Annotated in this window: 51 protein-coding genes (1 of these 51 only partly in view); 20 read left to right on the top strand and 31 right to left on the bottom strand. The window is 40.9% G+C overall.

Annotation, left to right across the window (positions count from 1 at the left end; all coding sequences use genetic code 11):
• The 3 genes from BUE31_RS13910 to BUE31_RS13900 all read right to left on the bottom strand — a co-directional run.
• A protein-coding gene (locus BUE31_RS13910) for a TonB-dependent receptor domain-containing protein (protein WP_073404428.1) crosses the window boundary here: on the bottom strand, positions 1–487 show its 5' end (the start). It extends 1949 nt beyond the left edge of the window; only the first 487 of its 2436 coding nucleotides appear in the window; its start codon is at positions 485–487; its stop codon lies off the left edge, out of view.
• Between the two features lie 110 nt (positions 488–597).
• Positions 598–2649, bottom strand: a complete 2052-nt coding sequence (locus BUE31_RS13905) for a M56 family metallopeptidase (RefSeq protein WP_073404427.1) — start codon at positions 2647–2649, stop codon at positions 598–600.
• Between the two features lie 24 nt (positions 2650–2673).
• Complete coding sequence (locus BUE31_RS13900) at positions 2674–3057, bottom strand: BlaI/MecI/CopY family transcriptional regulator (RefSeq protein ID WP_073404426.1); 384 nt, start codon at positions 3055–3057, stop codon at positions 2674–2676.
• Between the two features lie 248 nt (positions 3058–3305).
• Here BUE31_RS13900 and BUE31_RS13895 point away from each other — a divergent pair, with 248 nt between their 5' ends.
• From BUE31_RS13895 to BUE31_RS13880, 4 genes are all read left to right on the top strand, one after another.
• Positions 3306–4430, top strand: a complete 1125-nt coding sequence (locus BUE31_RS13895; protein ID WP_073404425.1) for a cytochrome P450 — start codon at positions 3306–3308, stop codon at positions 4428–4430.
• Positions 4431–4604: 174 nt separating this feature from the next.
• Positions 4605–5378 (top strand): HAD-IIA family hydrolase, encoded by a 774-nt coding sequence (locus BUE31_RS13890; RefSeq protein WP_073404424.1) that lies wholly within the window; start codon positions 4605–4607, stop codon positions 5376–5378.
• A 150-nt stretch (positions 5379–5528) separates the two neighbouring features.
• The gene (locus BUE31_RS13885; protein WP_073404423.1) at positions 5529–6398 is read left to right on the top strand and encodes an alpha/beta fold hydrolase; all 870 of its coding nucleotides are present in this window, start codon (positions 5529–5531) and stop codon (positions 6396–6398) included.
• A 360-nt stretch (positions 6399–6758) separates the two neighbouring features.
• A complete protein-coding gene (locus BUE31_RS13880; protein ID WP_143167127.1) occupies positions 6759–6974 on the top strand; it encodes a bacteriocin-like protein in 216 nt (71 codons plus the stop codon).
• 90 nt (positions 6975–7064) lie between these two features.
• Here BUE31_RS13880 and BUE31_RS13875 read toward each other — a convergent pair whose 3' ends face one another.
• The 3 genes from BUE31_RS13875 to BUE31_RS13865 all read right to left on the bottom strand — a co-directional run bounded on the left by BUE31_RS13875 (position 7065) and on the right by BUE31_RS13865 (position 9631).
• Entirely contained in the window at positions 7065–7574 is a 510-nt protein-coding gene (locus BUE31_RS13875; protein WP_073404421.1) for a DUF3347 domain-containing protein, read from the bottom strand.
• A 133-nt stretch (positions 7575–7707) separates the two neighbouring features.
• The gene (locus tag BUE31_RS13870) at positions 7708–9132 is read right to left on the bottom strand and encodes a TonB-dependent receptor (protein WP_073404420.1); all 1425 of its coding nucleotides are present in this window, start codon (positions 9130–9132) and stop codon (positions 7708–7710) included.
• 106 nt (positions 9133–9238) lie between these two features.
• Positions 9239–9631: an HYC_CC_PP family protein gene (locus BUE31_RS13865; RefSeq protein WP_073404419.1), complete on the bottom strand. Its 393-nt coding sequence runs from the start codon at positions 9629–9631 to the stop codon at positions 9239–9241.
• A 131-nt stretch (positions 9632–9762) separates the two neighbouring features.
• Here BUE31_RS13865 and BUE31_RS13860 point away from each other — a divergent pair, with 131 nt between their 5' ends.
• Positions 9763–10212: a MarR family winged helix-turn-helix transcriptional regulator gene (locus BUE31_RS13860; RefSeq protein ID WP_073404418.1), complete on the top strand. Its 450-nt coding sequence runs from the start codon at positions 9763–9765 to the stop codon at positions 10210–10212.
• Positions 10209–11201, top strand: coding sequence for a S41 family peptidase (locus BUE31_RS13855; protein ID WP_073404417.1), 993 nt, complete (start codon positions 10209–10211; stop codon positions 11199–11201). Before BUE31_RS13860 ends, BUE31_RS13855 begins: the two co-directional genes overlap by 4 nt.
• Positions 11202–11322: 121 nt before the next feature.
• Here the strand turns inward: BUE31_RS13855 and BUE31_RS13850 are convergent, their stop codons facing one another.
• Positions 11323–12378 (bottom strand): hypothetical protein, encoded by a 1056-nt coding sequence (locus tag BUE31_RS13850; protein WP_073404416.1) that lies wholly within the window; start codon positions 12376–12378, stop codon positions 11323–11325.
• A gap of 33 nt (positions 12379–12411) precedes the next feature.
• A complete protein-coding gene (locus BUE31_RS13845; RefSeq protein ID WP_073404415.1) occupies positions 12412–15060 on the bottom strand; it encodes a glycoside hydrolase family 2 protein in 2649 nt (882 codons plus the stop codon).
• Positions 15061–15197: 137 nt separating this feature from the next.
• On the opposite strand from BUE31_RS13845, the gene BUE31_RS13840 reads away from it, so the two are divergent.
• Entirely contained in the window at positions 15198–15782 is a 585-nt protein-coding gene (locus BUE31_RS13840; RefSeq protein ID WP_073404414.1) for an LOG family protein, read from the top strand.
• Positions 15783–15793: 11 nt separating this feature from the next.
• Here BUE31_RS13840 and BUE31_RS13835 read toward each other — a convergent pair whose 3' ends face one another.
• The 13 genes from BUE31_RS13835 to BUE31_RS13775 form a co-directional block, all read right to left on the bottom strand.
• A complete protein-coding gene (locus BUE31_RS13835; protein ID WP_073404413.1) occupies positions 15794–16066 on the bottom strand; it encodes a type II toxin-antitoxin system RelE/ParE family toxin in 273 nt (90 codons plus the stop codon).
• Positions 16066–16242, bottom strand: coding sequence for a hypothetical protein (locus BUE31_RS31055; protein ID WP_159440683.1), 177 nt, complete (start codon positions 16240–16242; stop codon positions 16066–16068). Before BUE31_RS31055 ends, BUE31_RS13835 begins: the two co-directional genes overlap by 1 nt.
• Before the next feature lie 72 nt (positions 16243–16314).
• Positions 16315–17595, bottom strand: a complete 1281-nt coding sequence (locus BUE31_RS13830) for an MDR family MFS transporter (protein ID WP_234997821.1) — start codon at positions 17593–17595, stop codon at positions 16315–16317.
• Between the two features lie 29 nt (positions 17596–17624).
• Positions 17625–18734, bottom strand: a complete 1110-nt coding sequence (gene aroC / locus BUE31_RS13825; RefSeq protein ID WP_073404411.1) for a chorismate synthase — start codon at positions 18732–18734, stop codon at positions 17625–17627.
• 289 nt (positions 18735–19023) lie between these two features.
• On the bottom strand, positions 19024–20316 hold the full coding sequence (aroA, locus tag BUE31_RS13820) for a 3-phosphoshikimate 1-carboxyvinyltransferase (RefSeq protein ID WP_073404410.1): 1293 nt from the start codon (positions 20314–20316) through the stop codon (positions 19024–19026).
• A gap of 116 nt (positions 20317–20432) precedes the next feature.
• Positions 20433–21560, bottom strand: a complete 1128-nt coding sequence (locus tag BUE31_RS13815) for a chorismate mutase (RefSeq protein ID WP_073404409.1) — start codon at positions 21558–21560, stop codon at positions 20433–20435.
• 168 nt (positions 21561–21728) lie between these two features.
• Complete coding sequence (locus tag BUE31_RS13810) at positions 21729–22637, bottom strand: prephenate dehydratase (protein ID WP_083619887.1); 909 nt, start codon at positions 22635–22637, stop codon at positions 21729–21731.
• 298 nt (positions 22638–22935) lie between these two features.
• The gene (locus BUE31_RS13805; RefSeq protein WP_143167126.1) at positions 22936–23820 is read right to left on the bottom strand and encodes a PH domain-containing protein; all 885 of its coding nucleotides are present in this window, start codon (positions 23818–23820) and stop codon (positions 22936–22938) included.
• 308 nt (positions 23821–24128) lie between these two features.
• Positions 24129–24722, bottom strand: coding sequence for a hypothetical protein (locus tag BUE31_RS13795; protein ID WP_073404406.1), 594 nt, complete (start codon positions 24720–24722; stop codon positions 24129–24131).
• 50 nt (positions 24723–24772) lie between these two features.
• Positions 24773–25594 (bottom strand): sugar phosphate isomerase/epimerase family protein, encoded by an 822-nt coding sequence (locus BUE31_RS13790; RefSeq protein ID WP_073404405.1) that lies wholly within the window; start codon positions 25592–25594, stop codon positions 24773–24775.
• 107 nt (positions 25595–25701) lie between these two features.
• The gene (locus BUE31_RS13785; RefSeq protein ID WP_073404404.1) at positions 25702–26598 is read right to left on the bottom strand and encodes a sterol desaturase family protein; all 897 of its coding nucleotides are present in this window, start codon (positions 26596–26598) and stop codon (positions 25702–25704) included.
• 1 nt (position 26599) lies between these two features.
• The gene (gene aroB / locus BUE31_RS13780) at positions 26600–27658 is read right to left on the bottom strand and encodes a 3-dehydroquinate synthase (RefSeq protein WP_073404403.1); all 1059 of its coding nucleotides are present in this window, start codon (positions 27656–27658) and stop codon (positions 26600–26602) included.
• Between the two features lie 2 nt (positions 27659–27660).
• Positions 27661–27867, bottom strand: coding sequence for an RNA-binding S4 domain-containing protein (locus BUE31_RS13775; RefSeq protein WP_073404402.1), 207 nt, complete (start codon positions 27865–27867; stop codon positions 27661–27663).
• A 151-nt stretch (positions 27868–28018) separates the two neighbouring features.
• Here BUE31_RS13775 and BUE31_RS13770 point away from each other — a divergent pair, with 151 nt between their 5' ends.
• On the top strand, positions 28019–29203 hold the full coding sequence (locus BUE31_RS13770) for a proline dehydrogenase family protein (protein ID WP_073404401.1): 1185 nt from the start codon (positions 28019–28021) through the stop codon (positions 29201–29203).
• Positions 29204–29336: 133 nt separating this feature from the next.
• Here the strand turns inward: BUE31_RS13770 and BUE31_RS13765 are convergent, their stop codons facing one another.
• The 3 genes from BUE31_RS13765 to BUE31_RS13755 all read right to left on the bottom strand — a co-directional run bounded on the left by BUE31_RS13765 (position 29337) and on the right by BUE31_RS13755 (position 33923).
• Complete coding sequence (locus BUE31_RS13765; RefSeq protein WP_083619884.1) at positions 29337–30131, bottom strand: DJ-1/PfpI family protein; 795 nt, start codon at positions 30129–30131, stop codon at positions 29337–29339.
• Between the two features lie 325 nt (positions 30132–30456).
• On the bottom strand, positions 30457–31413 hold the full coding sequence (locus BUE31_RS13760; protein ID WP_073404400.1) for a GlxA family transcriptional regulator: 957 nt from the start codon (positions 31411–31413) through the stop codon (positions 30457–30459).
• Between the two features lie 242 nt (positions 31414–31655).
• A complete protein-coding gene (locus tag BUE31_RS13755; RefSeq protein ID WP_073404399.1) occupies positions 31656–33923 on the bottom strand; it encodes an alpha-L-rhamnosidase-related protein in 2268 nt (755 codons plus the stop codon).
• Positions 33924–34141: 218 nt separating this feature from the next.
• Between BUE31_RS13755 and BUE31_RS13750 the strand changes: the two genes are divergently transcribed.
• Positions 34142–35023: an AraC family transcriptional regulator gene (locus BUE31_RS13750; RefSeq protein ID WP_073404398.1), complete on the top strand. Its 882-nt coding sequence runs from the start codon at positions 34142–34144 to the stop codon at positions 35021–35023.
• An 11-nt stretch (positions 35024–35034) separates the two neighbouring features.
• Here the strand turns inward: BUE31_RS13750 and BUE31_RS13745 are convergent, their stop codons facing one another.
• Positions 35035–37485 (bottom strand): outer membrane beta-barrel protein, encoded by a 2451-nt coding sequence (locus BUE31_RS13745; protein WP_073404397.1) that lies wholly within the window; start codon positions 37483–37485, stop codon positions 35035–35037.
• Between the two features lie 215 nt (positions 37486–37700).
• Here BUE31_RS13745 and BUE31_RS13740 point away from each other — a divergent pair, with 215 nt between their 5' ends.
• Positions 37701–38732, top strand: a complete 1032-nt coding sequence (locus tag BUE31_RS13740; protein ID WP_159440682.1) for a sensor histidine kinase — start codon at positions 37701–37703, stop codon at positions 38730–38732.
• Positions 38733–38736: 4 nt separating this feature from the next.
• Positions 38737–39441, top strand: coding sequence for a LytR/AlgR family response regulator transcription factor (locus BUE31_RS13735; RefSeq protein WP_073404395.1), 705 nt, complete (start codon positions 38737–38739; stop codon positions 39439–39441).
• Positions 39442–39459: 18 nt separating this feature from the next.
• On the opposite strand, the gene BUE31_RS13730 is transcribed toward BUE31_RS13735, so the two are convergent.
• Entirely contained in the window at positions 39460–40707 is a 1248-nt protein-coding gene (locus tag BUE31_RS13730; protein ID WP_073404394.1) for an arsenic transporter, read from the bottom strand.
• A 235-nt stretch (positions 40708–40942) separates the two neighbouring features.
• Between BUE31_RS13730 and BUE31_RS13725 the strand changes: the two genes are divergently transcribed.
• The 6 genes from BUE31_RS13725 (at position 40943) to BUE31_RS13700 (ending at position 50216) form a co-directional block, all read left to right on the top strand.
• Positions 40943–41812, top strand: a complete 870-nt coding sequence (locus BUE31_RS13725; protein ID WP_073404393.1) for a hypothetical protein — start codon at positions 40943–40945, stop codon at positions 41810–41812.
• Positions 41813–41904: 92 nt separating this feature from the next.
• Complete coding sequence (locus tag BUE31_RS13720) at positions 41905–42513, top strand: RNA polymerase sigma factor (RefSeq protein WP_073404392.1); 609 nt, start codon at positions 41905–41907, stop codon at positions 42511–42513.
• A 77-nt stretch (positions 42514–42590) separates the two neighbouring features.
• Complete coding sequence (locus tag BUE31_RS13715) at positions 42591–43568, top strand: FecR family protein (RefSeq protein ID WP_073404391.1); 978 nt, start codon at positions 42591–42593, stop codon at positions 43566–43568.
• Positions 43569–43678: 110 nt separating this feature from the next.
• Positions 43679–47341 (top strand): SusC/RagA family TonB-linked outer membrane protein, encoded by a 3663-nt coding sequence (locus tag BUE31_RS13710; RefSeq protein WP_073404943.1) that lies wholly within the window; start codon positions 43679–43681, stop codon positions 47339–47341.
• Positions 47342–47363: 22 nt separating this feature from the next.
• Entirely contained in the window at positions 47364–48896 is a 1533-nt protein-coding gene (locus tag BUE31_RS13705) for a RagB/SusD family nutrient uptake outer membrane protein (protein WP_143167125.1), read from the top strand.
• A 24-nt stretch (positions 48897–48920) separates the two neighbouring features.
• On the top strand, positions 48921–50216 hold the full coding sequence (locus BUE31_RS13700) for a YdcF family protein (protein WP_234997820.1): 1296 nt from the start codon (positions 48921–48923) through the stop codon (positions 50214–50216).
• A 113-nt stretch (positions 50217–50329) separates the two neighbouring features.
• Here BUE31_RS13700 and BUE31_RS13695 read toward each other — a convergent pair whose 3' ends face one another.
• Complete coding sequence (locus BUE31_RS13695; protein ID WP_073404390.1) at positions 50330–52861, bottom strand: glycosyl hydrolase; 2532 nt, start codon at positions 52859–52861, stop codon at positions 50330–50332.
• A 236-nt stretch (positions 52862–53097) separates the two neighbouring features.
• Here BUE31_RS13695 and BUE31_RS13690 point away from each other — a divergent pair, with 236 nt between their 5' ends.
• The 3 genes from BUE31_RS13690 to BUE31_RS13680 are packed head-to-tail and all read left to right on the top strand — an operon-like array spanning position 53098 to position 54140.
• The gene (locus tag BUE31_RS13690; protein WP_073404389.1) at positions 53098–53589 is read left to right on the top strand and encodes a DinB family protein; all 492 of its coding nucleotides are present in this window, start codon (positions 53098–53100) and stop codon (positions 53587–53589) included.
• A 26-nt stretch (positions 53590–53615) separates the two neighbouring features.
• A complete protein-coding gene (locus tag BUE31_RS13685; protein ID WP_073404388.1) occupies positions 53616–53921 on the top strand; it encodes an RNA recognition motif domain-containing protein in 306 nt (101 codons plus the stop codon).
• A gap of 45 nt (positions 53922–53966) precedes the next feature.
• Entirely contained in the window at positions 53967–54140 is a 174-nt protein-coding gene (locus BUE31_RS13680) for a histone H1 (protein ID WP_073404387.1), read from the top strand.
• Between the two features lie 199 nt (positions 54141–54339).
• Here the strand turns inward: BUE31_RS13680 and BUE31_RS13675 are convergent, their stop codons facing one another.
• From BUE31_RS13675 to BUE31_RS13660, 4 genes are all read right to left on the bottom strand, one after another.
• On the bottom strand, positions 54340–54930 hold the full coding sequence (locus BUE31_RS13675; RefSeq protein ID WP_073404386.1) for a class I SAM-dependent methyltransferase: 591 nt from the start codon (positions 54928–54930) through the stop codon (positions 54340–54342).
• A gap of 18 nt (positions 54931–54948) precedes the next feature.
• The gene (locus BUE31_RS13670; protein WP_073404385.1) at positions 54949–56580 is read right to left on the bottom strand and encodes an FMN-binding glutamate synthase family protein; all 1632 of its coding nucleotides are present in this window, start codon (positions 56578–56580) and stop codon (positions 54949–54951) included.
• Between the two features lie 193 nt (positions 56581–56773).
• Positions 56774–57403 carry a zeta toxin family protein gene (locus BUE31_RS13665; protein ID WP_073404384.1) on the bottom strand — a complete coding sequence of 210 codons (630 nt, stop codon included), beginning with the start codon at positions 57401–57403 and terminating at the stop codon, positions 56774–56776.
• 1 nt (position 57404) lies between these two features.
• Positions 57405–57656: a hypothetical protein gene (locus BUE31_RS13660; RefSeq protein WP_073404383.1), complete on the bottom strand. Its 252-nt coding sequence runs from the start codon at positions 57654–57656 to the stop codon at positions 57405–57407.
• Positions 57657–57671: the final 15 nt, after the last annotated feature.

Raw genomic sequence — 57671 nt, 5'->3', positions numbered from 1 at the left:
TATCACCAACAATTACCCCCGGCGATTTTTCAAGGACATCCAGCGCTGTTGATCCTGCATTGCTGATCAGGGCATCAACATTTACTACGGTACGGTCTATCTTGTGTTCAATCAAAGGTTTTTGTGATGATATGGTTACCTCCTTTAATACTGTTCCAGTTTGTTTAAGGGTGATGGATAGCAGCTCTTTGTCATTATCCAATTGAAAAGGCTCACTTTTGTAGGATTGATAGCCTATCATGGTAACGAATAGTCTGTAGTCTCCTTTTTTCTGATTTTCAAATAGAAAGTTTCCCGTTGCATCTGCCAAAGCGGTTTTTATTAATACGGAGTCCTTCGCTGTTTTTAGGTAAACGGTAGCTCCGTCAAGCGGCTTACCAGTGTCGTTTGTTATTTTACCGGTTATTTTTAAGCCTTGTTGGGCGGATACAAAAGTTGAGGCAATAGTAAGCCATGCGGCTAAAATAGCCGTTATTTTTAGTTTCATATGTGTGATTAATGGGTAGTTAAGTTGTTGTTGTGATTTTTATTTTTTGGACATAAGTATTCCTGTTCACCTGTTTTGTGAATAATAGCTGTCGTGTTATTTAATAAAGATTAGTTATTAGATTTGTCTACCACGGTATTACTCTCGCGCTTTGCATCGGTATCATAATTGTAAAGCCATGACCATTCGCCGTTCCCCACAATTTTTACGTATTTGGCCCTGTATTTCTGGTAAACCTCATCAGGCTGCTTTTTGCCGTTAACAATAAATTCTGAGGAGCTTATTTTAAATGAGAGGTTGTCCTTGCTTTGAATAATGCCATCGCTGATCATCTCTGTTATAATTTTATTGCGTCTTTCATCGTCATTTACCTTGCTGTAAGGTTTGTAATCGGGAGAATTTGGATTGTATGGAGCCTTAGGTTCATAAGGTTTTACCGGATTGCCATAAGCAGATTTCGGCTGATATGGCGCAACCGGTTTTGTCCATGCGCCATTTAACGCGCCTTTTTTATATTCCTGGCTTGATGATTTATATTGCTGGTTTACGGAGTCTGCTATGGCCTGGTCTCTTTTTAGATTCAGATTGCTTTGGGCGTTTAACTTTCCGAGTGAACCGTTAAGCGGTTGATTGTTTGTCTTGAGTTTCTGGGTAATTGAATCCAGTGCGGCTAAACCTTGTTTATTGTCTTTGGAACCATCATTGGCAGCATTTTCTGTCGATCCTGGTACTGTAGCGTTGCTGCTGGCATCATTGGTTTTGAATTTGTTGAGGATCTGGTTTATCACTGGCTGATAGGTGCCTATTTTGTTCGGTGGGATGGTTTTGCCATTCACCTGCATGGAAGCCAGAGCATTGTTTTTATAATTAAGCTGGTATAAAATTCCATTTTCCTTACAGATCCTCGTGGTGTACTCATAATTAGGCCCCTCGAATATCGTACTGTTCCCAAATTCATCATTTCTATAAATTCTTAGTTTTCCCTTGGTTGTGGTATCGGTTTTAACAGCAACGGGTCTTACATCCTGTTTGTCATTTATAGCGGTCTTTTTAGAAGTACTAACTGTATGCATTACTGCCTTAGCTGTATTGGTTACCAGCTTATTTATTTTTTCGGCATTGGTAAAGGCAGCGGTAAATAAGCCGGCAGTTACCAGGCAAATGGCCAGCAATGATTTTTCAAGCCGGTTTAATGAATGATTGTTGTTTGATATAATGCGGGTTACCCGATCCTTTAAATGATTTTTATTGTTTTTTAAAGCCATAGCATAAGCAGGTGCAGACGAAGAAATATTATATTCCTGGCACGATACCAACGCTTTAATATAATTAACCTTGTTGCTGCTTTGCGCCACCGCAATATCATCACAGCAATTTTCGCGTTCGGTTTTTATCAGGGCCGAGATCCACAACACTGCCGGGTTAAAGAAAAATACGATCTCCATTAAGCTTTGCAGCAGGTTAACCAAATAGTCGGACCGGCGGATGTGTGCCAGCTCATGGATCAGGATAGCTTCAATTTCTTCAGCCGGTACGGCAATAAGTAAACCTACCGGGATCAGGATCAAAGGTTTTAAATGCCCTACAACCATAGGAACCTTTGCCACGCCAGACTCCACTATGTTTACCATTCGCCAGATGCCCAGATTTTGTGCAAGCTCCTGCACGCGGTTTTCCCAGGCAGTGTCAACCTTAAAAATATTTTTTCGGCGCAGGTAATAGATGCCCTGCAGACCTGTTGCAAGCTGCAGGCAACGTGCGCAAACTATCATAAACCATATCAATACTACAGTTGCAGCATTTTTGTTAAAATAGCCGATGGCATTCTCTGTAAAGGTTGTTTTATGAGTAACAGGTGTATTATATTTAAACACAGGCTGTGTGTTTAATTGCGCGCCCTGGCTATGTGCAACAGAGGATGGAGAGTTAACAGGCGCATGATTTATGGCTATAACAAAAGTTAATATTGTTCCGGCTGCAAATAATGCAAGTGCGGCAACAAGCAGGTTATAACGTTTCGCCGCCGCTGATTTACGGGTAAACACAATTATCAACCCTGTTACTGCAGCAAGTATCAGCCCCTGCCATAATGAATGGAGCAGGGTATCACAAAGCGCTTTAACTAAATTATCCGGAAACAGTTTTACAATTGAAAAGTCCATGGCGTATAGCTTTAAAATGATCTTTTATTCTTCTAACTTTTTTAGCAGGTCTTTAATTTCCTGCAGTTCCTGTTGCGATGTTTTTTTATTTCCCAACAGCTGCATCACCAGCTTGCTGGCCGAGCCTTTATACATTGAATCCACAAATTTATCAAGCAGGTGCTCCTTAGTTTTCTGCTCATCCTCGGCAACGCTGTAAATATGTTTCATCTGGCTTTCATCGCGGGCAAGGATGCCTTTATCGGCCATTATTTGCATCAGCTTAAGGGTGGTGGTATAATTAACATCCTTTTGCTTAAGTAGCTCGTTATTTACACCGCGTACCGTTGACGGGCCATTTTCCCACAGTACCTGCAAAATTTCAAGCTCCGATTTGGTAGGGTCCAGTTGTTTGTTTTGATCTTTCATATTCATCACAAATCAAAGGTAGAAAAAATTTCGTACGAAACAAATATTATGTTGAATAATTTTTATATCTGCCATTATTTCGGGAAGTATTGAGGTGTTTTTATTGGTAATCAACCTGTTATGGATTATGTAGTCATTAAGCTTTAAGTTTTTGCATTATTAAAAAAATGGATTTTTCATACTTAAGCACAGACTGAAGTGTTAGTCAATAAATGCAGATACCTTTGAATTATCCAAAAAGAATAAGAATGAATAGCAACACAATTTTAAGTTGGGATAATATTGATCATAAGGCCATTTACACCAGGCAATTAGCTGATAATCCTATTTATTGGGATCTGAATCTTAATATATGGGTAGCTTATAGCTATGAATATTGTAAAACGGTTTTAATGAGCGATGTTGCAATAGTGCCCGAACCTGTTATTGAGGCTGATAGCTTATTGAGCGGCAATGCAAAGCTGGCGATAAAAAAATTGGCGCGGATAACCAATAATATGCAGCACCAGGAATCACGGGCAGCTGCAATAATGATGTTTCAGTGTATAAGGCCTGTACAAATAAATGAACTGATAGATAGCTTACTTGGTAAAGTAAATTTTACACAGTTTGATTTTGTAACAGTAATAGCCAAACAGCTGCCTGTATTAGTTATTTTAAAAGGAATGGACTTTGGTGATGATGATTGTGCCTTTGTTACTGAAAATATTGCTGTGCTGGTACGCATCATGGCGCCTAATAAATCTGCTGCTGATGTTACAGCGATTAACAGCACTATGGATGAGTTTTATGCTATAGCGAAAAGATATGTTAATGAAAAGCTTAATGGTTATAATGAAGCATCAATAGCGTTGTTTGCTGTAAACCTGCTCGGGCTGTTTATTCAAAGCTATGATGCAGGCAGAGGGTTGTTGTGTAATTCGCTCATCAATATGGTTAAACACTGTGATGACATGAATAGGCAATTAACAGATAAGTCATACTTTAAAAGAGGCGTAATTGAGACACTGCGTTTGGATCCGCCGGTTCATCATACAAGACGAATAGCTGCCGAAAATTTCCGGATAGGAGGGCAGCTCATTAAGGCAGGAGAGCCAATAATGGTAGTTATAGCTGCCGCTAACCTTGACCCGGTTGTATTTGCAGATCCTGGAAAGTATAACCCGCTCCGAAGCAATAACGACCAACATCTTACATTCGGGCTTGGCGGGCATAATTGTCTGGCCAAATACCTCACAATTGATATGGCAACGGATGTTTGCAGTTATTTGGCTAATAAATACCCTGCTATAAGCATATTACAGCATGAGTTTAAGTACGAGCCTTTACTGAATGTAAGGCTGGTAAAAGAGCTATTAACAAAATTGTCATGAAGTAATGTTTGATCAGGTTAAGATTAATTTAATTAATTGTACTATTTTGTAATACATTATTAATATTACCTCATTCCCTTTGCGATATTTTTATTGTTATCCCGCTTTATCTTACCTTTGATAATAAGGAGCGCTAAAATCAGCTCTTGATTTGATAATAAAAGACAACAACCTATGAAACACGGACTATTGATCGATATGGACGGGGTGATATACAGCGGCGAGCAGTTAATACAGGGAGCGGATAAGTTTATAGCCAAACTGCTCAAAGATGGAACCCCTTTTACTTTTATGACCAACAACAGCCAGCGAACAAGGCTTGAAACTGTTCGTAAATTAAAAAGGCTGGGTATTGAAGTTACGGAAGAACATGTTTACACCAGCGCAATGGCAACCGGAAAATTCCTGGGCGACCAGGGGCCGGGCGGCACTGCATACGTTTTAGGTGAGGGCGGTTTACTGAGCAGCCTGCACGAAAATGGAATAACCTTAGTTGATTCAGACCCCGAGTTTGTTGTATTAGGCGAGGGACGGAACTTTACCCTCGAAATGGTTCAGCGTGCCGTGGATATGATATTGGCAGGTGCAAAGTTTATTACCACTAATCGCGATCCATCGCCCAAAAAACCTGGGTGGAATAACCTGGGAATTGCCGCAACTACCGCTATGATTGAAGAAGCAACCGGGCGCAGAGCCTTTGTTACCGGCAAGCCAAGCCCGGTTATGATGCGGTCGGCACGCAAATACCTTGGCCTGGAAACGGCTGAAACAACCGTAGTAGGTGATACTATGGAAACGGATATTCAAGGTGGCGTTCAAATGGGGTATAAAACTATCCTGGTACTTTCAGGCATAGCCCAAAAGGAAAGGCTTAGCCATTATGCTTTTAAACCTGATTTAATTGTAAGCTCGGTTGATAGTATTGAGTTTCCGTTGAAGTGGTGGTAGGTTGGATAAGTCCGAAAGTCAGTAAAGTCCGGAAGACCGAAAGAAGGAGTTATGGTCAGATTTACGAAATTTTTAAAGGTTAAAGTTTGTTAAACTATTAGGCGCAATCATCTTATAATAAGATATTTAATCCAACTAAAACCAAACTTTATGAAGCCTTTTATAGTAGCCTCTTTCTTTGTTATTGCGGCGGTACAAATATCCTGCAGCCAAAAGCAAGCTAAACAATCTACAAATCAGCAGAAAAAAATTAATGACCAGGGAGTAAATATCGCTTATACCGATAATGGTAAAGGTGATACCACTTTACTTTTTGTACATGGCTGGTGTATTAACAAAAGCTATTGGGCAAACCAGGTAAGCTATTTTGGAAAAAAATATCGTGTAGTTACTATAGATCTGCCTGGCTTTGGGCAATCCGGAAAAAACAGAACGGTTTGGAATGCGATAACTTACGGGCGTGATGTTGATTCAGTAATTTCACAGCTTAACTTAAAAAACGTGGTGCTTATAGGGCATTCAATGGCCGGGGATATTGTTTTGGAGGCTGCTGTTAATGCGCGTGAAAAGGTTATAGGCCTGGTGGGGGTTGATAATTTTAAGAACGTTAACAATGCTGTACCCTCAAAAAAAGATACTGCGGATTATGAAGAGGCAATTAACCAGTTAAAACATAATTTTAAGCAAACTGCGTCCCAATATTTTAACCAGGACCTGTTTTACAAAACCACAGCAGACTCCATTAAAAAAAGGATCCTGGCAGATGTTGCAAAAGCAGACACAGCTATTGCAACTGCCTGCATGCAGATGAATGATTTTGACGAAGTTAAAAAGCTGACAGCTTCGGGAAAGAAACTTTATTTGATTAATAGCGATGTGACGCTCACAAATACCATCGGGCTCAGGACGAATAAAATTCCTTACCAGGTTAAGTTTATCCACGCGGTGGGGCACTTTCCGATGGTTGAGAAACCGGATGAGTTTAATAAAGCTTTGAAGCAGATAATTGCTGATATTTAAATTTGATTAAAAGAAACTTCGTGCGTTTTTTCAGCATGAAGGCACAGTACTTTGCGCCTTCCATATTCAAACTATTCCGGTAACGTGATTCTTATCGTTCTAATTATTAAACATATTTCGTATATTGTTCCTGAGTTTCTCTTTTTAAGAGAGCAGATATTTTTAACCTGAACTGAAATATCCAGCTCAAAACTTTGATTAATTTTTTGATATAAAGGTGCTAATTGACAGGTAAAACTCTGCCCGTTGAAATGCCATTTCTGTAAAATACTTTGCAAAGTAAAGGAGTATGTCCTTTAGTAAAACATGCCGCTTAAGTTACCGGGGCGTTACCGGGTAAAAAAACTAAACCCAAAAATCATGAAAAAATTTAGCAAACTCAGCAGAGTGGAAATGAAAAAAGTAACAGGTGGAAAGGTTGATCCAAATTGCATCAGCTCAGGAGCTTGTATGGTAGTTAATGAAGTTGGACTAACCGTATATGGCATTTGCGATGGCATAAATTATGGAACGGGCTTATGCGGATGTACTGTAAATGGCAAGGATTATGCATCTTCTGCATGTTCAAGGTTTTGATTTCATGATCAAAGCTACATCGAATAGCTTTGAATAAGCTATTCGATGTTCCATTTATTTTATCATATGCTGGGCGCCAAGAAAGTTTTTTTACTTAACGGGGGCCAGTGTTTCAGTCACTTTACCACAGGTAAGCATTTTACTGCCAAAATAGGGGTTTTTTATCTGATCGCTTTCACTAAGCCAGTAGGCCTTTTTCATAGGGCAATATTGCTCGTAAATTGGAGCGGTATTCATTTTAACACCTTTTACAACCTCATACATGTTTTTCGAAAGGCTGGCAAAATGTTCCCGCTGATGATCTATCTCAGTAGTTTCACTCATGTGCCTGCTATCAAACAAAAGTTTATCATGATAGGCAGCCAGTATTTTTTGTTGCGCAGCTGTTAAGCTTGCATCTGGTTTTGCAGATAGCGCGGTAAGCAGGTCTTTTGCTTTGGTTTTAACTACATTCCCATCACCGCTTATTAGTGCGTTTTTAACATCAAGGTATGCATTAATTATTTTATCAATTGAGTTATTTGATGCCGGACGGGCATTGGCTAATACTGTACAAAATACCAGCGTCAGCGTTAAAGCAAGTGTTTTAAGCGTTTTCATAATTGTTATTTTTATCAAAGTTATTTATAAATAATTTAGTTTTTAGGGCCTCACCTAAATCCTCTCCAAAGGAGAGGACTTTAGCTTCGCTTTTTTTTAGAACCCTCTCCTTCGGAGAGGGCAGGGTGAGGCCTTACATCAGGCTTGGGTAGATCCTCAAAAATACTTCGCCTCCCATGGGGCCTGCTCCATATAAGCTGTGCAGCCGGGTATCAACTCCGTAATAAGTAAATTGTCCACCCGCTGCTACATTAAATTGCCCCATTTTAAACAGGTCATAGGTAAGCCCCAATGTGACGGCATTTACCGGGAAGATAGTATCATCGCCATAGATCAACGGGTTTAAAACGAGCTCTCCGGTAGTTTTCTGTACAAACTCATACCGGGTATAAACGTCGAGCTTTTTCAGCCTTAGGTCCGCTTCAAACAAAGCAGAGTTATCCCCTTGTTGCCCGTGGATCTTATTCAATCCCCATAATGCCGTGGCATTAAACGTTTTCTGATCGCCTAAAGGAAGGCTATAGGTAGCCGACGCAGTGGTGCGGTAAATATTTTCATCAGGACTAAGCGCTTCCGGACTTTTAATAAACGCATGTGATACCTGCAGCGCCCAGTTTGCTGATGGGTTATAATCAAGCCTGGTGCTCCATGAATCAAATCTCGGCTTATCAAAATTATATCTGTTCTCATTCGGCTCCCTGCCGGTAAAAGATGAGCCTTCAATTTTAAATTGGTCATACCTGAAACCAACAGTAGCTACACCAAAAGTAATATGCGTAGCATCAGACCAATGGTGACTTATGGGTGCATCGGGATTAGACATAGCCGATGGGCGGTGCATAAACGCGACTGGCCCTATTGCTGGCTCACCGGGGTAGCCAACATAAAGGCTCAGGTCGGTTTTTTTTGAGAACGCGTAGGTGTAGTTAGCTGCAACTTCTGAGAACAGGTCATGCGGGTGCTGCCTGTCAATTAAGGGGTTTCCATGCCAGCTTTCACCAGTCTGGAATAGTAATGGATATCCGTAGCCTTGTTCTGTCAATGGGTCTAATGACATCATTAAATTCAAGCTTAGCAGGCCGTTTTTGCCAACCGGGCGTTGTGCCATCCCCATAAACCAATTGGGCGCATCAACTTTGCTGCCGCCACGGCTCCCCTTGTTTGTAAAATCCTGGTTGGTGTACCTGAATGATACATTGCCATGCAGCATATACATCCATTTGCCGCCGTGCAGCATAAAGCCATACATCGGCGAAGCGTCAGGCAGCCAGCTGGTACCCGATCCGTTACGGCCCATTGGGAGGTTTTTTGATTGGGCGCTGCTCATCATACCCATTCCAGCCATATCCATTTTGTCCATTGAGCCACCGCTCATATCCATGCCTTTCATCTCATCTTTCTTTGTAGGCATGGCCTTTTTTTTATTCATTTTGGATTTTGCTGTATCCTTCATCATCATGTGATGATGTTTGGAGGTATCGCTCATATCCATTTTTTGCTGCGCCGAAGCACTATATATCAACCCCAAAAAAATGATTGACGTTATTAGATATTTCATATCGAAAATTTTAGATGGTTTACCATCTTTATAAGAAGATTTTATTAATTAAAGTTTTAATAAGGACAAGATCGTCCACGCCGAAAGGAAACGACAAAAACTTTTATCAGATAAGAAGAGAACAATTTTGAAGAGATATACACTTGCCTGATCTTCCCGGTGGTGCATTGCTTTGGTACCACAACGTGTTTTGAATAACAGGAATATTTAAGGGGAAATCAGCAATTTTAAATTGATGGATCAATAGAGCCGATTGTGCATATTGAACATCTGTTGCAGGCTTAATATTTTCCTTGATGATAAAGTCGCCATGTTTTTTACAACAGTCGCAATCCTTTTTAGCAGCACAATCTCTTCCATTGTGATCCATGGATTTCGCCATGTGCATAACCTGTTTGGGTGCAAGGCTTTCGGCAGCGCAATGTACTATGCAAACAAACATTCCTGTTGTTAGCAACAGGTAAAATGCTGTAATACTTAATATGGCTGCCTTTTTCATCCGCAACAAAGTTACCTATTAACGGAATACAGTTATTATATAATTATGTTTAAGTGTTGTAAAATTAAGGGTTCATAAAAATTAATTTAAATAAATATAATTATATTGATATATCAATTATATTTGTATCAATGATTAAATCTGAAAACTTAAATGATATCTTATTTTATTCACTCGAAAGAGCAATTAAAAGCTATCGGCAATTTGCCCAAAGACAATTAGTGAAACATGGTTTTAATATAACTATTGATCAATGGCTTGTTTTGAAAACCTTACATGATAATCCTGAACAAACACAACACCAGGTTGCGGAAACAATTTTTAAAGATTACGCGTCTGTTACCCGGATTATTGAATTATTGGTAGAGAAACAATACCTGGTACGCACAATGCATGCCGCTGATAGAAGAAGATTTAGTTTAACACTAACAGAAAACGCAGTAAAGCTACTGGATAATATGCAGCCCGTTATTGATCAAAACCGGAGTTTGGCATTAAAAGACATTAACGAAATGCAAACCAGTCAGCTTCAGCAACTGCTTAACCAAATTATAAAAAATACTCAATCTGATTCTATATGAAGCAAAGTTTAAAAAAAATGATTGTGTTCGCTGTTTGCGCAATATTCTTTATTAATTCATTCGCCCAGGTACCCCCGTTTAATAATAAAGTTAAAAAACAGGTAATTGAACGCATTGCAAATGAACTAAAAAACAATTATGTATACCTGGATACCGCATTAAAAATGGGAAATTTCATTAAACAGCAGTTTGTAAGTGGCGCTTATGATACTATAAAAGCGCAACCTGTTTTTGCCGCCAGGTTAACAGCAGATCTTTTATCTGTTTATCATGACGGACATTTGTCCATTATTTACAGGCCATCATTTGACAGCGTCGGAAAAGATAATCCGGAAGCAGAAAGAAGAGAAGAGGACAGAAGGTTTAAATTCAGAAGACGGGTAAACTTTGGTTTTGAGAAGGCAGAGATCTTACCGGGGAATATCGGGTACCTTAAAATACGGGGCTTTTTTGCTCCTGATAAAGAGGCAAAGGACATGGCCATGGCTGCCTTAAGGTTTGTAAGTAACAGTAATGCTTTAATTATTGATTTACGAAACAATATGGGTGGTGAGCCTGAAATGGTAAGTTATTTGTGTGGCTTTTTCTTTAAGAGTAAAACACATTTAAATGATCTGTACACCAGGAAAGATAACTCAACAAACCCTTATTGGACAACGCCGGATACCCTGCTTAAAACATTGAATACCATTCCTGTTTACGTGTTAACTAATAAACACACATTTTCTGCCGGGGAGGAGCTAACTTATGACCTTCAAACTCAAAAACGGGCAATAGTTATCGGCGAAACAACAGGTGGAGGTGCGCACCCTGTACAGCCTTTTTCTGCCGGGAACGGGTTTGTTGCAAATATTCCCTTTGCCCGCGCAATAAATCCGGTTACTAAAACTAACTGGGAAGCGATAGGTGTAAAACCGGATATCGCGGTACCGGCTGACAATGCCCTGGATACTGCATTGAGTAAAATTAAAACATCCGGGAAACAATAGCCAAAAAATAAGTGCAGAAAGGATAGCTTATAATCCTGCCGCACTTATTTTTATTTGGACCGGGAATTATCCGGATTATTTTATTGTATTCACATTTCAGCCTTAAAAATAAAGCCTATTCTTAAATCCTTTTAAATTTGATCTGATTGTTTTGCTCCCACACGCAAAGCGTTTTATTACCAGGCAAACTGATTGATTTTAGGAAACCGCCGGTGCCAGCAATAGTTACATTTTTGTTTTTTGGAGAGATCAGTTTAACCGTATCATTATTTTGAAGTGCAATTAATGTGTTGTCTGCATTGGTTCCTGAAATGCTGCATATTCTTCCTTTCCCAATATAAATTTCGGGTTTACCGGGTTCAGCATAATATATTGTCCCTTTACGCTGCCATGTTGTTTGAACTATATTGGTATTGTCAATAGCAACCCCGCCGCCATCCATCGGGCAGCCATTAAGTTTCCATGAATCTAATCCCAGTTTTTCTGCCGCTGTAAAAGATTTACCATTATTAACAGATGTTGTTAGATACAGGTCTCTTGATCCATTTATCCAGTTTCTGAACATAATAACAACTTTGGCGTCCTTTACAGCAATATTGGGCTTACAGCATTCGCAAACATGCCCATCAGGCGAGCGGTAGGCCATTATATTTTTTGACCAGCTAATTGCTTTGCCGGATAACGATGAAAAATAAATTTGATTATGGCCACCTGTGCGGGTATCCAGCCATGTTGCATAAAAATTATCTTTATTGTCGGCTGCCAGGCCCATTAAACCTTCAGGTGCGCTTTTATTTAGGTCATTAACGGTCCCCATATTTTCCCATACATTGGCTTTGTGATCAAGCCTGAACCAATGAATGTTGCCTGCTTTATCTATGGCCGTAATAATTGAAAAATTAGCAGAACTTGCCAATTGTGGCCCACGCGACATGCCCAGGTGCATTTCAGGTACATTTGCTACCAAAACAGGTTTTGAAAACGAGATGCCTTTATCAACAGATGTGGCACAAAATATTTGATCCTGTTCTCCAAAAACTACCCTTATAATTCCCTTATTGTCGCTGGCTATTTGCGGTTGCTGTCCTGCTGAAATGGTATCGCTTGGAGAGACCGACCATGATGTTGTAAATAAAATGGCGATGCATGGTAATATTGATAAAAGTATTTTTCTCATAGTTTAATTATAACGTTTTATTAATCCCGTTGATTACTTTTCAATTCCAATATTATTACCGGTTTTGCTACCTGCAGTATCAACATTCCAGCCATTCACCAAAATATAAGGCTCACCAGTGCCCGCATCTTTGTTTAAATAGTTGCATTCAATAGTGCGGGTTTCGCCCGGGGCTAATGTGATGTAGTTGTCTTCAAAAATAACTGGTAGAATATCATCCCCGCCTTTTTCTTTTAAAACCCTTACATGTACAAAAAATGCAACAGATTTACCGGTATTGGTTATAGTTGTTTTGTGTGAAGCTCCTGTTTCTGTTTTTGCAGATGTATGCTTTACAATCAGGGTTGCTTTAGGCATATTTGTTAAAGCGCTATAGTTTGCAAAAGCAGATTGCGGCGTATAATACCAGGTTGACTTGTTCCAGTTCAACTCATCTTTTTTACCTGACAGCCAATACCAGTTAATGCTTTCAACCTTGCCTTTTGCATTTTTTAATTCTAATCGCACAAAATAAACATCGCTTAAGCCATCAATTTGAGGAAAGGTAAAGCATTCTTTTGTACCATCTTCGGCTACATCAGCAGTGGTTTCTTTGGTGTATTTTAATGTGCCATCAAGGTTATAAACTGTTGCCTTTACCTGCAGGCCGGTAAACGATTGCAGCGTGGAATTAATAATATCAACCCCGTTTGATTTGTAAGAGTACATTACATGCAAAGGTTCCAGCGATTTTTTCATACCGAAGTAGGTGCCGGCAGGATAGAGATAATAATCGTAAGTATGCCAGATCAGGCTTGGCCATGGGTTGCTCAGCATCCATTGCACAACGCCTGTTGCATTGTTGTATTTCTTTAATCCATAGGCTTCCATCATTGCCCGGTGCCCTTCGTAATTCTGTAATTGGGCTTTGTTCAGGTAATCCATTATAGATGCCGATGTGCCGTAACGGGCATAAAGTGCACTGTCAAAAATGCGGGTGTTCCCAAATTGCATTGTGCCGCAATGGTACAACCAATCAAGGCTTTTGTTATTTATAGAATCCTTGGGTATAAATTTGATCAGGCTTTCGTAAGGCGGGATGGATGGACCGGGTGAGATCTCTGTTGCAAAGCTCCAGGCGCCACCGTATTTGCTGGTATCAGCTTCCCAATAGGCTGGCGGAACCCAATCATATGGTCCTGCCATTTTAACGCCTGTAGGGCCTGAAATTTTTGATGGGGTTTCATTTGCGCTGGCTATAGTAGGATTGGGCCATTTTAAATCGGCTTCAATTGCCAGCCAATCGGCTTCAACTTTTTTATCCCGCGGCGGCATGTCGCTGCCATTTAGCCAGGTAAGCATTGATGGCTTGTTTCTTAGCCAATACATAACGCTGCTGTCTGATGCCATGGCGATGCTTCTTTTGGCTGCATCCCATTTTTCGGGATATTGCCAGGCACCGCAGCACATCCAGCCAGTCATCACCAATAAACCTTCCCGATCGCAGATCGAATAAAAACTGTCGTCTTCCAGCTTACCTTCCGAACGTACAATATTCATGTTCATATCCCTAACCAGCTTTAACTCCTGTTCCTGTCGCTCTGTTGACCTGCGCTGAAAAATATCAGGCGACCATGCCGCGCCGCGCAGCATAATTGGTTTGCCATTGATGATAAACTTCCGGGCTTTATTGTTATCTATCATTACTGATGATACCTGCCTGATGCCAAAATTTTCGGCAAGCTCATTGCTCAATTGCTTATCTGTAATTAACGAAAGCTCAATCCTGTTAAGCTCCGGTTTACCATATTCCCACGGCCACCAAATGCGCGGATTTTTGATGTTAAGCTGCGGATAATTGGCAGAACTGAAAGTAACCTGCTTCTTTTCTCGGGGCAGCAAGTGTACTTTCTGTTCAAAGCTGATGTTGCCATTAATTTTTCCTTTAACCACTGCATCCTCGGGTTTGTCGGTATAGTTTACAGCCATTGCATCAACCTCCAAATGTGCTACAGCCAACGAAGGCAGATCGAATTTGGTAGTAACCAGCGGATACTCAACGCCAACCTTGCGAAAGGTTTTTATCTCCACATTATTAATGATGCCATTATTAAAATCGGGTGGATAGTGGATCCAGTCGGCATAATCAATGGCGAGATCGCCGCCTCTTTTATTAGGATCGAACGGACGTTTTACTTCAACAGCCAACACGTTTTGGCCGGAGTATTTTATGTATTTGGTGATATCAAGCTCAATAATGCGGAAAGGACCAACTATCTGGGTTGAATCAGCAATTAATTTTCCATTGAACCATACATTAGCTTTGTAGTTTACCCCTTGCAGCTTTAGTACCACATTTTTACCATTTTCAGATTCAGCCAGCTTAAATTCCTTGCGAAACCACCATGGCTTATCAAGCCGGGCATCATTTAGCTTTTCGAAATTTCTACCATAAAAAGGATCAAAATTATATACCTTATTGGCAATTAGTCCGGCGATAACAGTAGTTGGCACACTTACTTTATACCATTTATCAACTTTAAAATCTGGTTTAGAGATCTGACCGCCTGTTGCAGCATCCGTAACGGCTGATTGCATGTTCCAATCGTTTTTCAATGGCAACCGGTAGTTTTCTGTTGCATCCTGGCTAAACGAGTGCTGGCAAGCAAAGCCCAGCAATACAAGAAGTATAAGTTTTTTCATTTTAGGTGTTGAATAAGGACTAATAGCCTGGTAAATAGCAGGTATATGTAATGGTTCACAATTTTAATAAAATAATATCATAAACTTTTTTTCGTCACCTACTTTTTACGACCTTCGGCACTACAAAAGCACTACTTATGAAAGCGATCTGTATTTTTTGCGGAGCCAATTTTAACGGCGATCCGCTATTGAAAGAAGCAATTGAGCAATTAGCCGAAATTATGACAAGCCGGAATATAACTCTTGTATATGGTGGTGGAAAAGTAGGTATAATGGGCATTCTGGCTGATGCTGTTTTAAGCAGGGGAGGAAAGGCAATAGGGATTATTCCACAGTTTTTGATGGATAAGGAAGTTGGCCACCGAGGATTAACTGAATTGCATATTGTTGAAAACATGCACCAGCGCAAACAACTAATGAATGACCTTTGCGATGGCATTATTATGCTGCCTGGTGGCTTTGGTACATTAGAAGAGTTTTTCGAGGTTTTAACCTGGCTGCAACTTGGCCTGCATACCCATCCGGTTGGTGTATTAAATGTGAATGGTTTTTATGATCTGCTGCTGAAGCAGATGGATGTAATGGTTGAGCAAAAGTTCTTAAAGCCGGCTAATCGCGCGCTGGTTTTAACATCAGGCGATGCTATTGAACTGATAAACCTGATGGATAATATTGAAATAAAACCTGATGAAGTTTGGTTTAGGGATAGGGATTTGACGTAGGGCATTCGTCTTTAAAATAAATCTGAATGAGAGCCGGCTCTTAATAAAAGAATCTCATTATCATTGATTATTTCGAACCAGATTATTAGTAAATCTGGTTTTATATGAGCTTTCCAGCTATCTTTATAATTTCCTGAAAGTTTATGCGGATGATATTTTCTTTCAATACCTAATGCGCCATTTTTCTCCAACAACGTTAAAAAATCATCTATTAGCCTTTCGTTTTTGAAAGAACGTTTTTTTAAGTCCTTATCAAATTGATTAGTTGGCAGTAAAGTAAACATTACAACGAATTAAGATAATCTTTAATGTTTGTAATTGGTTTACCAACCCCAATGCCTTTGCGAGCGTCTTCAATGGTTTTAGCCGTCAGTGCATTTGGAACATGTGGTTTAGTACTTTTACCAATAGCTTTTTTGTCAATGGTAACCCCCAATTCTTTTAACAATTGCTTTACCAATGCTCTTTTTTTTCAGGAATATTTATCACGAGCGTTTCCATATACAAATATAAATAAATCAAATATTGCTAGCTAGCCTGTCTTTACAAATCTGAACAGCAAATAATATCCACCCGCAGCCACTACACTCAGCCCGCACAACGCCCACCATAACAAACTAAAGCCTCCATAAGCAATTATCAAACCACCGATAATCGGAGCAACCACTTGTGCTGCCGACCATGACATGGTGTATAAAGCAGCATACTCGCCCCGGTTATAATCGGTTGAGCGACTTATCCAGAAAGTGTTCATAAATGGCATGGCCAGCATCTCGCTAAATGTCATCAGTAAAACAATAATTATTGCCGCTGCCGTGCTTGCCGGTAAAAACACCAGTAATACAAAACCAGAAGCGCCCATTAAAACTCCGGTTATTATATAAATCAGACCATTCCTTTTGCCTTCCAGGTTATGGATCAGCACCATTTCAACAACACCTATCAGGATCCCATTTAAAGCCATCAGGAACCCGATAAAACGCTCGCTAAAGTGCCATTGAATTTTATAGAATACAGGCTCCATTATAAAGAACTGGAAAAAGCACATAGCGAAAAGTGTAGAGCACAAAATAAAAGCCAGGTAGATCCTGTCTTTATAGGCGGATACCTTTACAATCCCCTTCTCTATTTTTTTAATGTTATTAACTATGCTTGCCCTTGGCATTAATCTTAATAAAAATAGTGCTGCCAATATATTGGTTGTGCCATCAACCCAAAACAAAAGGTGATAATTTATTGATGCCAGTAAACCACCAAAGCCTGCGCCGACTGCCCAGCCTAAGTTAATAGCCAAACGATTTAAAGAGTACGAACGTGTTTTATTTTCGGGCGTGCTGTAATGCGCTATAGCTGTTGAGTTTGCCGGCCGGAATGATTCATTACAAAAGCTCAATACAAATGTGCCAAGGCTTACGGTTAAAAAAGTATGCTGATAACCTAAGATCAAAAACAAAATACCGCCGCTTAATAAAGCTCCAACCTGCAGATCATAAAAGCCAAATTTATCAGTCAGCTTACCGCCAACAAAAGCACCGCTTATTGAACCAACTCCAAATAAGCTCATGATAGTACCCGCCTCAATAATACTGAAATGCAGCTGCCTGATACAATAAATGCTCATAAAAGGCACTACCATAGTGCCGCTGCGATTAATGAGCATTACAATGCTCAAGTACCAGCTGTTTCGTGAAAGTCCGCTATATGCTTGTTTGTATAATTGGAAAAAGGAGGTGAACATGGTTACACAAAGATAATGTGCAGATGTGCGAATATGAAGATGTGCGGATGTTTTGTTGAAAGATAGATTTGTCAACTTTTTAAAAGTTGACAAATCTTCGCGGATTAGTAAGGAAAAGCAGAAGGCATTATTGAATTTCTGTTCCTCAGCCAATGATCTGCCAAAACCAATGCGGCCATGGCTTCAACAATAGGCACGGCTCTTGGCACTACGCAAGGGTCATGACGGCCTTTGCCTGAAATTTCGGCAGCATTGCCTTCACTGTCAATAGTAGCCTGGTTATGCATAATGGTGGCAACGGGTTTAAAGGCTACTTTAAAGTCAATTGGCATGCCGTTGCTTAAACCGCCCTGGATCCCGCCTGAATAATTGGTAAGCGTTCCAATATCGCCTAAATGATTTTTGATGAAGATGTCGTTATGCTCCGATCCCCGCATCTCGCTGCCTGAAAAGCCCGAGCCATATTCAAAGCCATGTACCGCGTTAATGCTTAACATTGCTTTACCCAAATCGGCATGCAGCTTATCAAACACCGGTTCGCCTAAGCCAACCGGGCAATTTAAAATATGGCAGCTTACTTTACCGCCAACCGTATCACCTTGCTTGCGGATGGAATCAATGTACTCTATCATTTCCTCTGCAGTTGCCGGGTCTGCACAGCGAACGATATTCTTTTCGCGCTCATCAATAAATTCCTGAGCGCTTTTTATCTCCACGTTTGGCGCATCAATTTTGCCAACGCTGCTTACATGGGCTACTATTTCAATGCCCTGGGTTTTTAGTAACAGCTTTGCCAACGCCCCCGCGGCAACGCGTGCAGCAGTTTCGCGGGCTGATGACCTGCCGCCACCCCGATGATCGCGGATGCCGTATTTGGCCTGATAAGTATAATCGGCATGTGAGGGACGGAATACATCAACATTATGGGTGTAATCCTTTGAACGCTGGTCCTCATTAGGGATCAGCATGGCAATAGGGGTGCCCGTTGTTTTTCCCTCGAATACGCCCGAAAGTATTTTTACAGTATCACTTTCCTTGCGTTGTGTAGTGATCTTTGACTGGCCGGGTTTGCGTTTATCAAGCTCACCCTGGATATAATCCAGGTCAACATCCAGCTGTGCTGGACAGCCATCAATAATTACACCAATAGCTTCGCCATGCGATTCGCCAAATGTTGTTATCCTGAATAGTTGTCCAAATGAATTGCCTGCCATAATTGTGTAGATGTGCAGATTTGCGAATGTGCAAATGTGCGGATTATTTATTGTTTGTTGTTACTGCCTTTGTTGGTGTTGTCACCAACAAAAGGAATTATACTACGTGGTTTGTATTATTGCACAACTAGCTTACAGGCTATCTGCTATACACAAACTTAGTCCAACTTGTTGGTGACAACACCAACAAGGGCGCTAAAGCCACAAGTTAATTGCTCACCACATAGCATACCGCTCCCTGATTTGCATAGTTCAAAGTTTGCTTCGTTCCTCGCAATGACGGTTGGGCTTATCCTCTTACCTCGCCCTCAAATCCCACCTTCTCCAAATCTTTCCAAAATGCCGGGTATGATTTTTCAACCACATCGGCATCTTCAATTTCAATCTCCGGGATCAGTAATGCCAGCGGTGCAAAAGCCATCGCCATCCGGTGATCGTCGTAGGTATCAACAAATATACGTTGGGGGATCTGTTTTTCGCTGCAGTCCAGCTTATAAACCTGGCCTTTTTCAATCAGCTTTACACCAATTTTGGCAAGCTCATTTTGCAGGGCTTTTATGCGGTCGGTTTCTTTTATCTTCAGTGTTTCCAGCCCGGTAAAGGTAGCTTCGTGGCCCAATGCGGCGCATACCACAATAATTGTTTGGGCCAGATCAGGACATTCTTTTAAATCAAAGATCTTGCGCGATATTGCCTTTACTTCCTTTTGCAGATAAACACCGCCATCTTTAAACTGCGAGGTAATCCCAAAGTTGGCCATTATCTCGGTTATAACGCTGTCGCCCTGTAAGCTGTATTGGGTTAGGCCCGGTAAATATAGCTCAGCCTCGTCGGCCAATGCAGCTATAGCATACCAGTAGGAGGCTGCGCTCCAGTCCGGCTCGATATACAATGAAGTAGTTGTGAATTCCTGGTTTTGGATGGAAATTACATTACCCTGCCAGCTATGCTGAATGCCTGCGGTCTGCAGCATGGCCAGCGTCATTTCCACATAAGGGCGGGATGTTAAGTCGCCTTCAATATGCAGTTCCAAACCTAAAGGCAGCCGGGCAGCTATAAGCAATAGCGCAGTGATGTACTGGCTGCTTATATTTCCTTTTATACTGACCTTATTGGATTGCTGTACTAAGCTACCTTTTAGTTTGATAGGAGGGAAGCCTTCGTTTTCAACGTATTCTATTTGTGCACCCAACTCACGCAAAGCATCCACCAAAATCCCTATAGGGCGCTGTTTCATCCGCTCACTGCCGGTTAATATCACTTCTTCATCCTGCAGTGTAAGATATGCAGTTAAAAAGCGCATAGCTGTACCTGCCGGACCGATGTTGATTTCGGATATCGGATGTTCGATTTCGGAAGAATTAATACCGCTAATCTCTAATCTCTGATCTTTAATCTCCGCCCGCAAAATTTTTGCAAGCAAAACTGCATCCGCCGCGTCTGATATATTTTCAACCTTTACCTTACCGTTGCTGAGCGCTTCAATTACCAGGGCGCGGTTACATTCACTTTTTGAACCGGTGAGCTGTACTGTGCCTTTTACTGATTTGCTTTTTTTTGTAAGGATGATGTTATGCTTCATTGTAAATATTCATTCGGAAATGCCCGGATTTATCCGGGCGTTTCTACGATATATTAAAAATACATTTTGTAGAGACACGATGCTTCGCGTCTCAGATTTGCCAGGTTGAATAAAATTTACGCGTGCGTTAATTTGTCTGCTGCTTGTCCCGCTTCGTCTTTATTCATTATCTCGGTTTGTTTACGGATAGATTCAGCGTGGATCAGTTCCAGCAGTTTCTCAGTAAACTCAGTGCTTAATTTAAGGGCTTTAGCATAGTTGGTACGTTTGTTCAGGATCTCATCCCAACGGTTAACCTGTAAAATTGTGATGTTGTTGTCCTTTTTGTAATTACCAATCTGCTCAACAATTTTCATACGTTCAGCCATTTTCTGGATCACCAGGTCATCAATTTTATCTATCTGGTTACGTAATTCTTCCAGCTTATCTTTAACTTCAGAATTGCGGATCTCTGGTTTGCGCAATGTTAAGTGTTTAATGATCTCAACCAAAGCATCCGGAGTAACCTGTTGTTTGGCATCTGTCCAGGCAACGGTTGGGTCAATGTGCGACTCTATCATTAAGCCCTGCATATCCAGGTCAAGGGCTTTTTGTGAAATGTAACCTATTAGGTCGCGGTTGCCGGTAATATGGCTTGGATCATTAATTAAAGGCAATTCAGGAGCCAGTGTTTTAAGGCCGATTGCAAGGTCCCACATAGGCTCGTTACGGAAGGCGCTTTTTTCGTGTGATGAAAACCCGCGGTGAATAGCGGCAAGCTTGGTAATACCCGCATTGTTGATGCGTTCCAAAGCGCCAACCCATAATGAAAGATCAGGGTTTACCGGGTTTTTAACCATCACAGGTACATCAACGCCGCGCAACGCATCAGCAATTTCCTGTACAGTAAAAGGGTTTACGGTTGAACGTGCGCCAACCCATAAAATATCAACACCCGCTTTTAAAGCTTCTTCAACGTGTTTTGCAGTAGCAACTTCAACAGCAGTAGGCAAGCCGGTTTCTTCTTTAGCGCGTTTAAGCCATTCCAAACCAATGCTGCCAATACCTTCAAACTCTCCCGGACGGGTACGTGGTTTCCAGATACCAGCACGTAAAGCAGATACTCTGCCGGTTTTTGCTAGTAAATGTGCTGTTGCTACTAACTGATCTTCAGTTTCGGCACTGCACGGACCTGCAATTAATAAAGGCTCACTGCCGGTTTTAATCCATGAGCTTAATGGTTGTATGTTTAAATTCAGTTTCATCATTTTTTTTGTTAGTCCGAAAGTCGGTAAAGTCCGAAAGTCCGGAAGATTAATTTTTATTTATTTTAATTGTTTTTGGCTGTTTTATTTCAGAATTCTGACCTCAGATTTCTTACTTCATTTCTGTCTTTCGGACTTTCCGACTTCCGGACTTTTCCGACTTCCCCCTCATCCCATCTTCTTCATATTTATATAAGTTCTCGGCACTTTTACATTCTTCACTGTTTTTGGCAATTTTTCATTTTCATCATCATGCCTTTCATATTCGCCCAGGATGTTGAAGTTTTGGGTGTATTTCAAGATCTGTCGGATAGCTGTATCATAATGTTTGGCATCATCCCATTCAACATCTACATAAAAATTATATTCGTTACGCTTGCCTAAGATAGGCATGCTTTGGATCTTGCTCATGTTGAGGCTTTGCTCGGCGAAGATGTTAAGCACTTTTGCCAGCGCGCCCACCTTATTGCTCACCTGAAAACACAGCGAAGCTTTGTTTGGATGTGTTTTAGTTACGTTTTCGTGATGGGTAAGGATCAAAAAGCGGGTAAAGTTCTTTTTGTTCGATTCTATCCTGCGTTCCAAAACATCCAATCCGTAAAGCCTTGCAGCCAGGGTATTGGCAATGGCAACGGTATCAGTAAGTTGTTCATCACGGATACGTTTGGCGCAGGCCGCCGTATCATTGCTTTCAATAATATTTAAATGCGGGTATTCATCAAAAAAGTCAACACACTGGCGAATAGCGATAGGATGGGAGGTTACATTTTTAACATCCTCAAATTTTACGCCCGGCAACGCCATTAAATGCAGCTGGATAGGGAGGTAAATTTCCCCAACCACCGGGAAGGCATAGCTCAGCAACAGCGAGTAGTTAGGCAAAATACTACCGGCAATGCTGTTTTCAATAGCCATCACCACATAATCGGCATTTTTGTCTTTTAAAGCCTCGAATGTTTGCTTAAAAGAATTGCATTCAATGGTCTGGATGTTTTCACCAAAATATTTCAATGCGGCCTCTTCGTGAAACGAAGCGCGGATCCCCTGTATTGCAACTCTCAGATTTTCGTTTTTCATTAATGTTGTTCCTAAATCGCTTTAAAGCAAAAAGTCCCGGTTTTTGGCCGGGACTTTTCAGTTTCTTATATGTTTGTTAGTGCATATTAGTCCCGGCTCTTACTGGTAAAGTAAAAGTAGTAACCATAAAAATATGCGCTGTTAAATTTCATTTCTTTTTGTTTGCGATGTAAATGTACATGTAAAAATGGAATTGTCAATAGAAAATTTTATTTTTTTGAAAATTAGTAAGGCAAACAGAATTTTATTTGGTAAAATTTCGTTTTGAAAGTTAGCAGGCCGTTATTGTCTGCCTTTTTCATAAAACTTTCAAAGGGCTCTTCTTCCCCGTTGTAAATGGAATGATCAGGTTGTCCATACTATCTGTAAACTTTGTATGGAAGGCAGATGACGGAATCAGCATATTCGTAAATTTAATACTGCTGCCATCCTTAAAACTTATCTCATACGCTTCTACAAAATTAGGGTTTTTTGACCCGCTGCTTACGTAAGTCACTATTTCGCTGATATTGTTTTTGTTGTGAGTATTTATTTCCTGCTGGTTGTATCCGAATGAGAACACATCATTTCCTTTTGATATTTGAAGATAATTATCCCGGTTAACAATCGCATTGTAATAGATCTTGCCAAGTAAAAAATAATACAGGGCTGACACCGCTGCAAGTAATAAGCGTAAATACCATGGTGTGTTAATGGCAAACACTGTGGCGTCTGCAACAACAAAGAAACCTCCATAAAGAAGCATTAAGCCTGTGAGCAATATAATACGCCAAAGTTTTTCCCGGTACTCAAAGTAGCTGGTAACAAAATGAGCCTGGTTGCCGATATTGAATAAATGTTTTTCAAAATCTTTCAGAATTATCTGCCCGTTAAAAAAATCGGTAGTTATTGCCAGTACACCAGGCAGATCTGCCACATGACATTCATACAGGTGATTATCGCAATCCCAATAATACAAACAAAATTTGCCGTTAAAGTAAAGGCCTATCTTTAAATAATTTACATACTCATCCTGTATGGTAACCGATGGGCCGGTTAGTTGAATATCGGTAAGAGTACGCTCGTTATCAAAAGGAAATTTTTTTATCAGCTCAATAGTTTCATCAAGGCTTCTTGCCTTTTCATCAGAAAACTCGCCCTTCTCGTAATTCTTGTGTTGAAGTTTGGATATAAATTCAGGCATCAGGGGCATTAAATTAAGCAACCAAGCTAGTTATAACATTTTTAAAATAGAAGTCCGCTCAATAGGGATTGGTGAAAGCTTCCATTTATCCGAAAACTTAAAGGAAAATTCGTAGTCTGATATTAAAACATTTGTAAAACTAATGCTTGAACCATCTTTAAAAACCACCTCAATTATTTCAATCAAATTGGCGCTACGTGAATTTTTATTCATATAATGTATAATTTTACTTATATCCACCTTATTATAAGTTTTGATTTTAGTCTGATTATCACCAAATACAAACTCATCATCGCCTCTTGAAATTTTTAGATATTGGTTTCTGAACCTGTAGTATTTTTCAAAATTCGAGCTATTATCCTGCCAATTATTAATGTTGGGATTATAAATATTATGCTAATTTCTGCCGGTTTCATTTGTATAGCAGCAACGGACAAAAACAAAAGAAATATGAAAGCACTGTTCCAGAAAACACTTATCATAATCACTTTCCAAAGTTTAATCCCATATTCGAAATTCTTCGTGAGGAAATAGTTTTTTTTACCAAACTCCAGTGAATGCTTTTTAAAACTTTGCAGATCAATTTGTCCGTTAAAAAGTTCAATTACCGCATTGTATACTTTGTCAATATTGATTTGTTTAAGCTCATAAAAATGATTTTTAGTGTCAAGATAATACAATGAAAATCTCCCGCCAAAATAAATTCCAGCTTTTAAGTAGTTGCCCTGCGAATCCAATATAGTTACCGATGGCCCGGTTAACTCAACATCAGCATATTGTTCTCTTACCCATGGAAATTCTTTTATTAATGTGATTGTTTCATCAAGGGTTCGGCTTTTTTCCTCATAATACTCTCCGTCTTCACAGGTTTTATATTGCAGTTTGGATATAAATTCAGGCATTAGGGGAATTAAATTAAGCAGCCAAACTAATGATTATTATGTGGAATTAATTAAATGATATGCGCATATCGCTTTTTAAGCATCCCCATCATATAAACATTAATATCCCATTGATTGGCGACCGGCATTTTAGTGTAAGGTAATGCAGGCATATAAGGGGCTGGCCCAAATTCAGGTGTTATTGTTGCAAACGGGGCACCACTTTTTAACCGGTGCTGTATAATTTGATCCCACCATTTAAGGTGTGCTTCTACCTCAGAGCTCCATTCTTTAGCCCGTGGGTCGGATACCTGGGCCGATTCGGCATGACCAACCCTGGCATGGATGTGTATGGTTCTGCTTATTGCCATATCAACTGCTTCCTGCTGCTGCTCCAACAAGCTTTCAGAAACATTGCACCAGTGCGAAAAATCAGCAGTGATCACTACATCGGGGTTAGCTTCCAGTAATTCATTTGTAATATGTGCAGCAAACAGTGCTTTATTCCGGTGCGTTTCATGTGCGATAACTACCCCGCTTTGTTTAGTTACCTCAGCTGCAATTTCAAAAAGTTCGCTGTTTTGAGTCGCAGTAAAATAATCCTTCCCGGTTTGCGAGTCGATAAATAAGGGCTGTAGGCCGGCTAAATATTCCAGGTGTCTTTTAAAACTCTTTTTATGCTCGTTAAAATCCTTTTCAAACGACTGATAATATTGGGCTATCAACAAAAGTCCGTGTTTTTTTAAGGCGCTAACAATTTCGTTCCTTTCGGTATCATCAAAAGGTATGGGCGTTTCAACCCCGTTATAGCCTGCTGCTTTTACCTTCGCGCAAAAGTCATCCCACGTAATATTATCAGAACCCCATTTGGGGCAAAAAAACTTGATTTGCATAAATAAATGGTTTCATCAAAAGTCAGCATAAATTGGATGGGTTCCTATTGCGGTTTGTACAAAGACAATACCGCCGGTTTTAGCCATTATGGGAATGGCAGTTGCTGTTAATTAACGGGATTCTCCTCATACTCCCGCTGCATCACCCTTGCCGTTTGTGTACGCCCATCATGACTCCATCCCGGTGGGTTTAAAAAGTATTGTATTTTGGTTTTAAGTGTCGGCGCTTTTTTTACATCAGCCAATAAAGCTTTCCATTCATGGAAAAGAATATTTACAGGTCCAAGGTCATCTGGCTGATGGGTTAGGCCGTATTTTACAGGCTCAGGCAGGTTTTCTTCGCGGAAGGTGCCGAACATCCTGTCCCATATAATTAAAACCATACCCATGTTTTTATCAAGGTAAGGGACGTTTGAAGCATGGTGCACCCTGTGATGAGAGGGGGTTACAAATATAAGTCCATACCATTTGGGCAGCGGTACGTTATATTGCGTATGCACCATATTGCCATATAGCTGGGTAATCAGGTAAGCATAAAGTATATCAATAGCGTTAAAGCCCATAAACGCAAGTGGTAAATAAAAAAACACCCGGTAAAGCGGCTCAAAAACAGTAGAGCGGAAGCCGGTGGTAAAGTTAAAATGCTCTGACGAATGATGTGTTACATGGATTGCCCAAAACAGGCGGCAATAATGGCCTGTATAATGCAGCGCCCAATATAAAAAGTCCTGCGCTACAACCAATACAAACCAATAAATTATAGCATTATGTATTTCAAACAGCCTGAAATGCCAGGCATAGTTTAAAATGAAAAATGTACTGCCGCCAACAGCCAGGTTTAATAAAAAGGCAAGCGTGGTTAAGTATATATTGGTAAACGTATCCCGCTTTTCGTAGTAATGGCGATTTTCCCGATAGCTGAACCACATTTCAAGTACGGTCATTACCACCAGTAATCCTACCAGTAGCAATGCGGTTTCTTGTCTTATGTCGGGGTGGAACATTTTACAAAGTTGCGTAATAAGTTAAACTTTCGCAAAGTTCGGCATCTGTGCATATATTATCAAGACTGAATCTGCCTATGCCTGTCAATAATGTGCAATTTATTTTACCGTTTTGGTTTTTCTTATCTTTTAACATTATGGAACATAGCGTTTCATAATTTGCTTCTGCCAGGTTGTACCGGGGATATAGGTTACCCATCACGGTTACAATTTCCGTCAGTTCATCGCTGCTTAATCCCGTTTTTTTGTGAGATAGGTAAGCTTCGCAGATCATCCCTAAGGCTATTGCTTCGCCATGCGTTAACGGGTCTTTATCATTTATCAGCGAGTTGGTTTCCACCGCATGGCCAATGGTGTGCCCAAAGTTAAGCGCCTTACGGATGCCATTTTCCTTCGGGTCTTCAATAACAACTTCGTTTTTTATTTCAACGGAGCGATAGATCAATTCTGCAGAAGGAATACTTAAATCGCTGTTTTTTAGTACTTCCCAATAAGCGGCATCGGTTATAAGTCCATGTTTTAGCATTTCGGCTGTACCGGATAAGATCTGCCTTGCTGGTAATGTTTTTAAAAAAGTATCAGCAATAAACACTGCTTTTGGCTGTGTAAAGGTGCCGATGATGTTTTTAATATTGTCCATATCTATCCCCGTTTTGCCGCCAACGGATGCATCCACCTGCGAGAGCAGGGTAGTAGGCACATGTACAAAATCTATCCCGCGCTTAAAAGTTGAGGCCGCAAAACCGCCCATATCGGTAATTACACCGCCGCCAAGGTTTATCAGCAGGCTTTTACGGTCGGCTTCAAAATCAATCAGCATTTTCCAGATGCCGATGCAAAAATCAATGGTCTTGCTTTCTTCACCTGAATTAACTTCAATGATGTCGAAATTTTCATGCCCTTCAAACTGCGCCTGGATCAGTGGCAGGCAGTGTATCGAGGTATGTTCGTCGGTTAAAATAAACGACCGCGAATAATTGCCGGCCTTAACAAACTTTTCAAGCTCGGCTATGCTGTCTTCAAAAAATATTGGGTAGTTGTCGCTTTGGATGGTTTTCATAGTTATATAACGCTGATAGTTTCGCCCCGGAATTCAACCTTATCACCTTTTTTTACCTTAAGGCGTTTGCGGAAATCAACCTGGCCATTATACATCACTTCGCCCTCTGTTACAGCTATTTGCGCTTCGCCGCCGGTTTGTACCAGGTTGGCCGCCTTTAGCAATTGGATCATGGGGATATAATCTCCGGTAACTTTAAATTCTATCATGAGGCAACAAAAATAAACTATTCAATGAATAATGAGATATTTGGCTTGCAATTTATAATTTTGCACACCGGTTTATATTTCACAGGTCATAGTTTGTGGTTGTTTTCCATTAATTATGAACTGTTAAATATGAATCATGTACTAACTGACCATGATCGAAAAAAATAATTTGTCCTTTGAAAATACGGAGATAGCTTTCCGTCATTCTTCAAATTCCGACCTTAAACGCGCCTATTGGTTGTTCAGGGTAATTAATGTTAACTTTTTAGTAAAAATAGGCCCTCCGATAACCAATTTTGCTATAAAAATTGGGTTACCTATTAAGGGTATAATTAAGGCCACTATTTTTAAACATTTTTGTGGTGGCGAAACCATTGCCGAATGTGATAAAACAATTAAAAACCTTCATAATGGCAGCGTAGGCACCATTCTTGATTATTCTATAGAGGGTGAAGATGATGAGCAGGTGTTTGATAATACCTGTGATGAAATTATCCGCACTATTGAAAGGGCTGCAACTGATAAAGCAGTGCCTATTACTGTATTTAAAATTACGGGTGTTGGCCGTTTTTCATTACTTGAAAAACTTGACGAAAAGGCGCAGCTTAGCGTTTTGGAACAGGAAGAATGGCAAAAAGCACAGGCAAGGGTTTTAGCAATTTGCACAATGGCGCATGCAAAGGGCATCCCGGTAATGATTGATGCCGAAGAGAGCTGGATCCAGCAAACTATTGATATGCTGGCTTTGGATATGATGCACCTGTACAATACAGAAAAAGCTATAGTTTATAATACTTATCAGCTATACAGGCATGATAAGCTGGCATCGTTAAAAAATGATCATGTAATTGCGGTTAAAGGAGGGTTTATATTAGGAGCCAAATTAGTACGTGGCGCTTATATGGAAAAAGAACGTAAGCGCGCTGCAGAGATGGGCTATCTATCTCCAATTCAACCGGATAAGCAATCGGCAGATAAAGATTACGATGCTTCGCTTGATTTTTGTACTGATCATATTGATACCATTGCCTTTGTAGCAGGTACCCACAACGAAGAAAGCTGCCGCCAGCTTGCCGAACTTTTGGATAAAAAGGGCATCAACCATAAAAATCCACATGTTTACTTTTCGCAGCTGCTGGGTATGAGCGATAATTTAAGCTTTAACCTTGCCAATGCACAGTATAACGTGGCCAAATATGTTCCATACGGGCCAATAAAAGCAGTTTTACCCTATCTTTTCAGGCGGGCACAGGAAAATACTGCTATTGCCGGGCAAATGAGCCGCGAGCTGAGTTTGATAGTAAAAGAGGTAAAACGGAGGAAGCTTTCAAAATAAAGACATTTGCAATTTAAATACCCGGTTGAAATTTATCTTTCTTTAAAAAAACAGCAGTGATAAATTTAACCGGGTATTTTAGTTTGTGGTAAAAAAATTTCAACTCACAATTGCAGATAACGAAGGGTGGAATTTAGTTGGATGCATGGATAATCAATCCTTCGCCGGGAACCCATTTATCGTATTCCATATAGGTTGCTATTCTTTTGGCCTCCGCTTCTCCTCGAATCTTGGCAACCAGGTGCAATGCGCCATCAATTCCTGCCGAGATGCCTGCTGTAGTCATCACCTTTCCATTGTCCACAAAGCGTACATTTGATAAAACTTTAGTTTTTGGCAGGGCCTTTCTCAATCCATCAATACTTTCATGAAAAGTAGTGGCGGTAAGGTTATCCAATAATCCTGCTTTGCCTATAACAAATGCCCCGGTACATACTGAGAAGTAGTAATCCGGCTGCTGCTTTTTTACCCATTCAATTACTTCAGGGTCATTAGCTGCGCTGCCGGCATTGCCTCCAAAAAAAGCTAAAATATCTGCTTTAGGGGCATCCGCTATGCTGTAATCAGGGCTGATCTTCAATACCCCTTGCGAGACAATCTTATCCTTTGTTTTTGAAACGATGGCAACGTTGAAACCAGCGTAAGAAAAAACTTCAAGCGGCCCTGCAAAATCAAGCACTTCTACGCCATCCTGTAAGTAAAACAATACAGTTAACCGTTTGGCAGAAGCGGCTTTTTGGTGCGTTTTGATACTTTCTTTAATCAGCGTCATTCCGCAATGCGGGCATTTACCTGGTGCTGTATAAGCCACGTTATCGCAGTCGTTATTGCATGGCGGGCAATAATAAGCGAATTTCTCTTGTGAAAAAGCATTTGAGTTCAACACTATAAAAAGGATAAGTAATAAACCTTGTTTTGAAATTTTCATGTTTTTTTTCCAAAATTACCACTACCCAATGACTTCAAAAGGACAGCTATACGCAATATCCGGACAAGTACAGCGACTGCAAATGTCATTAAGTTAACGCGAATTCGGCATAAGCAAACGGCTGCCTTCCCCTAAACCCTTCTCCAACCGCGTTGAGGCAAAGCGCAAGTTTGTGTATCTATGCCGGCAAAGCGTTCCATTTTTCACAATGGAACGGCTGGAACAAGGTGTAATATGCTGATTATCATAAGTTTAACTATTTATCAAGAATTAAATATATGTAAGTATTTGATAATAAGAATGTTTCACTAATATTATATCGAACTCACGTTAAATTAATGACATTGATTGACTGCTCTTTACTGCCTGTTAGCAGTGTGCGTAATTGATTAGTGCTTTTCAGTCCGCATTGTAAAGCCACCGCCTGCATTTTCTGACCTTCTTTAATAAGCTGTAAAGCACGTGCAGAGCGGAGGCCGGCAAGGTATTCGCCAATAGTGATACCCGTTGTCTGTTTAAATAAGCGGGTCAGGTTGCGTGAACTCATCCCTATTTCTTCGGCCAATTGCTCTAAATTGAATTTTTGATCCAGTGTATGCGCTAACTTGTCCTGCACTTTATGGATGCGATGCTCCAGGTGGTTCCGGTATTGGGTAAATACGCTCAGCTGCGGGTCATCTGTAGTGCGCCGGAAATAGATCACTATTTCTTTAGCGATCTGAGCTGCAAAATATCCGCCCCATAATTTTTCAACAAGATGTAAAGCAAGATCAATACCTGATGATACGCCCGCACTGGTATAAATCCTTTCCTCTTCAACAAACAGGCGATTTATTTGCAATTTTACTTTTGGGTAACGCTGGTTGAATCGTTCCGCATATTTCCAGTGCGTTGTGCATGCCTTGCCGTTAAGCAAGCCCGCAGCAGCCAGCAGGAAGGCTCCTGTGCACACAGAACAAATGATAACGCCTTGTTGATGCTGGTGTGTTAACCATTGCTGAAAAGGATTGGATTTTTTCAAAAACTCTTCGTTCATCAACAACGATCCGTCTAATCCGGGCACAAAAACAAGATCGCCCGATCGGAGTTTCAGCTCGTCAAAAGGCACCAATGCTGCAAAGGCTAACATACAACTGCTCCGTCCGGCCTTTTCATCTTTAAAGATACTGCTAAAAGTAAGGGTTACCGGTGCTCCATAACAGGCGGCCTCATAAAAAACATGTGCCGGCCCTGTAATGTCTAACAAGTGTACTTCAGGCGGAAACATAAATACAGCGTTCATAGGCAAATTATCTGTTAGGCAATTTTGACCAAAATAGTGAAATTTATATTTAAGGATTGAATCTCCTGTGCGTTATAAAAATAAAGTATAAGGGTATCAGCAGGCCCATAAAGGCATTACTTGCTTTGATACTAAAAAACTAAGCTTGATTATTTAATCGTTTATTTTAATCATTAGCGCCCTTCTTGGTCAACACCAACAAAGGCGTAAGACCTTGCAGGTGAAGTTGTAAAGCGAGCTAATCAATTTTTCTTTATCTTAAAAGAATGGCTTCCGGATAGACTATTAACAATTACCCAGGCTTCATTAGCTTTGGCATCCTTAACAACCTTCCCATCAACTAACAATGTATAGTTATTAGCTATTTTTGGCAGATATACTTCAGCTGTAGTATTTGCCGGAATGGTAGTATCCAGGTTGAAAAATAAGCCCGGCTCCTGGTTTAGGCTGGTTAAAATATCACCATGTATTGTGGGAAGTTTCATTTTGGCCCATTTCAGATCGCCAGGCTGGGGTTTAATAATTATCTTCCCAAACCCTGGTTCTGCGGGCTGAATTCCCATAATTCTTCGTGGAATGATATGAGCAGGGGAGGCGCTCCATGCATGGCTCCAGCTCATATCCTGCGGATCATATTTTAAATCCCAGGCTTCGGTGGTCATTGTTGCGCCTACGCGGATCATGTTAAGCCAGCCACGATCTGAGTCGTTGGTGATCAGGTCTAAGGCATATGATCCCTGTTCGGCATTGTATAAGCCTTCCATCAGGTAATTTGACGCATAAACCCCGCAGGCCATCCATTTTGATTTTACAAAGTTTACCACGCTTTCTTTATGCAGGTCAGGCGCCAAGCCAAAAGCAAGCGGGAACAAATTTGCCTGGATAGACGAATGCCTGCTGCCAATGCCATCAATATAGATCTTGCTTACCCTATCAAAAAAAACTTCATTAAATTTCTTTTTTACCTTTTCGGCTTTTTCAGCAAAGAAGGCGGCATCTTCTTTATGGTCAGTTGCAAGTGATATTTGCGACATCAGTACTAAAGCCCTGTAGTAAAAAGCATTAACAACCGTATTGTAATCTTTACGCTCATAATTATCAGTTTCGCCGCTTGGGTATATTCCCTGGTCGGCATCGGGCCAGTCGTCAATATCATGTAGCAGATCTCCGTTATAATGGATAGAAGCGAGGAAGCTTTTTGTTTGTAAGCCGGTGCGTGAGCTAATTAACCCTTCAGGTGTTTCAAGCCCTACCAATGTTTTTGCTTTCAGGTCATTATAATATTTCTCTATCAGGCCTTTATTACCGGTATACAGGTAATCAGACCAGGCCATGAAAACGCTGTGCGAGATCCATTCTGTGGGCCAGCTTGCATGGTAGATGAGGTTTTCGGTACTATAACGGGCGGTAGAAAACTCACGGTCGATTGCGTAATGGCACATTTGCTGGATATAACAATCCGCTTCATACATCATCCGTTCACGCTCGCTGTTGGCATAATCACCATTAAATGTGTTGGCTATGGTTGAATATTTACACATCTCATAAATTTGATTAAGGCGGTCATCAGAACAGCTAAAGGCCGATGCATTGTTATCAAACTTTACGGTTAAGGCTTTCTGGATGATGGTATTGATTTTTAATCCTGGCATGGCTGTGATCTCGCAATAGCGGAAAGGGATCACCTCAGGCAATTGTAAAGGCATTACCTGGCTCCAGGGAAATTGCGGAACAAAACGGGGGATGTTCAGCACATAATCATTAGTTCCTTTTTTTAGGCCGATCTTATAGGTTTGATAAATAATACCACCGCCGGGCTTTTGGTCTATTGAGTCGCTAATCCCTTTTTCACCGATAGAAAGGGTTAGGGAATCAACACTTGCCGCCCCAGGCTCCCATAGCAGGTTAAGGGTTAAATATGCAAAGGCATCCTTTTTAAAGTCATAAAACATGTTCCCGTTTTTTTGCTTAACAGTTTTTACGGGTGCTCTGTCATAATAAACAATGGGGTCGCGATCTTCAAAGGCAGGGAGTTTTTTGCCCTGCTCATTGGGCAGCTCTACCCATTTACTCTCATCGGGCCAAATCTTTACGGCATCAAAATTACCGGTGTTGAATTTTTGCAGGTTGCTCCAGGCCGACTGTCTGCCGGTTTTACCCCAGCTGCAAACCCGCCACCAATAGCTTTTATTTGGTTGAAGCGCTTTACCTTCATATTTTATATTGATTGATTGTGCCGAAGTAATCTTTCCGGTGTTCCACAGATCGGGATTGCCTGCCTGCAAAAGCGAAGGCGAGCTGGCTACTTCAATGTGGTAGGCAGTTTGGTAATCATCCTTTACGCCGGCATTTACTATCCACCCAAAATCAGGAACTTTATGGGTAATAACAGCCGATTCAGGATGCGACAACAAATTACACAGCAAACCTGTAGGAGCATTTTGCTGACCGGAAGCATTTATTGTAACTACTAAAAATAAAAGAAAAGCCAGGTACTTGAAGTTATTCATAAGCTATAATATCTTAATAATAAAATCCAAAATGTTTGAACCATACCTTAACAAAGCGATTTGCTACACTGACTGCACGCGTGGAATGACGAAAATTTAGATTTATTTACCAAAAATAACTTTATGCAATGCCGCGTTGTTATATAAAGATGCATAGTTTTTGTACATTTTGATATATTTTGTAATTTCATTTCTTATCAAACAAACAACCCAGCCAGATGCATAATTTTAACAAATACCTTACCCCATCTCTAATTGATGAAAAATGGGGCTTTTTTATTACATCAGTTGGCTGTTCAAAAGTTGATGTTAACCAAATCTATCCAAATAACAGGGAGCACCCCGCAACACATGCTTTTACCTGGAACAAAGGCAGGATCTTGAATGATTATTACCTTGTTTATATTTCAAAGGGCAGGGGTGCCTTTGAATCGTCAGAAACTGGCGCGTTTGAAATAGGTGCGGGGACTTGTTTTTTCTTATTCCCGGGTGTTTGGCACCGGTATAAGCCTGATCCGAATTCGGGGTGGGAGGAATATTGGGTGGGTTTTAAAGGAAACTACCCGGAATATTTAATGGCCCAGCAATTTTTTGATAAAAAAAATCCCTTTGTGCATGTTGGTTTAAATGAAGAGCTGCAAGGGTTGTTCCATAAATTACTGGATTGTGTAAAGTCATCCGTTTCAGGCTATCATCAAATTATAAGCGGCATCACCTTACAAATGTTGGGCATGGTAAACAGTATCACCCCAAATGAATATACAGGTACCGATGAAACCAGCAAAGCTATTGCCAATGCAAAATTCCGGATGCGCGAATCAATTGAAAAGCCCATCGAAATTGATGAGCTGCTTGATGAGATCCCGATGAGCTATTCGAAATTCAGGCAGGCATTTAAAAAAACTACGGGCCAGTCGCCTAATCAATATTACCTGCATATCCGGCTTAATAAGGCTAAGGAATTGTTAACATCCACCTCTTTAAATATAAATGAGATAGCCTATCATACCGGCTTTGAATCGATCTTTTATTTTTCAAAACTGTTTAAAAAGAAGAACGGGATTTCGCCAAAGGATTACAGGAATGGAGAAGGCCAATAATTGTTACGCTTTTAATTCGTTCTGCCTTTTTCATCTTCAGCACTGCCGGTATTATTGCGTTTGCGGGCATTTGCAGCCTTGCCAAAGCGATAGGTAAAGGATATGCCAACCCTGCGGGTATCTGTTTCCCCGGTAGAGAATGCCGAGACCTGGTTAATATCAGTTGTTTGATTATGATTTACAAGCGTATTAAAAATATCATTCGCATTTAAACGGATTGTGCCTAGTCCCTGTAAAATGCTTTTTTGTACCCCGGCGCTGATATTATAAACCGAGCCGCCTGTGCTTTGAGCGAAAGCCTGTTTCCCGGGAAAAAAGCCGTCCAATTCGGCACTCCAAGTTTTACTTAGCCGAAACTCGTTAGAAGTTTCAAATTCATGGACGTTTGCCTTCTGATCTATCGTTATGCCGCCCGCGTACCCCTTGTTTATCATGTATAATAAAACCGCATTGAGATGCAGTGTCCACCATTGTGTGGGGTTAAGAGAAAAGTAAGGTATAAAACTGTAAGTGCGGTTATTAATAAAATTATAAGGTTTTGTTATGAAGATGTCTCCAATTGACTGGGTTACAGGATTTAATCCGTTGTTTCCTGACCAATACCCTACAGTGATGCCAAAGTACCGTTTATAGGTATATCTCAATTCAAAAAACTGGTTAAAGTTAGGTACCAGGTCCGGATTACCCGAAGAATACGAGTGCTGGTCATGAAAAAATAGAAAAGGATTAAGCTGCTGGTAACCCGGCCGGTGAATTCTTTTGCTGTAACTTAAAACCAGGGTGTTGTTTCCAACAGAGTCCAGTTTATAAGAAAGATATAAGGAAGGAAATAAACTGGTATAACTTTTTGTAAATGAAGAATCAGCAATGGCCGGGTTACTAAACTGGTGGCCTTTTGACAACGTGTTCTCCAAACGAAAGCCGCCTTGTGCGCCCCACCGTTTCCATTCCTTTTTTAAATTTACATAAGCGGCGTTAATATTTTCATCGTAGCTGAAATGATTGGTTTGGCCGTAATCAGGAACCAGGCTGCTCCCTTGCCGGTTAAACCAATTGGAATGATTATCAGTACTCACATAGCTCGACTTAAAGCCCGCATCAAATTCTGCCTTACCTGTTAAAGGATGTGTATAGTCTATCTTGCCTGCATAAATATTTACATTAGATGGCAAAGTAAAGAAACGCTGTTGATCACTTATCAAACTACCATCAGGTAAGTAAACATAGGCCGGTGAAAACTGGTTGCTGCCCGAATTGAAATTAATATGATCTAAATCTATAGTTAACACCCTGCCTGCGCTGTCAAATTTATGCTGCAGGTTCAGGTTTATGCCAAAGTTTTTAGACTGATAATTTCCATCAGTATAACCTCTGCCTACGGAGTTCAATTGCATACTCCCATTGTATTGGTTGCTTTGGTAAGTAAGCAAATCGGTTTTTGGCCTGGTACCGCCGGTAAACATTATCCCCACTGTTGTTTTGGGTGAAACAAAATAATCAAATCCAATCCGGCCATTCCATGCATTTGAAAGATAAGTGTAGCTGCTATTTTGTACTATAGATGAATTGGAAGAGCCATCGTTATTGAAAAAATATCGGTTATAAGTTTCGTTACTAAAATTTTGATCGTGGCTGTAGCTAAGGTTACTGAAAATGTTAAACTTAGGAGTACGGTAGTTAATATTTAATGCATCATTGGTTCGGGCATATACGCCCTGGTTATATCCCAGGCTTATGCCACCGTTAAAACCGGATAACTTATTTTTCTTTAGTACGATATTTATGATAGCTCCTCCTGATGCTTCATACCTGGCTGGAGGGTTACTCATCAATTCCAGTTTATCCAGTACTCCTCCCGGCAACGTTCGCAGGTAGGCCGCCAGATCCTGTGCCGACATGTAAGTGGGCTTGTCATCTATTAATACCAGCACATTGTTTTTACCATTGAGGCTGATATCATCATTTGGTCCAATGATTACTCCCGGACTTTTTGACAAAACTTCCAGCGCATTACTGCCTGCAGCGGTTAGCATGGCATCTACATTAACAATAGTCCGGTCTATTTTCTGTTCAATTAAAGGCCTTTTTGCGGTAACTATTACTCCTTTTAAAGTTTGCTTGTTTGCTGCCTGTAATACAATAACCGGCAATATAATAACCTGGTGGGTTTCATCAATCCTTAAACGACCCGTAGCATATGCTTTGAAGCCAATGTTTGTGCAGGTTATCATATAGGCTCCCTTGGCCAGATTTTTAAAAGCAAAGGCGCCGTTTTTATCAGCTATTTTTATGGTTTTTGAAGTGGTTACTGTATCAGTTTGTAATACAATGGTGGCCCCGGTTAATATTTTACCCTGGTCATCCTGAACCATACCGCCTATCTTGCCGGTACCGTTTTGGGAATAAGCTCTAAAGCAAATAGTTATCATCAGGGCAATGGCAAACAAAAATTTAAGTTTCATAAATAAGACTGTTTATTTAACAATCCTTAAATTTTGAAGGAATACAGGCGCTTATGAAATTATAGGGATGGATAGCACAAAATGGGTGGCTGAAATAAGTTTTATGGGGATAAGTTGTTTTATCACCGTTTTTAAATCATTCAACCCCGTGAATGCATTTTTCGACAGCACAAATTCTTATTCAACTTTATTTACTGAACTTTAGGGGTATGAAAATGAGTCAGTATATAACCGGCGGCAATAAGCTCAAAGTCCATATAACTTTTTGTGTCGCTGTTTTAGCGTTTTTGTTACTTGGGATGTATTTTCTACACGTAACCGGATTTCGCTTTAATAACCTTATATCTGCGTTTACAGATTGTTTATTCTTCCTGTTTTGTATTTATACCGGTCGATGGCTTTGCCAAAAATGGTATCTTGAACAGAGACTTATACTTTTCTTTTTATATACCTTATTGGCCTGTATTGGCCTGGCTATTTTTAAATGGTTATTGGTATGCTATGTATTCAACAATCCATATGCAGGGTTTATTGAAGTAGTGCGCGATGCAATGCCTTTCTTTTTAATCGGTTTGGTAATAGGCATGCTCCTGAAACTGATAAGGACTTCCCTGCAAAAAGAGCTACAGGACGCCCAAATTAAAGCAGAACAAAAGGAGGGCGAGTTTAGCCTGTTACAGTCCCAACTGAGCCCTCATTTCCTTTTCAATGTGCTGAATAATCTTTATGGGATTTCTATTGAGGAACATGAGCGGATCCCTGCACTGCTGCTCAAATTATCTCATTTGTTGCGTTACACGGTTTATGGAGATAAAAAATTATTTGTACCGTTGAAGGAAGAAATAGAATATATTAAAAACTACATCGAATTTGAACAGATCAGGATCAGCGACCGGCTTAACCTGGTAACAGATATAGCGCCGGTAAACAACACTGGTATTAAAATTGCACCTCAAGTTTTGATCGTGTTTATAGAGAATGCTTTTAAACATTCAAAAAATACACTAAACCAGGAAATTGATATTGATATTTCATTAAAAATTACCGGTAACTTTATTTGCTTGCTGGTAAGCAATTCATATCAGCAACAAAAAAATAATGATGCTATGCTTAATGAAGGTTCGGGTTTAGGCTTGGCTAATACTATTAAAAGACTGGACCTGTTATATGGGAATGATTATGAACTGAAACAAGCTACAGAAAACGATTTGTATCATGTTGAATTGAATTTAAAGATAAAGGAATAAATTGATGATCAACTGCCTGGTAGTAGACGATGAGCCTGTTGCAAGAAGCATTATCAGGAATTATTGCAGCCACCTGCCATATCTGAATATTGTTGCAGAATGCGGAAACGCTTTGGAGGCTAAAGATCTTTTATTAGCCAATGAAATTGATCTTTTGTTTTTGGATATCCATATGCCTGTATTGAACGGGATTGGGTTTTTAAACACGCTAAAAAATGCCCCCCAAGTTATTTTTACAACCGCCTTCCAGGAATATGCCGTTAATGCTTTTGATCTTGCCGCCTGCGATTATCTGCTTAAACCCTTTTCACTAGAGCGGTTTATTGTTGCAGTAGATAAGGCCAGGGAAAAACTGCAGCAAATTATAAAACCAGCTCCTGAAAATAACCAACCGGCGCAGCCAAGCTATTTTTTTATCAGGGCTGAAGGTAAAATATACAAAGTGCCATACAATGAATGTTTGTATGCCGAAGCACAGGGAAACTACACCAAAGTAGTTAAAGCAGAATCGGCTATCTTAACAAAAATGCCTTTCTCTTCATTTGTCGACTTGCTGCCGGGCGAGTTATTTATCAGGGTGCACCGGTCATTCATTATCAACAAAACAATGATTAGCCATATTGAAGGTAACCGGGTATTTGTTAAACAAAAGGAAATTCCGATTGCCCAAAACTACAGGGATGCGTTTCTTAATAATATAGGGGTCTGATTTTGCACGTTCCTTGAGCTATATCAACAGTGATGCTATTGCCAATAAAAGTGATGGGATCATAATTAACGAGCCAATTTTAAGAAAGGCCCAGGCGCTAATGGTTTGTCCCTCCCGCCTTAAAGCCACCAGCCAGAGTATAGTAGCCAAAGATCCTGTTATGGAAAGGTTTGGTCCCAGATCGACACCGACAAGGACAGCGCTTTTTACAATTTCGGGAACATGTCCGGCAGCCTGAACCGCGTTACCCGCTATTAAACCGGCCGGCAGGTTGTTCACCAGGTTACTGGCAAAGGCGATGATAATACCGCTGCCCCAGGCTGTATTAGCAGCTGAATGCACTGCATTTTGATGGAGGAAAATAGTTAACGTTTCAATAACCCCGGTTTTATTAAGCGCTTCAACAATTACAAACAGCCCGGCAACTAACGGGAGAACGGCCCAGGAAACGCCTCTGATAACAATAAGCGGATTTTTTTTTGCCCGAATAATAACAATGGTTGAGGTCAAAATACCGGTAATAGCCGTGGGTAAACCTAGCTGAAGATCAAAAGCGGAACATATCAGCAGGATAATGGCTGTTGCGGCAATGCCTATAATTGCTGTTTTACCCCCTTGCGGAAGTACAGGGATAGGAATATTGCTTTCGATTTTTTGTTTTAACCCGTTCCGTTGGGTAAAACGCAGCATAAAATAGGTTACTGCTATGGCAATAACCGAGGGCAGGATATATTGCGGCAGCCATTGCAGCAAGGGCGGCATATGGCTGCCATAAATGACCAAATTAGCCGGGTTTGAAATTGGCAGCACAAATGAAGCCGCGTTTGCAATAAATGCGCAAATGAGTAAATAGGGGAGCGGCTTTTGCACTTTAGCCGCCTTAACGGATGCCGCTACTGCCGGTGTTAATACAACTGCCGTAGCATCATTTGATAAAAAGGTAGTGACCACAATTCCAACAAGATAAATTAAAAGGAAAAGGCGGGTTGACGAGCCTTTAGCCAGCTTAGTGGCGTGTGCCGCAAGCCAGTCAAATAGTTTTTCTTCTCTTGCTGTTTCAGCCAGTAGCATCATGCCGGTTAAAAACAGGTAAACATCAGTGCCTTTAAGTACGCCGGATAATCCATCGGAGGGTAATATTAAACCAAAAATCACAAGAATTACCGCACCTGAAACCGCCCAAATAGCTTCTGTAACTTTAAAAGGCCTGATAATAACACCGGCTATAGCTATAAATGAAATGATCCAGATGGCAATGTTCGTCATATATTATTCCAGGACACAAATATTATGAAAGTTATTTCAGGATGCAGACCTAGCTGTTAATTAGTATTAAGGTTGAGCAAAAAATTAAATAAATAATGAAAATTTAATTATAGCATAATGTAGCGTGAGTTTTTTTGCGTGCCTGATACCTGATAATAAAACCTGTAAATTTTATCATGGATGAGGTAAAGCAGGTTATAACTATTGCTTAATGAATATTTAACCTGTTTTGTTTATGAAAACGCTAACGTTTGTAATAACCCTGCTACTAACTGCTTTTATTTTTACATCCGATTTACGGATGGATCTAAAAAAATCTGTAACCATCGACTCATTAGGCGCTTGCCAGGGGATCTCATACCAGCATGGAAAAGCTTTCTTGTATGGCGATAGGGAAGTAGGTATGATCCGGCAGTTTTCTTTTGATAAAGATACGCTGGTATATGATCATAAAGAATATAAGTTAACGGTTGAAGGCAAAGATGTAATTAATCATCCGACGGGCTTAGCTTATCATGGTTCAGAACCTGTGTTTATGGGCAATTCTGTAAAACCCGAAAAGCCAGGGGGCTCATGGAAGGCTATGATCTATTATATAAACTGGAACGGGTTACAGAAGACAGGCACCCTTGATGGTAATTTATTGAAAACGATTGAAGATGATGCCTGCATCCAGGGTACCCGGCCCGAGTATGTGAGCTATAAACATAAATGGTATGTTGCTACTGCTGATTATGGCAATCATGGTAATGAGGTGCGTTTATATGATCCGGAACATCTGAAAAACTGCTCAAAAACCAGTGAGCCGGGTGTGCTCTATAAAAAGTTTACTTGTACACCGTGGGTGCAAAATTTATATTACATAGCCGATAAAGGCATTTTAGTATTGATCCAAAATCAAATTGAAGGCCGTAAATGGCGGTTTACCTATGTTAACCTGGAAAAGTCGATTGCATCAGGTAAGCAGGAAGTTATAAAAGTTGTTGATGTTGATGAAAGAAGCGATGAGCTGGAAGGCTTTGCATTTACCGGGAGCGGCCTGAAAGGAATAGCTGTTACATCATCACGTAAAAACAATGTGAACTATATGAATATTGGCTGGTAACCGGGGAGAATAACGTATTGGTTTGTTAATACAAGCTTAATAACCATGCTGTAACCACATGTTAAATTTGCGCAGTTTATCAAAGCAAATCTATGATATATAAAAATTTATCAGAACAGTTGCTGCTGACTAAATGCGGCGATGGCGACACTCTTGCTTTCAGGGAATTATATCAGCAATATAAATCATTTGTTTTTGGTGTAGTTTATGCAAGGCTCAATAGCAGGGAAGATGCACGGGACATTACCCAGGATATTTTTGTCAGTCTGTGGACAAACAGGCAGCAGTTGCGCCAGATAAAAGATTTTAAAATATATCTTTATGTGTTCAGCCGCAATCATGTTATTTCAGCCTATCGGAAAAAAAGTATCAGGATAAAAGGAGAAAGCTATTTAGTTGAACAAATTGATCAACTGGCTTATTCTGCCGAAGATCACAGGCTAGCAAACGAACTTACTTCACATATAGATCAGTTTGTTGATCAGCTCCCCGAAACCATGAGGTCATGCTATGCCCTCAGCAAAAATGAAGGGAAAAAGAACTGCGAAATTGCAGACATCCTCAATATATCAGAAAAAACAGTCCGCAATAACGTTTCCGAGGCATTGAAACGCCTTAGGCTAAACCTTCAGAGCAGCCACCCTGAACTTTTGATCTTGTTTGTTATTTTAACTTTTCCGGCGGTTTTTGCCGGGGTGTAAGAAAAAGTAACAAACTGTTAACATTATCTTAAAGGACAAACAGCCTTTGTATGCGAGCTATATGAAAAGCACTTATAGTGGACAACAGGATTAAGAATTTATTTGAGCGGTATCAATCAGAGCAAGCAAATGAGCAGGAACGAATAATAGTTGAAACCTGGTTCGCTGACCTTGAAAAAGAACAGAAAACTGAATTAAACGAAACGGAAAAGATTGCACTCTTTGCCCCAATGGATGATGCGATTGACCGGATGTTATTTAAGCCGCGGCGACTGCTTATTTATAACAGGTATTTACAGGCGGCGGCTGTAATACTAGTTGCATTTGGTATTGTATTGTTTAAATACCAGCACACTGCAACCAAAAAAGCTTCAGTAATTTCTTATACGCTGATCTCTGTACCAAAAGGCGAAAAAAAGAACTTGTTACTGGCAGACGGCAGTACGGTTTTCCTTAATTCAGGCTCCGCGATCCGGATCCCTTCAAACTACAATGTTAAATCAAGAGAAGTGTCACTCTCAGGAGAGGCCTACTTTGAAGTAAAACACAACGCGGCTAAACCATTTACCATTCATTCGGGCAAATTGCTTATTACCGACCTGGGTACAGCGTTCGATGTAAAAGCCTATCCCGAAGACAGAGAAATACATGTTGCGGTTGAAAGCGGTAAAGTGCAAGTGGGAAAAAATAAGCCAAACGGACAATTTGAATTGTATGCCGCTGCTATTACCCGCAACCAGCAACTGGTGTATAATGAGCGGGACAATAGCCACGCCATAAGCCCGGTTAAAACCTCCGATGTAATTGCCTGGCAGCAAAATAAGCTAAGTTTTGATAACGCTTCATTCGGGGAAATTGCCCCTTTGCTTGAACGGTGGTACAACGTAAGCGTAAAACTGAACGGTCGCTCAGCATGCAGGCGATACACCGTGAGCTTTAATAATGAGCCTGTTGACCATGTATTAAATGTAATGACCCGCCTTGCCGGGATAACTTACAGTATCAAAGACAAGGTGGTAGTAATTAATCTTAAAAATTGTAGAAATATGAAATAGGAGTCAATTTTTTAAAACAGGGAATGGTGGAACATCCCCTGTTTACACCAGGCGCTAAAGTAGCGCTTGTCTTTAAAACGATCGTAACAATCATTAAAAATTCATCAAAAATGCAAAATTTTTATCGAATCAAACATTCAAACCATTTAATAAGGAAGTTTATAACTTTAATACTTCCGCCCATACTCTCAATTATATTTTTATTGCAAATGGGTACACCGGCCTATGCCGCCGATGGGCAAACTATTAACAATACCCGGATCACGATTATTGCCAATAACGTGGCGCTTAAGGATATTTTTAAGCTTATAGAGCAAAAAACAGAATTTATAATTGGGTATGATAACGCCATTGATGTTAAAAAACAGGTATCGCTTAATGTAAATAATAAAACAGTTAGCGAGATATTGAAACAATTATTAAAAGACTATAAGGGAACTATTAGCCAGGTTGATGATTACCACGTGCTGATAAAAGTTGAAAAAGCGCCTTTGACACCCAAGGAGTCACCTGCAATACAGCAAAACGTAATAAAGATAACCGGGGTGGTGGTTGATGAAAAAAACGAGCCCATTCCCGGCGTAAGCGTTTATGAAAAGGTATCGCACAAGGGGGCAGCCACTGATGTTAATGGTAAATTCAGTGTTACTGTTGAACCTGGTGCAACACTGGTTTTCTCATTTGTTGGTTATACCACTCGAGAAGTTGTTGTTGGCACCCAAACCGAGTTGAACATAAAATTACAGCCTGCAACCAACATCCTGAATGAGGTAGTTGCAATTGGTTACCAAACCGTACGTAAAAGCGATTTTACGGGCGCAGTAGCCAGTGTTAAGGCCGACGAGCTGAATTTAACAGCACCAACTGTTGGGCAGGCCCTGGTTGGTAAAGTAGCAGGTGTGCAGGTTTCGCAAATAACAGGCGCGCCTTATCAAAGCACCAAGATCACCGTAAGAGGTGTGGGATCAATCAATGCCAGCTCTGACCCTTTGTATGTAGTTGATGGTTATGCAACAGGTAACGATTTATTTATCAACCCTGAAGACATAGAATCAATTGATATATTAAAAGATGCTGCATCAGCGGCAATTTATGGTTCAAGGGCAGCTGGTGGCGTAGTGCTTATCACCACCAAGCATGGCGCTAAGAAAGACGCCAAAGGTAAGTTTGAATATGATTACCAGGTTGGGATAAACCAGTTAGCTAAAAAAGTTAATCTTTTAAATTCAGACCAGTTTGCACAACTGGTAATTGATGGGCGTAACGATACTTATCATGACCTTTGGACAAGCACCGGCCATACCTGGAACGATGCTATGTATTCAGACAATAATGCTACCCGTATTACAAACGTAGGCAATGCGGCTTCGGTAAGTATCCCTGCAACACTTTATAATTTTGCAAATCAATCGCTCATTCATCAAACTGTTAATACTGATTGGCAGGACGAATTGTACCGGAACGCTGTAACCCAGAGTCATAACCTGTCTTTCACCGGCAACTCAAATGGTACAGGCTATTATTTTAGCGCCGGTTACCAGGATCAGCCCGGTATTATGTTAGGTACAGGCCAGCAACGAATTAACCTGCGGGCTAATGTTGACGGCAAAATAGGCAAAAACCTTAAAGTGGGTGCTAATATATCATTTACCCAAAATACCAACCAGGAAACTCAGGATGGCCGCTGGGATCATAGTCCTGCTTTTGGCGCATTAATTTATATGCCGTTTTTCCCTGCGTATAATGCTGATGGCAGTATTGCTACAAACCTGGCTGCCTCACAATCACCGGCTTACGGTTATCAATCAATTGAAAACCCGATTGCAACAGCCGAACGGATCAAGATAAACCGTGTGGGTAACCGGGCAACTTACAATGTACACGCCGGTTATACCATTTTCAATGGCCTGGTGTTTAACGCAAATTTAGGGATGCAAACCTATGGCGAAAATTACAATTATTACCTGCCTACCAGCATTAGTAATGGTGCAAATCCGCCTTATTCATCACAATCGGTAGCAGCAGCCAAAGCTATACAGCAAACAGTTAATTACCAGGATCAACTGGGCGAATTTACCCTCAACTACTCCAAACAGTTTGGTAAAAGCCATATTGACGGACTGGCAGGCTATACAGCTCAAAAAACAGTGAACAATGTACTTACTGTTCAGGGTATTGGCTTTCAGAATGATAATGTGCCGAATATAACAGGCGCCTCACCAAGTAACATTACACTGATAACCAGCGGTGCGCCAGAGGGTACGCAACCAACAGGTTACCAGACCTATACATTGCTCTCATACCTTGCAAGGGTGAATTATAATTACGACAGTAAATACTTCCTTTCGGCTTCATTCCGTACGGATGGTTCTTCACGTTTTGGCGCTGATAACCGCTACGCATCATTCCCTTCCGTATCCGCCGGTTGGAACTTGTCTGACGAACCTTTTTACCACAGCTGGCTGGGCGATCAATCAACTGTTAAAATACGTGCAAGCTGGGGCTTAAGCGGTAATAACAATATTGGTAACTATAATACGCAGCGTGTATATAATTCGCCCTCAAACGCAGTATTTGGTACGGGAAGTTTGGCCCCTGCTCTTACTGCGGGCAATATTAAAGACAGTAAATTAGGATGGGAATCAACTTCACAATATAATTTTGGCGCTGATTTGGGTTTGCTTAAAGGCCGCCTTTTCATTATTGCCAATTATTATCTTAGTTATTCCTACAACCTATTGTTTAATCAGCCGATCTCTGCTGTTTCAGGAAGTTCAACTATCCTTACCAATTTAGCTAACTCAAAAGTAAGTAATAAAGGGTTTGATATACAGGTAGATGGTAAGGCCATTGCAGGTAAAGATTTTACTTTAAACCTTAGCGGCAATATCTCCATAAATCGCAATAAAGTACTAAACCTTGGTGGTAACAATACCATAATTACGGCGGGTGCTGAGCGGTCATACTTAACCAGTATTACACAGCAAGGCTCTCCTATAGGTATGTTTTATGGCTATAAAGTAGCCGGGATAGTTAAAGAATCAGATCTTGCCAATATAGCCATTGATAATGCAAATTATAACGCTACAACGCATTCATTCCCTGCCGGCTATAAGCTTAAAGGGCCTCCGCGGTCTTCATTTTCAACTACCCCGCTGGCGGTTGGCGATCTTTATTTTGCTGACCCTAACGGCGATGGTATAATTAATAGTAAAGACGCAGGCATTATTGGTAACCCATATCCTAAATTCACTTATGGCTTTGCCATAAATGCAACCTATAAAAACTTCTATTTCAGCTCGGCATTTGCAGGCTCATATGGTAACCAGGTGCTTGACGGACAGGATTATTACCTGTACAACATGGAAGGTTCAGGCAACCAGTACGAGGATGTTGCTAACCGTTACCGCAGCCCGGTAAACCCGGGCAACGGGACGGTTTACCGGGCATCGCGCGGTGGCACCCAAAGTAACAGCACAAGGTTATCAACCTTTTACCTGCAGGATGGCTCTTTCTTAAGAAACACCAATATGACGCTGGGCTATAACCTGAAATCGCAATACATTATGCGCAACCTGGGTTTAAACGCCCTTAAAATTTACGGCTCGGTTAACAATGCTTTTACTATTACAAAGTATAAGGGTTATAACCCCGAAGTTAATTATGACTATACCTATGGCGGTTCGCAAGGTTCAAACCTTTCGCCCGGAATTGATTATGGTGTTTACCCATTGGTGCGTGCCTATAACCTTGGTATAAAAGCAACATTTTAATAAAAAACTAATTCTCAATAAAATGAAGAATATAAACATAAAATTATTTTGCCTTGTAACATTATTTGTTCTGGGTTCGTGCAAAAAGGATTTTTTGACACAAAATGATCCTGACGCTATTGCCGTGAGTAATTATTTCAGAACAGAGAATGATGTATTGCTTGCCGTTAATGGTTGCTATGCTTTATTAAGAAGTGGTAATACCATAGGAGAGGGGAGCGACCTTTGGACTGATCAGCGTTCAGACGATACAGGTACAAATGATAACCAATCAAATGCCGGTGAGCCTTTTGGGTTCAATAACTTTTCGCTGATCCCTACCAATAGTTATTTGTATACGCATTGGCTGGCTATGTATTCGGTGGTATCAAATTGTAACATCATATTATCAAACATTGATAAAGTAACTTTTGCAAAACCCGAAACCAAACAGCAATACAAGGCCGAAACTGAGTTTATCCGCGCCCTTATGTATTTTCACCTGGTTCGCGAGTGGGGAGATGTTCCGCTGGTAACTAAACAGCTAACCACAACTGCCGATATTACAGCTAATACATTGCGCACGCCGCAGGCAGCCGTGTATGCCCAGGTAGTAGCCGACCTTAAAGATGCCGTTAACAGCCCGCTGCCTGCAACACAATCTACAGGTGTAATAGGGCGTATTTCACTGGCTGCGGCAAACACATTGCTTGGCCAGGTATATTTAACCATGGCAACTACAGAAGATCCTGCTAACACCACTGCTAACCTGAATAATGCTTTAACTTATCTCAACAAGGCATACAGTTTTAAAACCTTTGGTAACCTGCAGGAAGTTCCTTACACCGATGTTTTTGATGTAACCAAAAAATCTACCTGTCCGGAGTTGATCTGGCAGATAGTGAACATCCAGGGCGATCCCGTTTACAGCTCAAGCATAGCGGCAAACAGCCAGGCCATAGGTGAAACCACTGATTCGCAAAAGCCATCAACAAGTGTAGGCGATAATGTGACACATGATTTGGTAAACGAGTATGAAAACGGCGACCCGCGGATGGCATTTTCAATTAAGTATGCCAATGCGGCAACGGTTAAAGACTGGTATGTGACCAAATTCAGAGATGTAAGCTCGGGCGCAGGCAAAAATGGGTACGGCGGTAACGATTGGATCCTGATGCGTTATGCTGATGTTGTCTTGATGCTGGCCGAAACTAACATGTACCTGGGTAACAATACCGTTGCCATTCAATACCTCGACCAGGTGCGTACCAGGGCAGGGATGCCTACTTATGAAATTTCATCGCTTAACTCAACTTACAGCACCAGCTATCCAACCCTCAAATTAGCCATATTGCACGAAAGGCGTGTGGAGCTTGCCTTTGAGCATCACCGCTGGTTTGATCTGTTACGGACCTTTACTACTGATGAACTGGTAACTTATTTCCATAATAAAAGCCAGGTCAATTTTGGTTCGGCGCTGTTGTCGAATTTTAGCACGAAGGACAGGTATTACCCAATTCCGTTTAATGAAACAAAGCTCGATCCCGTAAAAATGTACCAGAACCCGGGTTATTGATAAGGGGTAATTAATTAAACGAACATGAAAAACAAAAGAATATATAAGCCCTTTGCCTGTTTGTTTATGGTATTTATGCTGATGATCAGCATAAGTGCCATAGCCCAAACAAAGCAGGGAGCGGGATACGATAAGAATTATCATTTCCTGCATTCGGGTAATTTAGTTGCCGATAAAGATTTTTACCTGCTTACGGTTATTGATCAGTCGCCTGCGGTGAAAAAGCTGTTTAATGAGAATGCTTACTTTAAGCAGCTATTTAGCGACAGGTTAACCCTGCTTAAAAATCATGCTACTGATACTTGTAGCCATCCTGAATCGCTGGTTGGTGGTTTCAAATATACTAAAGATGATTCCGTGCAGCTTGCTGAAAACGTCCTTTCGTTATACAAAGCTCATCAGGCAGATTTTGATTTAATGATCAACCATCATTTGCGGCCTTCGGGATATTACCAGCGCTTTGTTGGCTTAAGCAATGCCGATCTGCTTTTAAAAGCATGGGTACAGTATGTGTATGGCATTAACTATATCATTGATCAATTTGGCTTAGGCAAAAAAATGCGTTATCCGCGTATTGATTCGCCAAGCTACGTAGTAACAAGCCGTTATTATCGTACGGTAATGAAAGATATGTTTGCCTTGCTTGATGAGCAATCAGGTGATCTGAAACAGTTTTACCAGCCATCGCTGGCAGTAGCCATGCACCTGATGGACGCGAATGACAGGGACGAACCGGCCCGTTTTGAGCCTATGGAACAAAAAGACAATAAAAAGGCGGTTGAAAAGATAAAGCAGGTACAATGGAGTAAATATCCGTATGCTACTATTGTAATACCCGGCAACGGCCCTGAGTTGTTTACCACCCCTATTAGCCCTGATAATAAGATCCATTGCGATGTGGCAGCTGCACGCTATTTAAAAGGCTGGGCTCCGTTTATAATTGTTAGCGGCGGATATTGCTACCCTTTCCGTGGCCCTTATTGCGAAGCTATAGAGATGAAAAAGTACCTGGTGCAAAAATTCCATATTGCGGAGGATGCCATTATCATTGATCCGCATGCACGCCACACAACAACCAATATCAGGAATGCTGACCGGTTAATGATCCGTTATGGGATGCCACTTGACAAACCTTCGGTATTTGTAACCAGCAAGAGCCAGCATGACAGTGCCGCAAAAAAAGCTTTTGACGACCGTAACCTGCATGAGCTTGGTTATTTGCCTTATCGGGATAAAAAAAGTATCTCCAATCACGATATTGTTTTTTACCCCGTGCTGGAAAGCCTGCATATGGACCCGCTTGATCCGCTTGATCCATAGAATCGGCAAGTAATTAAAGATCTAAATACGAAAGTAAAAGGGGCAAAGCGAAAAACTTTGCTCCTTTTATGTTTAGGCGGGTTTGTTATCTGCCTGCTATTAACGCACTAAGATTAAAACTCATCTTCCTCAATTTTTACCGGACCTAACAACCCTGATGATGCTAATTTGGAATGGCTGTCAAAATAGTTCCATGTTGTAAAGCAATATCTTCCTTTTGAAGGCCGTGGTGTGTTGTTGATGAACCAATCCGGAAATTCTTTCAGGTATTGGCCGCTATTATAAATATACTGGTTGGGCAGCCATTTCATATCGCTGGGTTCCTGCTCATCACCAATTAACCTGTTGGCCCAAACATTGGTTACTTCAATCTTTAATTCATTGGTTGATTTTAGCAGGGCAGATGGAATGCCGATCCTCCATGGGGCTGTCCACACAATCCCAGCCTCTTTATTGTTCACAAAAACTTTGGCTATGCAATTAACCGTGCCCAAATCCAGGTAAACCACATGATTTAATTTTACAAGATCAGCGGCGGGTATGGTAAATGATTTGGAATAAACGGCCGTACCGCTATAATATTTAATTCCTTTATCGCTGCTTTTGCTCCAATCCGTTAATGTTTCAAATTTTACAGGCGTTGCAGGGCCTCCCCAAAGCGCATCAAATTTCACCATCCAAGGGCCATCGAGGTCAAGTACTGATTTACTGGCTATGAAATTTGGTTTATGAACTAACCCAACGTTTAGAATTTTTTTTCTGAAAACGATGAAGAAGCTTTGCGCATCCTCAAAACTTAAAGTGATACTGGTTTTACCGTTTTTTTGTGTGAACTGATTGAGATCTCTGATTGTACCTGATACTGGGTCCCATAATTCGGGCTGCAAGCCGGCAACGTTGAAGGTGCAATTTGCCTGGCCGGGATAATGGGAGGTATTTGCCACAAAGTAAATATCCGTATTGTTTTCTTTTCTGTGGATATTTTTGATCACCATATCCATATTACTTAACTGCAAACCAAAATCATTTAATGAATTCGGTACATAACGCCCCCATTGCAGTACAGCTTCGCAACGCTGCCAATAATGAACTATGGCTTTTGCTGGTTTCCACCAGGTTTGTGTACGGTCAAAATGGGTTCCCCATTGCCCCATTGTAGCGCCTGGCAGATATTTGTCATCCCAGGGCTGCTGAACAAAGCGATGTACTATTATTTTGTTAACGCCGGCGCAAAAGGCTTCATCAGCCACAGGCTTTAACCATGCAGGCGTTTCATTCCACTTACTATCGGCCGGCTGACCAGTTAATGCCTCTGCCGCCAGGATGTTTTGATTGGATCTTCTTAAGGAGGTAATCACGTTTTCAAGCTCGTAAGGAGAATAAATACCATCATGGGTCCAAAACTCTCCCATAACGTTTGATACCAATGGCAGCACATCATCGGTACGCCAGGGGCCACCATATGCTTCGCATAAAAATTTAAGATTAACTGCTTTAAGCTTTTTTGCAATAGTTGTAAAATAAACATCCCGGTAAAGATCCTGAACGGTGGCCGAAAAATCTTGCCTGAAACGGTCGGTTTGTTCCCGGCCTTCAATAGTTCGGCCGGCAAATACTGCCAGGTATGGAAGCAGGTCGTACCCTCTGCGAGACGAAAACTGTTCACGCATTTTTGGGGTCCAGGTTGCATCGTTTTCCTCGTAGCTGTCAAAATAAACGTGATCAATTGTTTTGCCCACCAGGTCGCCAAGGTGACTTTTAATTTCACCTATTACATGGTCCATATGAAACTCAACCGCTTCCCGGCTCATTTTATCGCATTCAAGGCCTGTGGCCTGCCATTGTGCAGGCTGTACCTGTTCACCCAATGTGGTATGGCCAAATCTATATACTACCCAATCGCCTTCGGGGGCATCCCATTGCAATTTTCCATCGGGTGTCATTAGCGGGGTCAAATCAATGATATTTTTTTTGAGCACGGTATCTTTTGCAGGCATGGCCAGCACCGCAATATCTTTATAATACGTTTTGCGCTCAGGGATCTCGGGGATTTCTATTTTACCGTTTTTAGGATTATACTTTGGGAAACGCGCATTGGCATGAATATCAACTTTAGGTTTATCCAGATTTATCTCCTGCTGCCCCTTTTTTCCTTTTACCGTTTTTTGCGACCAGCATATTTGCTGCATAGAAAGCTCGGGGGTTATCCAAACACCGCCGCTAGTGGCATAACCGGCCCCATTAAACAGGCCCATGGTCATTTTTAGCCTTTTTGATTCTTCAGCGGCATGTTTTACCAATTTCCACCACGGTTCTGTCCATGCAATAACTTCCGGTGTAAGGCCCTTATCTATCGGACTTCCCCATGGATTAGTTATATCTGCAAGGCCCAGCATAGTTGTTGAATTAAAGCCTTCTTCCTTAAGCGCTTCTAAATCCTTTGTTATCCCCTGTTTACTTACATTGGCGCCCATCCACATCCATAATACACCAGGTTTTGCCGATTCGGGTGGATTTAAAAAAAGCTGTTCGGGACTGTTTGGCGATGGTTTAGGAGCGGTCTTTTTGTTTGGCTGTGCTATTGAGATTAAGGTATTGAAAATTAAAAATAAAGAGAACGTAATACCTGTTTTTAAGGAATTCATCTGGGTTTAATTAGGCTGTTGCGTATTTGATGCTTTAAATATAGAGATTGCTTTGAATAATTAATGTTTACTGATTAATACTAGCACCGGTTTTGTTAAGATCAGCAAAGAAAAAAAATGATTAGACAATACTTTATGTGCTGCCGTTATTTAAATCATGAATTTAGAACGGTCAAAGATGGGTCAATTTTGCAGACAGACTAATTAAATCCGTTTTACAGCACCATATTTACACTATGAATCAACAACAACTATTCGTTCAAATGGCACTGCACAGTTGGAATACCCAGGTAGCAAGAGCCGAAAAAATATTCAACGGCTTTACTGAAACTGAGCTGTATACACCGGTGGCCCCCGGTAAAAATCGTATTCTTTATCTGTACGGACACCTTGCCGTATACCATGACTTATTAAAAGAAACCCTTGGATTGGGCAAATTCACCCGGCCTGAACTCGCCGCTGTTTTTCTGCAGAGTCCGGATAACCCTGGCGACACAACTTTGTCGCCTGCTGAATTAAAAGAATACTGGGGCAGCATTCATAATGAATTAAAAGAGCTGTTTACCAATTTGCCTGCGGAAGAATGGTTCAAACGCCACAATGCAATGACTGATGAAGACTTTGAAAAAGATCCCTCAAGAAACCGCTTAAGTGTAGTACTAAACCGGGCAAATCATATTGCCTATCATATTGGACAGATTATTTTGGTAAAACCGACAAATAATTAACAATATTTGCAGCTGAATAACTCAGTATGACCAAATTATTTGTTGTAGGCATCCCACGGGACATGGATGAAATTGAGCTCCTGGAACTTTTTAGCGCATACGGGCAGGTTGGCATCGTAACCATTGTTACAGATATTAAATCCGGTGAAAGTAAAGGCTTTGGATTTGTACACATGGAAGACCAGCCCGGGGCTGAGCGGGCCATCCAGGCGCTTAATGGCGCAGAGATAGATGACCGGAAGATCAGCGTACGGATAGCGGAAAATAAACAGGCTGAACCTGTACAACCCGTACAATCTGAAAAAAAGAAACGCCCGAGATTACGCGGCTAAAAAGATTTTTATATTTTCGCGGCTTTTAAATACAAAACATACACAATGGAAAAATTTAATGCTCTAAAAGAACTGATCGCATCCGCAGAGAAAGATGCAACCGCATTTTATGACAAAGCAAATAATGCTGCAGGAACCCGTTTACGTAATGCAATGCAACAATTAAAAGTTGCTGCAACAGATATCCGTAAGGAAGTAACTGAAAAGAAAAACGCATAATACTTTATTGCGTATAAAATTAGTACAAGCCTGGCAAAAGCCGGGCTTTGCTTTTTAGCGGTACATGAATATGGTAAAGTCTTCTCCTCTCCATTGACAGTGTTCTCTCCGTTGGCTGTGAGGACACAGCCAACGGGATAGGAGGCTAAAAGACCGCACTATTTGATTTATGATACGGCATTTTTGCAATTGCATGTAATCAGCGGTACATGTAGGTGGTGAAATCCTCATCGCTGTAATCACTTGTCAATTTTACTTCTCTGCAGATTGATGCGCAATAATCCATTATCTGAATAGGATCATAAGCTACTATTAACTCGTTGGGTATAATTTTATTCAATAAATTGAAGCCTAAACCCAGCCTGCAACTATTAAATAATGTGGAAATTGCCTTAAAAATGTATTGTGGATCTTCACTCTTATAATTCAGGGAACCGCTTGCCACTACATAGTCAGTAAGAGGGAGGTCTATTGTATTAAAGTTACCGGATATAAAAGTTGTTTTGGGCAAATGCCCATAACGACTGATCGCTTCATCCAGCAGTTCAGGAATTTGTTCTACCCCGATATATGTTGCGTCAGGATAGATCTCCCTGAAATCGCCATAACCGCAGCCTGCATCTAATACGGAGTGACTATTCATATTCCCTAAACCGGCCAATGCTTTAAACCTTATGTTTTGGCTTTCTTCGTCCAGCCAACCCAAAGCGTGGCTGCTTTGGCTGCCATGCAGTTTTATCATGTACCGGTGATACAGGAATATAGAATCAGAATCGTTAAATAAGCTCATGTATAATCCTGAAAATTGCTAAACACTTGTTGCTTCCACTTGCACCGGCGAGACTTTTTTATAGTCGGGCACAAATGTTTCCGGACTACTAATAGCCATGTCTTTTTCAAAGTTTAGTGGATAAGGGCTTATTAATAAGCTGCCTTTTGGGATATATGGAAATAGCTCGCCATAGGTAAGGATCTCGCTATGACTGGTACGCCGGTAAATAAAATCGCGGTGAAGATCGCATGGATGCTTAAGGCCCGCTGCGCCTAACATTTGCAGGGCACTGCTTACGGTCATTTTTTGGAAATTGGCTACCCTTACTTTTTTATCCTGTACTACCAGGCCTTTCATCAGGCTTTTGTCCTGGGTGGCCACGCCTGTTGGGCAGGTATTGGAATTACACTCCAATGCCTGGATACAGCCAAGAGCAAACATCATTCCCCTGGCGCTATTGCACATATCTGCCCCGAGCGCAAAATTCTTCACCAGGTCAAAACCGGTAGCTACCTTTCCGGACGCTATGAGACGGATATGTTTTTTAAGATCGAATCCGGTTAGTGCATCATAAACAAAAGCAAGAGCTTCTCTTAAAGGCATTCCTACCGAATTTGAAAATTCAAGAGGCGCGGCGCCGGTTCCGCCTTCACCGCCATCAACAGTAACAAAGTCGGGATAGATCTTTGTTTCTATCATGGCTTTGCAAATTGCAATGAACTCACTTTTATGGCCAACACAAAGTTTAAAACCGATGGGCTTGCCGCCGGAAAGGTCGCGCAGCTTTTTAATAAAATGCATAAGCTCCAGCGGTGTGCTGAAAGCAGTATGATAAGGAGGAGAGATCACATCTTCACCCATCTCTACCAGCCTGATCTTAGCGATCTCCGGGGTGACTTTAGCGGCAGGCAAAATTCCGCCATGGCCCGGTTTTGCACCCTGTGAGAGCTTGATCTCTATCATTTTTACCTGTGGCAGCACTGCTCTTTGCGCAAAAGCATCAAAATCAATGGTTCCATCTTTATGCCTGCAGCTGAAATAGCCGGTACCTATCTGCCAGATAATGTCGCCGCCTTCCTGCAGGTGATAATCGCTTAACCCGCCTTCGCCGGTATTATGGGCAAAGTTGCCGATCTTAGCGCCCGCATTTAGCGCAAGGATTGCGTTTTGACTCAACGATCCAAAGCTCATAGCCGAAATATTGAAGATGCTGGCTGAATAAGGTTGAAGACAATCCGGACCACCTACTTTTACCCTCGGCGATTCTTTAAGCTGATCGTGTGAAAGTGCGGCAATGCTATGGTTTAGCCATTCATAGCCGTTTTGGTAAACATCAAGTTCGGTACCGAACGGGCGGGTATCATCCACCTTTTTTGCACGCTGGTAGATCACGCTGCGGTTTTGCCTGTTGAATGGGGTTCCGTTGGTATCGCTTTCTACAAAATACTGGTACACCTTTGGGCGCAGGTCCTCCATTACAAACCGTAAATGCCCGAATACCGGGAAGTTGCGGGTTATGGTATGCTTTTTCTGAAAAAAATCATAAATGCCAAGAAGGAACAACGGGCCGAATATGGTAAACGACCAAACGGCGGGTTTCCAGATCAGGCTCCAGCCTATCAATAATGCCAATATTAACAGGTTTGAAAATATAAAGAGTTTGCGCATGGTACAGGGGTTTATACAAAACTAAAATTTTGATGTGTATAAATCGTTAACTGCCCACATTTATCCGGGGCAAACGCATTAAAAGGAGGCTCCGACGGAGCCCAAATGTGAATATTACCTATTAATTATATCCTTTAAAGGCAAGAAAATCAAGCAATTTACAAATCCTTGTTTAGTCTTTTTAACTAACCGATTATGGAAAATAATTCACAATGGCAGGCAGATGATCAGTAAACCATGTCGGTAATTCCTCCCGTTCAACATGAAACTCGACTTGCTGCAAGACGGTTTTGAATAAGATCCGGTGGTTGATTTCTGAGGTATCCACGATGGTCAGGTCATCAATTAGTTGGTGGTGAATATTTAGTTTTTCAAGATTGCCGTAAAAATTATTATTCAGGGTTTGCGGATCTACATAGTGGCCCCCTTCTGTGACTCTTTCAGTAACACGGAACTGTGATAGTTCCGGATTTTCCAAACCGAAGAAGATCAGATGCAATCGGTAGCCCGCGTCTTTAAAGTCTTTTGGTTTTCCCCAAGTGGCATCATTGGTAAAATGGCCTTCATAAACATAGTTATCGTTATTGATTAATGCTTGGCTGGTCTGCTCTTCGAATAAATCTACTACATATTCCAGTGCATCCTTTCTTGCATATTTTGCTGATTTGGTAACAGCAGGGAATAGCTCATTGAGCTTTCTTGTGTAAAGCAAATCGCCATCGAAAATTGTGTGATTCTGTAAGATTTCTTCTGGAAGATAACCTGGACCGACTGTAGATTTTCCGGCTCCGTTTGAACCCGTAATAATGTACAGGCTGGGCATATTAAAACAGGTTTAATTCGTGGCGGATAACCTGTGCCTGGCCAGTAGTCAATTCTTCAACAATAGTAAATGACTTTAAATTTGGCGCAACAGTAACAATCTTAATGGATTGATCGGGATATTCCAAATAACTTTGATTTTTAGGTAGTTTGTTTGACCATATCAAAAAGGGCTTCCCGTTATCAAGCTTTTGCCTTCTTAAACGCCTTACAACCGTACTGCTAATCGCTTTTAATTCCTCAATAGTACCCATTTGTTTGCCTTTCTA

It is taken from the genome of Mucilaginibacter sp. OK098, from assembly GCF_900142915.1.
Lineage (GTDB): Bacteria > Bacteroidota > Bacteroidia > Sphingobacteriales > Sphingobacteriaceae > Mucilaginibacter.
This window is presented reverse-complemented; position numbering and strand designations above follow the sequence as displayed.

What these genes read in the sequence shown, in the direction of transcription:
- BUE31_RS13905 (WP_073404427.1), bottom strand. Translation starts at nt 2,649, where the DNA reads ATGGACTTTTCAATTGTAAAACTGTTTCCGGATAATTTAGTTAAAGCG.
- BUE31_RS13900 (WP_073404426.1), bottom strand. Translation starts at nt 3,057, where the DNA reads ATGAAAGATCAAAACAAACAACTGGACCCTACCAAATCGGAGCTTGAA.
- BUE31_RS13895 (WP_073404425.1), top strand. Translation starts at nt 3,306, where the DNA reads ATGAATAGCAACACAATTTTAAGTTGGGATAATATTGATCATAAGGCC.
- BUE31_RS13890 (WP_073404424.1), top strand. Translation starts at nt 4,605, where the DNA reads ATGAAACACGGACTATTGATCGATATGGACGGGGTGATATACAGCGGC.
- BUE31_RS13885 (WP_073404423.1), top strand. Translation starts at nt 5,529, where the DNA reads ATGAAGCCTTTTATAGTAGCCTCTTTCTTTGTTATTGCGGCGGTACAA.
- BUE31_RS13880 (WP_143167127.1), top strand. Translation starts at nt 6,759, where the DNA reads ATGAAAAAATTTAGCAAACTCAGCAGAGTGGAAATGAAAAAAGTAACA.
- BUE31_RS13875 (WP_073404421.1), bottom strand. Translation starts at nt 7,574, where the DNA reads ATGAAAACGCTTAAAACACTTGCTTTAACGCTGACGCTGGTATTTTGT.
- BUE31_RS13870 (WP_073404420.1), bottom strand. Translation starts at nt 9,132, where the DNA reads ATGAAATATCTAATAACGTCAATCATTTTTTTGGGGTTGATATATAGT.
- BUE31_RS13865 (WP_073404419.1), bottom strand. Translation starts at nt 9,631, where the DNA reads ATGAAAAAGGCAGCCATATTAAGTATTACAGCATTTTACCTGTTGCTA.
- BUE31_RS13860 (WP_073404418.1), top strand. Translation starts at nt 9,763, where the DNA reads ATGATTAAATCTGAAAACTTAAATGATATCTTATTTTATTCACTCGAA.
- BUE31_RS13855 (WP_073404417.1), top strand. Translation starts at nt 10,209, where the DNA reads ATGAAGCAAAGTTTAAAAAAAATGATTGTGTTCGCTGTTTGCGCAATA.
- BUE31_RS13850 (WP_073404416.1), bottom strand. Translation starts at nt 12,378, where the DNA reads ATGAGAAAAATACTTTTATCAATATTACCATGCATCGCCATTTTATTT.
- BUE31_RS13845 (WP_073404415.1), bottom strand. Translation starts at nt 15,060, where the DNA reads ATGAAAAAACTTATACTTCTTGTATTGCTGGGCTTTGCTTGCCAGCAC.
- BUE31_RS13840 (WP_073404414.1), top strand. Translation starts at nt 15,198, where the DNA reads ATGAAAGCGATCTGTATTTTTTGCGGAGCCAATTTTAACGGCGATCCG.
- BUE31_RS13835 (WP_073404413.1), bottom strand. Translation starts at nt 16,066, where the DNA reads ATGTTTACTTTACTGCCAACTAATCAATTTGATAAGGACTTAAAAAAA.
- aroC (WP_073404411.1), bottom strand. Translation starts at nt 18,734, where the DNA reads ATGGCAGGCAATTCATTTGGACAACTATTCAGGATAACAACATTTGGC.
- aroA (WP_073404410.1), bottom strand. Translation starts at nt 20,316, where the DNA reads ATGAAGCATAACATCATCCTTACAAAAAAAAGCAAATCAGTAAAAGGC.
- BUE31_RS13815 (WP_073404409.1), bottom strand. Translation starts at nt 21,560, where the DNA reads ATGAAACTGAATTTAAACATACAACCATTAAGCTCATGGATTAAAACC.
- BUE31_RS13810 (WP_083619887.1), bottom strand. Translation starts at nt 22,637, where the DNA reads ATGAAAAACGAAAATCTGAGAGTTGCAATACAGGGGATCCGCGCTTCG.
- BUE31_RS13805 (WP_143167126.1), bottom strand. Translation starts at nt 23,820, where the DNA reads ATGCCTGAATTTATATCCAAACTTCAACACAAGAATTACGAGAAGGGC.
- BUE31_RS13795 (WP_073404406.1), bottom strand. Translation starts at nt 24,722, where the DNA reads ATGCCTGAATTTATATCCAAACTGCAATATAAAACCTGTGAAGACGGA.
- BUE31_RS13790 (WP_073404405.1), bottom strand. Translation starts at nt 25,594, where the DNA reads ATGCAAATCAAGTTTTTTTGCCCCAAATGGGGTTCTGATAATATTACG.
- BUE31_RS13785 (WP_073404404.1), bottom strand. Translation starts at nt 26,598, where the DNA reads ATGTTCCACCCCGACATAAGACAAGAAACCGCATTGCTACTGGTAGGA.
- aroB (WP_073404403.1), bottom strand. Translation starts at nt 27,658, where the DNA reads ATGAAAACCATCCAAAGCGACAACTACCCAATATTTTTTGAAGACAGC.
- BUE31_RS13775 (WP_073404402.1), bottom strand. Translation starts at nt 27,867, where the DNA reads ATGATAGAATTTAAAGTTACCGGAGATTATATCCCCATGATCCAATTG.
- BUE31_RS13770 (WP_073404401.1), top strand. Translation starts at nt 28,019, where the DNA reads ATGATCGAAAAAAATAATTTGTCCTTTGAAAATACGGAGATAGCTTTC.
- BUE31_RS13765 (WP_083619884.1), bottom strand. Translation starts at nt 30,131, where the DNA reads ATGAAAATTTCAAAACAAGGTTTATTACTTATCCTTTTTATAGTGTTG.
- BUE31_RS13760 (WP_073404400.1), bottom strand. Translation starts at nt 31,413, where the DNA reads ATGAACGCTGTATTTATGTTTCCGCCTGAAGTACACTTGTTAGACATT.
- BUE31_RS13755 (WP_073404399.1), bottom strand. Translation starts at nt 33,923, where the DNA reads ATGAATAACTTCAAGTACCTGGCTTTTCTTTTATTTTTAGTAGTTACA.
- BUE31_RS13750 (WP_073404398.1), top strand. Translation starts at nt 34,142, where the DNA reads ATGCATAATTTTAACAAATACCTTACCCCATCTCTAATTGATGAAAAA.
- BUE31_RS13745 (WP_073404397.1), bottom strand. Translation starts at nt 37,485, where the DNA reads ATGAAACTTAAATTTTTGTTTGCCATTGCCCTGATGATAACTATTTGC.
- BUE31_RS13740 (WP_159440682.1), top strand. Translation starts at nt 37,701, where the DNA reads ATGAGTCAGTATATAACCGGCGGCAATAAGCTCAAAGTCCATATAACT.
- BUE31_RS13735 (WP_073404395.1), top strand. Translation starts at nt 38,737, where the DNA reads ATGATCAACTGCCTGGTAGTAGACGATGAGCCTGTTGCAAGAAGCATT.
- BUE31_RS13730 (WP_073404394.1), bottom strand. Translation starts at nt 40,707, where the DNA reads ATGACGAACATTGCCATCTGGATCATTTCATTTATAGCTATAGCCGGT.
- BUE31_RS13725 (WP_073404393.1), top strand. Translation starts at nt 40,943, where the DNA reads ATGAAAACGCTAACGTTTGTAATAACCCTGCTACTAACTGCTTTTATT.
- BUE31_RS13720 (WP_073404392.1), top strand. Translation starts at nt 41,905, where the DNA reads ATGATATATAAAAATTTATCAGAACAGTTGCTGCTGACTAAATGCGGC.
- BUE31_RS13710 (WP_073404943.1), top strand. Translation starts at nt 43,679, where the DNA reads ATGCAAAATTTTTATCGAATCAAACATTCAAACCATTTAATAAGGAAG.
- BUE31_RS13705 (WP_143167125.1), top strand. Translation starts at nt 47,364, where the DNA reads ATGAAGAATATAAACATAAAATTATTTTGCCTTGTAACATTATTTGTT.
- BUE31_RS13700 (WP_234997820.1), top strand. Translation starts at nt 48,921, where the DNA reads ATGAAAAACAAAAGAATATATAAGCCCTTTGCCTGTTTGTTTATGGTA.
- BUE31_RS13695 (WP_073404390.1), bottom strand. Translation starts at nt 52,861, where the DNA reads ATGAATTCCTTAAAAACAGGTATTACGTTCTCTTTATTTTTAATTTTC.
- BUE31_RS13690 (WP_073404389.1), top strand. Translation starts at nt 53,098, where the DNA reads ATGAATCAACAACAACTATTCGTTCAAATGGCACTGCACAGTTGGAAT.
- BUE31_RS13685 (WP_073404388.1), top strand. Translation starts at nt 53,616, where the DNA reads ATGACCAAATTATTTGTTGTAGGCATCCCACGGGACATGGATGAAATT.
- BUE31_RS13680 (WP_073404387.1), top strand. Translation starts at nt 53,967, where the DNA reads ATGGAAAAATTTAATGCTCTAAAAGAACTGATCGCATCCGCAGAGAAA.
- BUE31_RS13675 (WP_073404386.1), bottom strand. Translation starts at nt 54,930, where the DNA reads ATGAGCTTATTTAACGATTCTGATTCTATATTCCTGTATCACCGGTAC.
- BUE31_RS13670 (WP_073404385.1), bottom strand. Translation starts at nt 56,580, where the DNA reads ATGCGCAAACTCTTTATATTTTCAAACCTGTTAATATTGGCATTATTG.
- BUE31_RS13665 (WP_073404384.1), bottom strand. Translation starts at nt 57,403, where the DNA reads ATGCCCAGCCTGTACATTATTACGGGTTCAAACGGAGCCGGAAAATCT.
- BUE31_RS13660 (WP_073404383.1), bottom strand. Translation starts at nt 57,656, where the DNA reads ATGGGTACTATTGAGGAATTAAAAGCGATTAGCAGTACGGTTGTAAGG.